Origin of the sequence: Flavobacterium sp. (genome assembly GCF_036405015.1) — a bacterium.
In the GTDB taxonomy this organism is placed as follows: Bacteria; Bacteroidota; Bacteroidia; order Flavobacteriales; family Flavobacteriaceae; genus Flavobacterium.
In genome coordinates this window covers 1-45324 of the sequence record NZ_DASWYK010000149.1, presented here as the reverse complement: position 1 = coordinate 45324, position 45324 = coordinate 1, and the positions used below count along the sequence as shown (strand labels likewise).

Here is a 45324-nt window from a genome sequence, read left to right as displayed (position 1 = left end):
TTTTAATAGTATTCCTGGACTCCCTATTCTTCACTCGAAAGATCTTGTAAATTGGGAATTGGTTGGATATGCATTACAAAATCAGTTTCCTGTAGAACATTATCGTACGGTTCGTCACGGCGATGGTGTTTGGGCTCCATCCATTCGTTATCATAACGGAGAATACTTTATCTATTGGGGAGATCCTGATTTCGGTATTTATATGGTAAAAACTAAAAATCCAGCTGGCGTTTGGGAAGAACCCGTTTTGGTAAAAGAAGCCAAAGGAATTATAGATACTTGCCCGTTTTGGGATGAAGATGGAAAAGCGTATTTATCTTATGCTTTTGCTGGAAGTCGAGCCAATGTAAAAACAGTTTTAATGTTATCTGAAATGGCACCAGACGGTACTAAACTAATCGGAAATCCTTCTTTAGTTTTTGATGGTCATAAAGGACATACTACAGTAGAAGGTTCAAAAATGTACAAACGCGAAGGTTATTACTGGCTTATGGCTCCTGCGGGAGGTGTAAAACCAGGATGGCAATTAGCAATGCGTTCTAAAAATGTTTGGGGACCTTATGAATTTAAAGTGGTTTTAAACCAAGGTGATTCACCAGTTAATGGACCACATCAAGGCGGTTATGTCGAAACGCCAAACGGTGAAGGATGGTTTTTACACTTTCAGGATCGTTGGGCTTATGGGCGTGTGGTTCATTTGCAACCTGTAACTTGGAAAGACGGCTGGCCAATTATGGGAAAAGATGCTAATAAAGACGGAATTGGAGAACCTGTTATGGAATGGACTAAACCAAACGTAGGCAAAAATTATCCAGCAACTCCATTAATTTCTTCTGATGAGTTTAATAGTCATCAATTTGGATTACAATGGCAGTGGCAAGCGAATCAAGATCCGGCGGAACATTGGGGCTGGTCATCTGCAAATCTTGGATTTTTACGTCTGAATTGTATTCCGAGAAAAGAAGGAATTAAAACCATGTGGATGATGCCGAATCTGTTATTGCAAAAATTTCCTGGAGCCAATTTTACCACAACAACAAAATTGACTTTCGAAAATAATCCAGATGCAGGAGTATGTAGCTCAGGTTTGATTGTATTTGGTGAAGATTATGGTTATATCGCTATTGAACAGGATAAAATGGGCAATTTGAATTTGGTACAGCGTTCTTTAAAAAGTGCTAGAACTTCTAAAGAATTAGAGAAAGAAGTAGCATCAATTCCTGTAAATAAAAAAGAAGTGATTTTACGTACCAAAGTAGAAATGGTTCAGAACAAAGAACCTTTTGATGCGAGAGTTACTTTTTATTACAGTTTGGATGGAAAGAATTTTAAAAAGCTTGGAGAATCATTTAAACCTAGCGCAGGAAGATGGGTTGGTGCTAAAATCGGACTTTTTGCAATGGGATCTAAAATTATTAACGATAGCAGTTACGCCGATTACGATTGGTTTAGAGTCGAAGAAAATTAAGAAATTATGACATATAAAATCAAATATTGTTTTTGTGCTTTGTTCGTTGGTTTGATTTCGTTCGGACAATCAAAATCAGCAGATAAAAAAGAATTAGCTCCAATTGAATGGGCAATAAAAATGGCGGATTCAGATCAGAAACGTGTTCCTAATCCAGTGTTTTTGGATGGTGTAAAATATCCTAAATGGAATTATACAAATGGTTTGGTGGCGCTTGCCAATCAGAAATTGTATGAGTACACTAAAAATCAGAAATATTGGGATTACGGACTTTCGTATGCTGAACAGTTAATTGATAAAGATGGAAATATACAAGGTGGATACGAAATAGACAAATACAGTCTTGACCTTGTAAATTCTGGAAAAATACTTTTTGATATTTATAAAAAGACCAACGATTCTCGATATAAAATCGCAATGGATGTATTGCACAAACAATTAGAAGGACATCCAAGAAATTCTGATGGTGGTTATTGGCACAAGAAAAGTTATCCGTGGCAAATGTGGCTGGATGGCGTTTATATGGCCGATCCTTTTTCTGCACAATACGGACAAGTTTTCAATGATCCAAAAGCAATTGACGATGCTATTCTTCAAGTAGAATTAATTCAGAAACACACTTTTGATGCTAAAACAGGTTTGAATTTTCATGGATATGATGAAAAACGTGCACAATTCTGGGCCAATAAAACTACCGGAACTTCATCACATATCTGGGGACGCGCACAAGGCTGGTATTGTATGGCTTTGGTTGATATTTTAGACTTTGTTCCAGAAAATCATCCCAAACGAAAAGATTTAATCAAAATCGTTCAAAAAGTTTTTGGTGCTGTTTTAAAAGCACAAGATTCTAAAACAGGTGTTTGGTGGCAAGTAATGGATCAGCCAGGAAGAAAAGGAAATTATTTGGAATCAACTTGTTCTACAATGTTTGTGTATTCTTTCACCAAAGCCTATAACAAAGGTTATGTGGGTAAAAAGTTCCTTCAATCTGCACAAAAAGGTTTTAACGGAATTCAGAAAGAATTTATAAAAGAAAATGCAGACGGAACCATTTCGATTACAAAATGTTGTGCCGTTGCAGGATTAGGAGGTAAAAATCCCGAAGATAGAAACGGTTCTTTCGAATATTATATTTCTGAACCTATCAGAGACGACGATGCAAAAGCTGTTGGGCCTTATATTCTGGCTGGTATCGAATTGCAAAAGTTTCTAGACAAAAAATAATGTTTCAAAAATACAATGGATTATGATAAAAATAAAAAGCACTCTTCTGATCACAGCATTTCTTTTCACAAGTTTTTCTTGTCTGGGTCAAAAGAAAGGGAGTTCAAATGTGGTAGAAAAAAACACTGATACATCTTTGAAAATTCCTTTCAAAATGCCAGAAGTACAAATTCCGAAATTCAAAAGTGATACGTTAAATATTATTGATTTTGGAGCAGTTCCAAATACCGAACAACTTTGCACAAACGCTATTAATTCGGCTATCGAAAAATGTTCTAAATCGGGCGGAGGTGTTGTCGTAATTCCCGCAGGACTTTGGACAACTGGACCAATAAAACTAAAAAGCAATGTAAATCTTCATACACAAAATGGTGCTTTTGTATCTTTTACAAGCGATTTAAAACAGTACAAACTGATAGAATCTTATTTTGAAGGAAATAAAGTCATTCGTTGCGAATCTCCAATAATGGGAGTTGATTTAGAAAATATTGCCATTACTGGTCAGGGAATTTTTGATGGAAACGGCGCCGTATGGAGACCTGTTAAAATCGGTAAAATGACTTCTGGACAATGGAATGATTTAGTTAATTCTGGCGGTGTTTTGTCTAAAGACGGTAAAATTTGGTATCCATCAAAAGGAGCTTATGAGGGAAGCGAAGAGAAAAATAAACTTCCTAAAAAAGAAACTATAGAAAACATGGAACCTTACAAAGAAGCACTTCGCCCCGTTATGGTAAGTTTGGTGAATTGTAAAAAACTGCTTTTAGACGGCGTTACCTTTCAAAACTCTCCTGCGTGGAATGTCAATCCGTTAATGTGTGAACATCTTACTTTGCGCAACTTAACGATTCGTAATCCGTGGTATTCTCAGAATGGAGACGGTTTAGATTTAGAATCTTGTAGAATTGGAACCGTTACTAATTGCCGTTTTGATGTTGGTGACGATGCCATTTGTATCAAATCTGGAAAAGATAAAGAAGGAAGAGATCGAGCAAAACCAACAGAATTATTTGTAATTACGGATTGTGTAGTGTATCACGCACACGGAGGATTTACCATTGGAAGCGAAATGTCTGGCGGTGTTAAAAATATTTACGCTAAAAATCTAACATTTAACGGAACAGATTGCGGACTTCGATTTAAATCGGTTAGAGGTCGTGGCGGAGTGGTAGAAAACATCTGGATGGAAGACATTCGTATGAATAATATTCCAACAGACGCTATCAATTTCAACTTATACTATTTCGGAAAATCATTGTCTGAAGATAAGGAAACGGGAGAAGTAACCGTTACCAAAGAGCCAATTACAGAGGAAACACCTGCGTTTAAAAATATGTATTTCAAAAACATTTCTGTAAACGGAGCGTCTCAAGCTTTAAAAATTATGGGAATTCCAGAAATGCCAGTTACCAATATCGAATTTGAAAATATGATCATCCGTTCAGATGTCGGAGTTCAGTTAAATTATGCTAGTAAAATCACTTTTAAAAACCTTGATTTAAGATTAGACAAACCCGGAATTGCAGTGAGTTTTTCAAACAGCAAAAATGTGAGTTTGGACGGACTTAAATCTACTGGAGAAAATCAGATGTTTTGGGTTGGTGGTTTAGAAACAAAAGATATTTCATTAAAAACAAATGGAAAGAAATTAGTACTGAACAAAGATCTTAAAGTTTTAGAATCTATAAAAAATGAGGTGAAAGTGGTTAACTAACAGAAAAGACAACATGATAGTATGCAAATTTGAAAGAAACTAGTTTATAATTCATTGTCACGATGTGTATTAAAACAAGTGAAACGCCTTTAACCGTCTTGCAAAAACTATGTCTCTATGTGTTTAAATTAAATTATGTTCAATTGTAAAACATCTCAAACAAATCATAATATGAAGTTTCATTACCAAAAATTAAAAGCTGTGTTTATTTGGGTTTGCATCTTATTTCTTCAAAAGATGAACGCGCAATATTTGGAAGGGCTAACTCCCGTTAGAGATACTTCTTTCAATAATAAAAGTGCTTTCAAGAAAACAGTAAAGCATTTTCCAAACACGACTTTGGTTCCTGAAATGCATTTTGATGCTGTTGTACAAAAGAACGATATTGTGTATTGCAGTTACGGAAAACGTAAAATGAAACTCGATGTTTTCTTCAATAAAAATAAAAAAGAAAAACAAACCGCCATTATCCTTATTCATGGTGGAGGATGGCGTTCGGGAAACAGGCAACAGCACCATCAAATGGCGCAGAAATTAGCAAGTTTGGGGTATGTTTGTTTTACACCAGAATACCGACTTTCAACAGAAGCACTTTTTCCTGCCGCAATTTATGATCTTAAAGCTTCTATTCGCTGGGTAAGGGAAAATGCAGCAAAATATAATGTAAATCCGAATCAGATTGTTTCTCTCGGATTTTCTGCTGGAGGACAATTAGCTGCTTTTATAGGCGTAACAGGAAACATGCCTTTGTTTGAAGGAGAAATCACTAATTCAAATTCGAAATCTCAAATCAATGCTATAATTGATATCGACGGAACGTTATCGTTTGTGCATCCCGAAAGCAGTGAAATAAAAGACACTAAAAATTTTGGAGCAAGTGCGCAGTGGATTGGTTATTCCATGTATGACAATCCAAAACTTTGGGAAGTGGCTTCTCCTTTGACTTTTGTAAGCGCTTCAACTCCGCCAACATTATTTATCAATAGTTCCATTCCGAGAATGCATGCAGGAAGAGATGATTTCAGAAAAGTTTTGACAGAAAACCGAATCTATTCTGAAGTTCACGAATTTGAGAATTCTCCCCATACATTTTGTCTTTTCAATCCTTGGTTTGAACCGACAATTCAATACATAGATCAATTTTTAAGTAAAGTTTTTAAATAAAACATTAGAAGATATTTAGAACGTTGATTTTACTGATTTGCTTTCGCAGAGACACTGATCTACGCTGATTTTTATTTTAAATGAAATCCGTTCTTATCCGCGTTTTCGTTGCAACGAATCCGTATCATCCGCGTACAAACATTAATAATTTAAAAAATGACAAACTATCAAGAGAGTTTAAGAAACTAGAAAAAACTCTTTTGAAAACTATTACTAACTAAAACCATATTTAAACCAAATGAAAAAACACTTTATTTATCTATTCCTCATACTGTTTACAGTCATGGGATACTCTCAAACTATTGAGAGAATTGAAGCCGAAAAGTTCAATCAGGCTTCGGGAGCTAGAACCGAAACGAATGCTTCTCTTTCGGGAGGAGGAAACGTAGGTTATATTAAAAATAATACATGGATTAAATTCAATGCCATTAATTTTACCGAATTTGTAACTCGCTTCGATATCGCGGCAGCGGGAGCAACTGGAGGAACTATTGAACTCCGATTAGGATCAGAAACAGGAACTTTAATTGGAACCGCTACAGTTTCAGGAAGTACAAGTTTTACTGATTATAAGAAGTTTTCTACGGCAATTCAATCCACGACAGGAACTTATGACTTAGTTTTGGTTTTTAAGCATCCAACTAATACTGGATATTTATTTAACCTCGATTATCTCGAGAAAGTAACAGATAACCCAAATGCCGTTACACACAAACTTACTGTAGATGTAAATCCGGTATCTTCTGGAACTGTAACGCTTAATCCAGCCGGAACAACATTTGCTAAAGGAACAGAAATAAAACTAACAGCCAATAAAAATTTTGGTTTCAATTTTAAACAATGGGTAGATGATAAAGGAGCCGTGGTTTCAACAGCCAATCCTTTGACTTATACCATTAATGCAGATGCGACATTAATCGCACAATACGATGCGGTTGGAACTTATACCTTAAACGTTACTACAAATGGAGCTTTTGGTTTGGGAGATTACACGATTTCTCCAGCAGGAAAAGACGGAGCATTTTCTGTTTATGAAAGTGGTACAAACGTGATGATTACAGCGGTTGAAAATGATATTATAAAATTCAGTAATTGGTCTGATGGTTCAACTTCGCTAAGTACTTCTGTAGTGATGAATGAAAATAAAACCGTTACAGGAACTTACGCAAATCAGACTTTTATTGCGGGATGGACTTTTAAAAATGATCAATATGCGAATCCAAGAGTAGCCGAATTGTATTCTAAAGTAGAAAACAAACCACAATTATTTGCTTATAACGTAGCAGATAATGTTTTTGCGCCAAACGTAAGACTTCAAAACAGAGGTGGAAAAAATGGTTTTTGTGTTTGGAATACCGAAAGAGGAAATTTCTATTATTTTATGACAACACTTTCTACTGTGGGGTATAAAAATATCAATGTTGCATCAGGATTATTAGGCTATTATTACGGATGTGATGAATGGACGTTTCAATATTCATTAGATGGAGTAAACTTTGTAAATGTTTCTTCGTTAACAACAATCAATACCAATACGATTACTAATATCGGTGGAATTCTTCCTGCTGAAGCAGAAGGAAAAGAAAAAATATATCTAAGATGGTTTCCTAATATCAACGGACCAAAACATGGATCTGCAATTGATGTAACGGCTACGATTTTATCTAATGTAATGATTAAAGCCGATGAGGTTTTGGTTACAGATGCAGTACCACCAGTTTTAGAATCTTCATTTCCATCTGAAGCCGCAGGTTCTGTCGCTGCTAATGGAAGCATCATTCTGAATTATAACGAGCAAGTTCAATTTGGAACAGGAAATGCAGTTTTAAATAGTAAAAATCTAACGGCAGAATTTGTAAACAAAACAGTAAAATTCAGTTATTTCGGATTAGAATATAACAAGCAATATACTTTTACGCTTCCGGCAGGATTTGTAAAAGATCTTTCTGGAAACGATGGACCGGCGCTTACTTTGTCTTTTAAAACAATGGAAAAGCCAATTCCAACAAAACGTAAATTTGATTTAATTGTAGATGTCGATGCAACGGCTGATCAAATTGCTTCGGGAAAATATGTAAAAACAATAGCTGAAGCTTTTAATGCCGCTCCTAATAATTCGGCAACCAGATTTTTGGTGTTGATTACAAATGGAACTTATAATTTGGGTGGAGACGGAACAAATCCGCAGGATATTGTGTTGAAACTTCCAACAGGAAAGAATAATGTTTCTTTGATTGCACAATCCAAAGACAAAGTAATTCTACAAGGAAATCCAGGATGGGGAATTAAAAATGCCGTTCTTTCTATCGAAGCGAATGATTTGTACATGGAAAATGTAACGATCGAACATAAAGACGGAATTACAACTTCTGGACAAAGACCCGCTTTAAATCCGGCAGGAGATCGAAACGTTTATAACGGAGTTCGCCTTAGAAGTAAACAAGATACTCAAGTTACAGGAGGAAAAAGAAGTTTTTATTATAAATCGACAATAGAAGGAGATGTTGATTTTATTTGTGGAGGCGGAACGCACTGGTTTGAAGAATGTAAATTGGTTTCGGTTGCTTCAGGATATATTGTAGCACCAAATCATGATACCGCTACGCAGTACGGTTATATTTTTAATAACAATACGATTACCGCAGCAACAAGCTATTATTTAGGACGTCCTTGGCAAAATGCACCAAGAGCAGTTTATCTAAACACCAAAATGATTAATGAGCCAAACACAGCAGGTTGGGCAAGTATGGGGACAGTACCAGCACTTTTTGCAGAATACAATAGTGTAAACGGAAACGGAATTGCCGTTAATACAGATAACAGAACCAATATATTTAATGTAAATGGTGTCGCACAGACAGGAAACTACAATCCAGTTTTAACTAAAGCACAGGCCGATCAATTTACAATAGAAAATGTTCTAAGCGGCACAGATAAATGGGATCCGCGTGTTGTGGTAGAACAAGTGGCAAAACCAGCAAACCTTGTTGTTTCAGAAAAGAATACTTTAAAATGGGATGAGAATAAATACGCGATGTGTTATGTAATTAGCAAAGACGGTAAAATCTTGGCTATTACTACAGAGCCTACTTTTTTAGATGCTTCTACAACAGCAGGAACATTTAATTATACCATTCAAGCAGCAAACGAATACGGAGGATTAAGTGATATAAGCACTATTTCGATGTCAATTAATGGAGGAGCTACTAAATCATCTATTACTTATTTGAATTCTATTGATAATGCGCCTTTAGCAGGATTAACTCCAATAGAATATACCGAGGGAACTTTGCAGACTTTGCCAGTACCAACTTTAAAAGGTTATACTTTTTTTGGATGGTCTGCTTCGGCATCACAACCAAATTCAATTAAAGAAATTGTAACAACTGCAACAGGAAATCAAACTTTTTACGCTTTCTGGGGAACAGCAGGAAATAATAAACCTGACGAAGTAACTCCTCCAAGTAATTTTGATTATGATTTTACAGCAGCAGTAAATAAAAACTGGGATAACGGCGCCAATTTTAATCCGGCGGAAATGCCAGTGGCGGGTAAAACTGTTTCTTGTACCAAAGAAATAGAAACAACAGGAACCGTTTTTCCTGCTGATATGACTTTTTCTGGCGCAGGAACACTTCGTTTAAGAGGTGCTCACAAAGCTTCGGGAACATTGACTTTTAAAGAAGGTACACGAGTGTATTACAATACAAGCGGAGCAGGAATGACTTTAGAAGCGCCAATACTTATTTCAGGAAATGTAAAATTCGAAATGATGTCAGGGATTGCCAATCAAACTACTATGACATTAAGCGGACCAGTTTCTGGAAGCGGTGTTATTCAACCCATGAATATTGGTCAGGGAACTGTTGATAATACTGGAGTTTTACTTTTAAAAGGAGATAACACAGAGTTTATTGGAACTTGGGACTTGACTCAAAAAAGCACCAAATTTCCAGATCTAAGTTATCCAACGGTAATTGAAGGAGCTTCTGCAAGTGCTTTTGGTTCAGCAACTATTAATGTTGGGCAGAATAATTCTGTGATTTTTAGTCACGAAAGAGCTGCAGGATCAGAGTTGAAAATGAATTTTACAGAAAATGGGAAAGCAGTTTTAAATACGGTATTAAACGTTCAAAAGCTAACAATCAATGGAGTTGTTTTTAGCACAGGATCTTATGATAAAACATCACATCCTTCATTTTTTGATGGAAATGGTAAAATTGAAGTTACTGGAGAATATACAGGAGGAGGTACAGATGATACACCAGCTTTTCCTGGAGCAGAAGGACATGGTAAATATGTTACAGGAGGCCGTGGTGGAAAGCTAATTTATGTAACCAATCTTAATGATTCGGGTGCGGGTTCTCTTCGCGCAGCGATTAACCAAAGCGGACCTAGAATTGTTGTTTTTAAAGTTTCTGGAACAATTAAATTGGAAAGTGAATTAAGCGTTACAGACAATATAACTATTGCTGGTCAAACAGCTCCAGGCGGAGGTATTACACTTAGAGATTACAATGTTAAAGTAAGAGGAAATAATGTTATTCTGCGTTATTTACGTTTTAGAATGGGAGATACGCATAATGTGGAAAATGATGCACTTGGAGGACGTTTCCAACAAAATATTATTATTGACCACTGTTCGATGAGCTGGTCAACAGATGAATGTGCTTCATTCTACGAAAATAAAAATTTCACAATGCAATGGTGCGTGATATCTGAAAGTCTTAAAAATTCAGTTCACGATAAAGGAGCACATGGTTATGGTGGAATTTGGGGAGGTTTAAAAGCTTCTTTCCATCACAATCTTTTAGCGCATCATGACAGTAGAAATCCAAGACTTGGCGAATATGCTGGGCGTACGGTACCTTTAGAAGGATTGTTAGATATACGTAACAATGTTATTTATAACTGGGGAGGAAATAGCTGTTATGGTGGAGATGCAATGAATGTGAATCTGGTAAACAATTATTGGAAACCAGGACCTGGAACATCTAATTCTACTAAAGAACGTATTCTTTCAACAGGAAGAAATCAAGACCCAACATCTACACTTTATAATATTTGGGGTAAATTTTTCGTAGACGGAAATTATGTAAACGGTTCACCAAGAGCTACAGAAGATAACTGGACTTATGGAGTTTACAATCAGTTTCATGGAAGTCAGCTTCCAGTAAGTGAAAATGATAAAAAAGCAATGAAAATTGATCAACCGCACAATCCAGGTGAAATTACCACACATACAGCAACTAAAGCTTACGAATTGGTTTTAGATTATGCGGGAGCAAGTTTGTATAGAGATGCTGTAGATAAAAGAGCAGTTACGGATACAAGATCTGGAGCTGCAACAATTATGAATGGTGGTAACGGAAGTACAAACGGTTATATTGATACTCCTTCAGCTGCTGGTGGATGGCCAGAACTTCCTACTGCAGAAGCACCTGTAGATACAGATAATGATGGTATGCCAGATGCTTGGGAAAAGGAAAGAAAGTTAGATCCACAAAATCCTATTGATGGTAATTTAAAAACATTAGACGGAAAATATACGAACGTTGAGGTTTACATCAACAGTATTGTAAATCATATTACAGAGAACCAAAATGGGAGTTTAGATGTTTATGTAAATCCGCAGAATTTTGTTGAAAAATACAACGCAGCAGAAAACGGAACAAGATTCATTATGGCGAGCGGTACTTATACTACACCTACAGATCTTGCTGTTAAGAATCATAAATATACTTTTATTCCTGATGAAAATGCAAAACCTGTTTTTGCGGGATCATTCTCTTCAGAAAATCCAGAAATTGTTTCAGGGAGCTTTAGTTTTACTGGCGTTGATTTCGATTTAACAAATGCTGGTGCCAATGTAATTCAATTGAAAAAAGGAGCAAGTGTATCTAGTTTCGAAATTAAAAATGCTTCTATAAAAGGAATCAAACAAAGTTTATTAGTAGCAGAAGGAACTACTGAAAATCCTATTTCAAAAATTGTTTTAGAAAATTGTATTATTGATGGAAGTGCAGCAACTGGAGGAAGTTTTATTCAACCCGATTCGCATCTTGTAAACTCGATTTCGGTTAAGAATTCAACTATTTTCAACTATGAAAAAGGAAATAATTTTATAATTCTGCAAAATAAAAATGCTGCAACAGAAACGGTAAACATTACTTTTGAAAGCAATACGATTTATAACGCTGGAACACAAACTGGAAATGGCTTTGTTTATGTCGACAATCAATACAATACGGCATCTACTTTTTCTTTCAAAAATAACATTGTTCAGGACGAACGTGAGAATCCAAAACCGATTTATCTGTTCAATTCTAACAATGCGAATGGAGCAGGAAAAGTAGTTTTAGACAATAATCTTTTGGTTGGAGTTTCTTCTCAAACGGTTAAAGGAACAGTTACGGTTAGCGAAACTAATGTTAAGACTTTGATAGGTTTAGGATTAACATCACTTGTGTATCCAAATCCAGCGCAAGGAAATTTCAGCTTCTCTAAAAATTCTCCTTTGGCAAAAGCTTCATTAGAAGGCACAGCTTTGGGAGATCCAAGATGGTTAAAAGCGGATGCTAAATTTTCTAAGATCAGTTATGTAAATTCTATTGATGGAAAAGCCATCACACTTTCTCCAACGGAATATATGGAAGGATCCGTAACTAACTTAAAAACACCAAAATTAGAAGGTTACACGTTCTTTGGTTGGTCGGCTACAGCAACCACACCAGGATTATTAAAAACAATTCTGGCAACTGCTACAGGAGATCAGGTATTTTATGCTTTCTGGGGAGAAGGAGGAAACAACAAACCAGACCCGAAACCAATTGTAAAATCTGCAGTTTCATACCTAAATTCTATTGATGGTAAAGCCATTTCAGGTTTAAATCCAATAGAATATACCGAAGGGACAGCATTGACCTTACCAATTCCAACCTTAAAAGAGTATACTTTTTTTGGATGGTCAACTTCTGCAACAACTCCAAATTCAATTAAAGAAATTGCTATTACAGCAACAGGAAATCAAACTTTTTATGCTTTTTGGGGAGTTGGAGGAAATAACAAAAAAGATGAGGTAATTCCACCGACATTTTATACACTTTCTTATTTGAATTTACCTGCGGGAACTATAAATGCTAATAAAACCAGTGTTCAGACAGGAACAACTTACACTTTAGAAGAAGCTCAATGTCCAGGTTACCGATTCTTAGGCTGGTATGCAGATGCTTTGTACGGAAAAGAAGTAACCGCTTTTGGTACAACACAAAAAGAAAACTTTACGCTTTATGGACGCTGGAAAAAGCTGGGAGAATTCTATGCTTTTCCAACGGTTGCATCTGGTAAGCTGACTTTGAAATCAAGCACTGATAATGATCGTATAGCCATTTTTAGTATAAATGGTCTGCTTATAAAACAAGTTGATTTGTATGGACTAGAAACAGAAATTTCTACTTCAGATTTAGCTGCTGGAAGTTACTTTATCAAAAGTTTGAAAACAGGATTGTCAGCGAGAATTATAGTAAAATAAGTTTTTAAAATTAGGGGATGAAAGTTTCGTCTTTCATCCCTTATTTAAAACGGAATTCATCAGTATTAAAAAATAAATCATTATAGATATGAATAATAGCATCAAATTATTAGTGCTGGTTTTCATTACTTTATTGTCGTCTTGTTCAAGTGATGGTGAAAGTGATGAAAATGCTAATGTAAATCAAGGATATTTAAAAATTGGAAGTCAAACGGTAGAATTATCTCAAGGATTTCTTGAAAATTATGGTATTAGAGGGAATGCCTACAACATCGATTTTTCTCTAAAATCAAAATCAATTTCGGATAAGGAAGATGGAGCAGTAGTGTACTTCGAAATGTTTTCTTCACTTCAAAATAATTTGGCCAAAGGAGATTATACGTATGGAGGTTATTCGGAAGCGTTGGTTTACACGTATACAAAATGGGGACAATCCTTATTAGGTAAAAACATCAATGCCGCAAAAGGCGGAATGTCTGTAAGTAACGGTGTAAGCATAAGACCAACAAGTGGTACTTTTAAAGTTAGTGAAAACGGACAAACCTATAAAGTTAGTTTTACAGGAAAAGGTACAGCAAGTTATTATAAAGACGGAGTTCTCGCTTCTAGTCAGAATGATGTTAGTTTTATCATGCAGTACAAAGGAGATGTAAAACGCTCAGAAGGCAAAACTTTTACAAGTAAAAGCGTGAATTCAATATTGAGATTAGAAAAAAATCACGCTGTTATCTTTAAAGGATTATAATTTAAGTTTTAGGAAAACAAAAAGCTGTCTTAGATTTTAAGACAGCTTTTTTTATGTTTTTATTGTCTCGTCTTGAAATAACGATACACAAAAAAACTCATAAATTGAACATTTACAAAAGAATACAGGATACTACATGACAGGCTAAAAAGAGTAATTAGATATATTTGGTAATGATGCTCAACAATTGTCTAATACTAATAACTTCCATAAAAATGTATTCTAAGTGTCTATTTTCATTTTTTTGTATTTGTATCATTTCCTGCTGTGCGCTTGGGCAACAATCAAATGTAAAAGAAGCCCTCTTTGGATTTCAGAATCCTCAGGATAGTACAAGAACCAAAGTATGGTGGTTTCATGGAGAGACAGAAACAACTAAAGAAGGGATAACAGCAGATTTAGAAGCTTTTAAAAAAGCAGGAATAGGTGGAGTAGTTTATTACGATCAAAGCCATGGAAAAGCAACTAATGCCTTAGAAGGTTTTTCTTCTGAATGGTGGAAAATGCTAAAATTTGCAGCTTCAGAAGCCAAACGAGTTGGTCTAACATTTGAACTTCATATTTCTAATGGATATGTTGCCGGAGGTCCTTGGATTACCAATGAAACTGGTATGAAACGTCTGACTGCAACAGAAATTTTGGTCAAGGGAGGAAAACATTTTTCTGAAAAACTACCTGAGCCTCAAAATAAGTACAATTTTTTTAAAGATGTTGCTGTTCTAGCGTTTCCCGCACAGAAAGGAGCTGGTAAATCTTCTTTTTCTCAAAATGTAAAAATTACTTCTACAGATAAAAGTATTGATACAGGGAGACTTTTTGATCCTTATTCTAATAATGTGTCTAGAATTGAAAGAAATAATTCTGGAGTATACATTACGATGGAATTCTCTGAAGATTTTGAAGCTCGTAGCATTACTTACAAAATGCAGCCAAGAGGCAAGGCTACATCAAGTGCGACTAATGTACCTGGAGAATCTGGAGATACATTTATTGGGACAGGATATAGAGTACTCCCAGATTTTGGAAACCTTGAAGTTTCCTATGATGGTAAAAATTATGAAAGAATCTGTGACCTGAAACCAATTTATAAAGCTCATGAAAGCTGGAGACAAAAAACAGTATCATTCAAGGCAGTTAAATCAAGATACTATAGACTCCATTTACATGATTGGTGGGAAGAATCAGAAAAGAATCAGGAGCTTTTATTGAATTCGATAGTATTAAATTCTGCTGCAAAACTTGATCAGTATGAGGAAAAAGCGGGGCTTTTTAGCGAATATATTGAAAAAGACAAAACACCTCAATATAATGCTAGTGAGGTAATAGACGCTACAAAAATTATAAACCTAACGGATAAGATGGATACTCAGGGCAATCTAAACTGGGATGTTCCTAAAGGAGAATGGATGATAATGCGTTTTGCTTACGAGCCAACTGGAGCTTCTACAAAACATGGTAGAGCAAATTTAATAGGAAGAGAATGTGATAAACTTTCAGTAAAAGCGGCAGAAATTCATTGGAATAATTATGTAAAAGTTATAGCAGATTCATTGGAGATTTCGCATAGTGGTCACCTTTTAGGTATAGCGATGGACAGTCACGAAGCTGGTGCACAAAATTGGACAGATGAGTTTATAAATGAGTTTAAATCGAGAAGAGGTTATAATCCTTTAGTTTATTTGCCAGCAATGATGGGCTATGTGGTAGATGATGTTCAGAAATCGGATGGTTTTTTGTTTGATGTCAGAAGAAATATTGCCGATTTGATATCGGACAATTATTATGGAACATTTGACAAGTTGGCGAGATCTCGTGGACTAACATTTACTGCTCAGGCAATAGGAAATGCTTTATGTATTAATGGAGATCCTATTCAGGCTAAAGGCAGAGTGCAAAAACCGCAGGGAGAATTTTGGGTAATACATCCTGATGGTAATTATGATATAAAAGAAAGTTCATCGGCGGCGCATTTGTACGGGAAAAAAATTGCTTCAGGTGAAGCATTTACAGATGCTAAATACTCGACTTCCTTGTCAGATCTTAAATCACTTGCAGATTATGCCTATGCATTCGGAATTAATGAATTTGTAATCTGTGCTTCGGCGTATCAGCCTTGGATGGATAAAATTCCGGGCAGTACTGGAGGCGGACGTCAATATGCAATTAATAGAAACAATACTTGGTGGGACTACAGTCGTCCTTTTTGGGATTTTCAGGCGCGTAGCTCTTATCTCATGCGTTTAGGAAAATCAACTGCTTCTCTCTGTGTTTATCTTGGTGAAAACGCTCCTGTCAAAATTGTAACAAATCGTTTACCCGATATACCTGGTGGATTTGATTTTGATGCTTTTACAACCGATGCGCTACTAACCAGAATGGAAGGTAAAAAAGACGGTATAGTTCTATCTGATGGAGTTGCATATAAAATGATGGTACTTCCAAAAAATGGAGATATAACACTAGATGCGCTAAGAAAAATAGGAACTATAGTCGAAAATGGAGGTTTAATTTACGGACCAAAACCACTTTGTTCTAAATCAGGCAGAGATATTGGAAAAGAAAAAGAATATAAAGATCTGACAGATAAATTGTGGGGAACGAGTACTAAAAATAAAGGTATGAAGAGTCTAGGTAAAGGAGCCGTTTATTGGGGAGGAACTCTTGCTGAAGCATTACAATCTGCCAAAATAGATCCAGATATTTCTCTAAAGGAATCTGACTGCAAAAAAAGAAATATTTATTTCATACATCGCAAACTCAATGATGCTGATTTGTATTTTATCGACAATCACAAAGATAGTCTTGAAAACAATGTTTTTTCATTTTCCACAAAAGGGAAATATGCTCAACTCTGGGATTTGATAACAGGTAAACGTTATGCATTATCAACAGAAAAAGTAGCTAATGGTAAACTTGCAATTCAGTTGTCTTTAAAGGGTCGTGAATCTTTTTGTATTCTCATAAATGATACATTTGAAAAGCTTCCTGTTTTTAATACAAATAATACAGCTGAAACTCGTTTAATTGACGGATCTTGGGAAGTTTATTTTGATGAAAAGAAAGGTGGTGCGGGTACTGTCACTTTTCCACATCTTCAGGATTGGACAGAATTTGTAGACCCTAAAATAAAATATTATTCAGGCACCGCGGTTTACAAAAAAAATATAATGATTGAACCAAAAGGTAAAAAGGTAAATATTGAAATTGATAATCCTGGATTTGTGGCTCAGGTACTCGTAAATGGGAATGATTGCGGAGTAATATGGTGTTCGCCATGGCAGCTGGACATTACAAAATTTCTAAAAGCAGGAAAGAATAAATTAGAAATACGTACTGCAAATGCACTGACAAACAGAATGATTTATGATTCACAACTTCCCGAAAATGAACGAGTGACTTTTTCCTATCCTCCAATAGTAAATTCTACAGATCAATTGGAACCTTCGGGCCTAAAAGAAGTGAAACTGCTAATTGAAAAAATTTAAATATTTGTTTTAATTAGAAAGTATAACTGATTTTAGTTAATACTAAAAAAACAAAAGCTGTCTTAAAATTTAAGACAGCTTTTGTTTTTTTATAAAGGTTTTCAATTTTTAATAATCACAAGCTTTTTAAAACGTCCGTGATGACTGATTGAAATATCCTGAAGTGTATGAGCCGTTTTTAGAAACGGAATACCATTTTCGTTTTTTACAATTTCTTTGTTTTGAACTTCAATTACTCGATTTATATTTTCAAGAACGTTTACAGCAATGGTATGAATGCTTTCAGAAGAAATAATGCTTTTCGTGTAATATACATTTTCGTTACAGATCACTTTCCCCGTTGCTTGATTTGATTGTAGAAAATCTAAAGTACAAGAAAGTTTTTTAGGTATAAATTCTCGTATTTTGGTTTGACGGTTATAAATCTTATAAGCAGCTTCTTTCATACTCCAGAAGAGCCATACCATAATTTCTGGTTCATGAGAATCGGATATTGACTGTTGTTCTTCCATCGTAAAAAGTTTTTCTATAAAACCTTTTCGTTGCCATCGACTGTCAATGCGGGACTGCTCAAGATCTATAATGTCGTTGCCAATCATTTTTGGGCTAGTTTGGTCTCTATAATTTCTACAGCCGTTTTTACATCAAGCATACGTTCCATATCGGTATTGTCGATTACGATGTCAAAATTTTCTTCAATATCCAATACAATGTCAACTAGATTTGCCGAATTTATATTAAGATCTTTAATAAAATCAGTTTCTTCGGTAAGATTGTCAAATGCTTCTTCGTTTGTTGTAAAAGGCTTTATAATGACTTTCAATTTTTCAATAAGTTCTTTTTTGTCCATTTTAGTTTTCAAATTTTTTAAATAGTATACATGCATTGACATCACCAAAACCAAAACTGGCTTTAGCAATTATTTTAGGATTGGTTTTTATAGTTTCTAAAAGCACTTTTGAAGGATCAATTAAGGCTTCAATTTCAGGATGAAGATCGGAGCAGTTTTTATTTCCAAACAAAAATCCTTCGTGAAGTTGCAATACAGAAGCAACACTTTCGATACTTCCCGAAGCACTTAAGCAGTGTCCAGTTAAGCTTTTTAATGAATTGATATAGGGAAAATCAGAACCGCTTCTTTCTAGAGCTTTTGTCCAGTTTTCGATTTCGAGACTATCTTTTGTTGTAGCGGTCAAATGCCCGTTTATAGCGTCAATTTCATTCGGATGGATTCCAGCATTTTCTATTGCCGTTTTAATGCATCTTTGAACTGCTGTACTGTTTGGAGCCGTCATAGTACCTCCGTCGCGCTGTCCGCCTGAATTGATATTTCCACCAAGAATTTCAGCATAAATAACAGCGTTGCGTTCTAGAGCTGTTTCCAAATCTTCAATCACAAAAGCACCAGCACCGCTTCCAGGAACAAATCCTGCAGCAGAAGCGCTCATGGATCTTGAACCTTCTTCGGGTTTATCATTAAATTTTGAAGAACAAACACGAAGCGCATCAAATCCAGCCCAAATATACGGCCCGCTGTCGGAAGTACTTCCAGCAAGAATTCGTTTTGCTTGTCCAGATTGTATTCTGTCATAAGCCATTAAAATAGCTTCGGCGCCTGTTGTACAGGCAGAAGAATTTGTCGTAACCTGATTTCCTAATCCGATTTTACCGCCGAGATAGGCACTGATACCGCTGTTCATCGTTTGAGCCACAACTGTACTACCTAATCTTCTAACTTGCAATTCATCAATTTTATAAATGCTTTCGCGAAATTTATCAATTCCAGAAGTTCCAGCTCCGAAGATGGCTCCACTGTCCCAATCTGGATTTTCGTTTAAAGGTAATCCAGCGTTGTTCCAAGCTTCCAAACCTGCAATAACGCCATATAAAATTCCTGTGCTGTTAAAGCCACGAAGTTCGAGTTCTGTAAAATACTGCGCTTTCAACTCTTCCGTTATTTGTGGCTGACCTGCAATCTGACAGGAGAATTGCAATTCTTCTAACTGAGCATCATGTCGAATACCCGAAATGCTGTTTTGCAACGCATGAGTAAACGTAGGAATACCAACACCATTTGGTGCGGCAACTCCGAGACCTGTTATAACAACTCGTTTTTTCATAACCTTTTTGTTATCATTCCAGCCAAAACACCTCGGCAAACTTCTTGTCCTGCTTCATTTTTCATTACTGCATTACATTTTAATTTTCCGAAACGGAAAAACAGTTTTTCCGAAGTCACGGTTACTTTTTCATTAGGATAAACAGGTTTCAAAAATTCCATATCCGCTGATGTAAACGCGATTACAGTATTTTCTCCTAGTTCATTTCCTAAAAGAAATATTCCTAAACAAACCATTCCAATCTGAGCCATTGTTTCAGTTAAAATAACGCCTGGAGTAACGGGATTGCCTTTAAAATGACCTTTATAAAAATCAAGGTTTTCTTTAAAAGTATACGTTCCTGTTACACCGTTTTCATCTGCGTGAAGCAATTCATCTACAAATAAAAAAGGTTCGCTGTATGGAAGTGGTTTTAAGATATCAGTTAGTTTCATAAGCTTTCAAATTACCATTGTAATAAAACTCTTTGTGCCGAAAATCCCGGACCAAAACTTAGCATCAAACCTTTTTCTCCTTTTTTGGGATTTCGGTTCATAATGTTTTCTAAAACATACAAAACGGTCGCGCTCGACATATTGCCATATTGTTTTAGGATTTCTTTTGTATCGTCAATATTTTTATCCAATCCAGCAAAAAGCGATTCAACCGTTGTCACGATTTTTTTTCCTCCAGGATGAAAAATCATGTGGTCAATATCTTTTATTTCTAAATTATTCTGTTTTAAAAACGGATGAATAATATCGCCAAAATGAGATGCAATGGTATCTGGAACTTCAATATCCAAAACCATCTGCAATCCACCATTGGTGAGTTTAAAACCCATCATGTGTTCAGCATCATAAAAATGATACATTTGTTCGTCGAGAATTTCAGGGCCAGCATCTTCTTCTTTTGAAGATAATAAGCAACAAGCAGCGCCATCTCCAAAAATCGCAGCGCTTACAATATTCGGCATTGAAAAATCATTTAACTGAAAAGTAGCAGTTGGTGATTCTACAGCTATAACTGCAGCACGTTTTCCAGGATTTGATTTTAGGAAATTTTTCGCATAAATAATTCCAGATATTCCAGCAGCGCACCCCATTTCGGTTACGGGAAGACGGACAATATCTTGTCTTAATTTCATTTTATTAATCAGATAAGCGTCAAGCGAAGGAATCATAATTCCGGTGCAGCTTACGGTGATAATATAATCCAAACTCTGCGGATCCCAACCTGTTTTTTCGAGAGCTTTTTCAAGAACCTGATGTCCGAGAACAATCATTTCACGGCTGTAAATATCATTTTTTTCTTCAAATGAAGTAGCTGTAAAAACCTCCGAAGGTTCCATAATAGAATAACGTTTATCTACAGAAGCGCCTTCAAATATTTTTTTTACTTTTTTGATAAAACGTTCTTCCTGACCTTCAAGCCATACGTCTACCAGCGGAAGTATTTCTTCGGTCGTTCGGGAATATTGCGGTAACTGTTTAACAGCTGTGATGATCTTAACACTCATATTTTAGTAATTATCCACTGGTAGCGAAAAGCCCATTTCCAGTTTATGGTATAGTTTTTTAGATTTAGTTTTTTGGAGAAATACTCCAGTTCTTTCTTTTTGAATCCTTTTAAAATAGAAATCAAACCATCGTTGCGCGACATTGTATTGAGATTAAAAACAACACTGATCAATTCAAATAATCGGTAAGCCAATTTGCTTCTGTGAAGATCGTTTACGACAATTCCTATTGATGCATTTTTGTTTAAAACATTCATTATTCCTGCAATCTGATCGGTTGTAAAATGATGCAGTGTAAGTGTACATAAAACAATATCGTATTGCAGTTGCTTGAAATCTTCGCTAAAAATATCCATACAGCGGTATTCTATATTCGGGAAATCTTTAGACAATCTTTCTGCATAATTAATCGTAAAAGCATTGGCATCAACACCAATCAATTTAAAGGAAAGATTACGTTTTTTTCCATATTTGGCAAGCATTCGCAACATATCGCCATTGCCACATCCGATATCGACAATCGTAATGGTTTTGGAAGTATCTGTTTTTTTTAAAAGTTCTTTTATGCCGTGAAGCGTCAATTTATTTCCACCAAGTAATTGATTGATAGAAGCAATTTGATCTAACGCGCCAATCAGTTCTTCGCTTTGAAGCGAAAAATCATCCATTATTTCAATTTCTTCTGTTCTATATCTGGTATTTACACTCATTTATTCAATAGTTATTGGTCGGCCGTGCGTTTGTTTTATAATGAATGAAAGCAAGGCAGGAATTGATGCTGCAACGGTTGTCATGATATAAGTCAAATTTTTATGCGTTAATGCTTTGGCTAACAGTCGTCCAAAAAATAATCTTTTGCTAAAATGTTTTTTCCATTCTTGAATATACTTGCTTTCAAATTCGTTTCGGGTTTCAATCTTTCCATAATAAAAATCCAAGGTCAATTCTGATGCAATTTTGGCACTATGAATCGCCATTGCCATTCCGTTGCCGCACATGGGGTGAATTAATCCCGCGGTATCTCCAATCATTAAAACGTGATTTTCTACCGGTTCTTTTTTATCAAACGAAATCTGACTTATGGTTAATGGTTTTTCGAATAGGGAAGTGCTGTTTTCAAAAATGGCTTTCAGTTTTTTGTTTTTATAAAGTACTGCTTTTTGATACTCTTCTATATTTTTATATTTTTTAAAAGTCTCAAAATCGGCTAAATAACAAATGTTTATAACATCATTTTCTACTTTAGAAACCCCGCAATAACCACCTTGAAAATTATACAAAGCGACAAGACTTTCTTCAAAATTTCCTTTATAATGTGCTTTTACAGCCAACCACGGAGATTTTTTAGAAATAAAATCTCTGGACAAAACCTGATCGATATTGGATCTTTTGCCGTAAGCGCCTAAAACTATTTTTGCAGAAAGAGTTTCTTGAGCAGTAGTTATAGTAAAAATGTCATTTTCAAACGAAACATCGGTTACGGTTTCCGTTAGAATACTACAGCCATTTTCAACTGCTTTTTCATATAAGAAATGATCCAATTCATAACGACTGATTCCGAAACCGCCTAGAGGAAGCCTCGTTTTTGCCGTTTTGCCATTTTGTGCTGTAAATTCAAAATTTGAAATACTGGTAGGATGAAGTTCCCTAACATCGATATCCAGCCAAAATAAATAGGGAAGGATTTCATTTGAGATATATTCACCGCAGACTTTATGTTTTGGATAGGTATTTTTTTCGATAAGAATTACCTTCAATCCTTTTTTGGATAGGTGTAGAGCACTTGCCAGACCAGCTAAGCCTCCTCCAATAATAAGTACATCAGGATTTGTTATCATACAACCAATTTAGTTATAAAATCTCAATTGCCTTTACTAAATTCGATAAGAAATTAACAAAATTTCAACTTTTATCTTAAAAGATTAAAAGACATTTTATTAGAAAAATTAGCATGGATTTCATTTAAAAGATAATTTTTACTTTTGCCGAAAAATAGCAGTATTCAAATAATGACAGTACAAGATTTAGTAGGCACTTATTCTATTTCGGGAAGTAATCAAGACGAAAGTAATGAGATCACTTATAAAGGTGTTTTGACGCTGACTTTAGATCAAAATAACAGGATAAAAGCAGATTGGAATATCAATAATTCCAAACAAAAAGGGACAGGTTTTTTTAAAGACAATATTTTAGTCATTAATTTTAGTTACAAAGGTGACGACAATAAAACCTATAAAGGTGTTGCGGTCTATAGATGCGTTACCAAAGATGTCTTGGACGGATTTTGGTCAGAAAAACATGGAAATCCACTTTATTTGGGAAGTGAGCATTGTTTAAGAATGGAAACTACAGAACGATTGAATTAAAAACAAAAACTGCACGAACCATAACGAATTCGTGCAGTTTTTTTATATAAAATATTTAAAACTTCTAGTTTAAGCTGGATTTACTTGAGGTTTGAATTTTCTATTATAAAGAATAATAAAGCCAACCCAAATTACCAATAAAACGATAATCAAAGTAAGTTCTGTATCATGAAGACCGTTACGGAAGAAATTGTTTAAAGAGTGAACTCCCGCTACCGCTAATAAAGAACCTGTAGAAGTAAAAACTTTTCCGATTCCCCATGAACCAAAAAAGATAATTCCGAAGAAAATCATGTTGCTTGATGTCATATCAAAGTTTAAATGCCAAGCAAACCAAAGCACTGCAATGATTAAAATGGAAGTAAATTTAGGAAGCGATTTTAATTGTTCTTGTAAAAAGCCACGCCATCCAATTTCTTCCAAAAGTCCGTAAACTAAAACAGTAAACATTAATAAAATTGGGAATTTACCAATTATAAAGTAATAAACCCCAGCAATTAAAAAAGCTGGAAGCAGCCAATAAACTGCAAACGGAACTAAAGCGTTTTTATAAATTCCTTTTAAAGACATTGGATTATCAAGCGAGAATATTTTGATTGCTGCAAGAGCGCCTAAAGCAGGCCCAACGCCGCGAAGCAGAATAACTAAATAGGGATTTTCTACACTCGCCAATAAATTGGTTTTAACAGCAACATATCTACAGATTACTGCAATTACATAATACACTACAATTGCTCCAAAGTTGATTTTATTTTTCATCGTTTATATTTTGTTTGGTTTAGTGAAGCAAACTTAGCGCGGGAAAATGAAAATAAAATTGACTTTGGGTAAGAAATCATTTTTCGGTAACTCTTTTTCGAATACGACTCAAACTTTCTGCCGTTAATCCAAGATAAGAAGCAATGATTTTTAGTGGTGTTCTTTGAAAAATTTCAGGTCTAGATTCGATAAGTTTTACATATCGTTCCTGAGGAGAAAGAGTTAATAGATTTATCTGTTCTTGTTGTTTTCTGATGTAAAGCATTTCAGAAATCGCTTTTCCGATTCGTAGACCTGTTTCAGATCTTTGGTACAATTCATTTAAATCGGCATGAGAAATAGACCATAAAATAAGATCTTCCAAAGCTTCTGTCTTAATAACCGAAGGCTGTTGTTTTAAAAAAGACATGTAATCGCTGATGAAACTCCTTTCATAAAGCAGATTAATGCAAATATTCCTTTTGCCATCCCAAACAAATAATCCCGCCGAACCTTTGATGACAATGTTGAGATATCTTTCGATCCCATTATAATCTTTTATGATTTCTGATTTTTCAAATTTTCGTACTTTAATTTTTTCTGAGAATCCTGTCCAGATGTTCATATCGGCTGTAAAATAGGTTTCGAAGATTTTTTTTACTTCTTCGGGGGAAGGATTTTGTGGCATTTTCTTAGTATTAGTTTGGAATGCCAATATAGGTTTAATCTTTCAAAATAAAAACAGTTGTATTAACCAAAATTGAGGTTGAACTTTGTCAAAGTTTTAAACTTTGACAAAGTTGATTTTTTAGTCATAATCTATTTTAAACAAGGCAATTGCAAGACATTAGCATTCAAAGGCTGTTCTACTTTTCTTTCTAATTTTTCTGAATTTACTGTTATATAAATTTCCATAGAACCCGTTCCAACTTTCAATCCTAAAATATGACCGCCATAAGCATCAAATTTATTATCGGTTGCAACGCCATGCATGTGGATAGACGGTTTGTCGCCACTCCAAGCGATAGAACCAGTAATGCTTCCCATTTCCACTTTATTGAAGGTTTTGGGATGAAATTTCTTTTCACCAAAATCATAAAAACCAAAAGTAGCATCTTGTGCAAAACCAATTCCAGTAAAATTGGCTGACGGAATATTTTGTTCTTTCGCCAATTTTTCAATCAATTCTAAAACATTATCACCTTCGCGAAGCACCATCAGATAACCATAATTGGTTTTAGTATAACGACATTTTGCTGCGTCATTCTGCTGTGCATGAGATAAATTAAAAGTCAGTAAAAAAAAGAATGCAACAAATATTTTATAGAATCGAGTATTCATAAGGATTTAATTAAAGTTGAATTTGAATTTGAATTTATCATTAAAAATGTCATTGATATTGAAAAAAGATCAAACCACAGAATTCGGCTGTAATTCATTATTGTATTTTTCAGGATCTGAAGCAGCATATTCGTTTTCAGGTTCTGGAATAACATGAATTTTAGAATCGCTAATCGAAATAACGGCCGAACAAACATAAATTCCGACTTTTCCTTCGTTGTATTTAAAATCAAGCAAAGTCAGTTTTACGATTTCATTGATTGAAAGCTCGTAATAATTTCCGTAACGGATAATCTTAAAAGAAATTTGTTTCTCGTCACTAATTTCAAACTGATTGGTTTGAATGTTTTCAAAGATAAAATTATTCTTGACATCCTTTTCATTAAAACCCCAAGCTCTGAACTGTACAAAGCCATTCATAAAATCAATCGAAATATAATAACCTGTTCCTTCTTTGTCGCATTCAATTACAAAGCCTGTTTTTCCCATTCCTTCAACAGAAAAAGTTCCTTCCCAGACAAAATCACTTGAAGGTTTTTCAAAGCCGTAAATTTCATAACCGCTTCGACAGCCAAAACGCCATTTATTTTCATTTTCCAAAACAAATTCGGCTGTTGGATTTCCTAAAATCGGCATAGGCTGTGGTAAATCTTTTTGAAGAATTGTTTTCTGATACAATTTTTCCCAGTAATAATAAGTCTTCAAACGAAGTCGGCCACTTTTATCGGTATCGAGTTCTTTTGGTGGCGGCATTACGCGGTGTGTGTTGACATTTCCATCTGCAAAGTAGAAGTTGTACAACAAAAAATGTTTCCCGTCTTTTACCACTCTTGCAGCATAATTTCCCTGCGGCAGCAATACATTATTATGGAAAGCCGAATATTCTCCTCTAAATTCAGATGAAGACCAGTAACGGACTTTAATATCTTCACGAATGGATCCTAATAAATAATGGCTTCCTTTAATTTCAAAAACGCAAGGACATTCTACATCATCATACACGTACGGAATATGAAGCGGTTTTTGCAAAACATAACCTTCTTTTTCTCTCTTTGCAACGCCAATACAGCCTCTTCGATATGTTGGTCCCGAAGCGCTTCGGGCACAAATCAATAAATAATCTTCGTTTTTATATTGGTATTTAAACGGATCTCGAAAACTAATCCATTCTCTGGGATTGTTATTTTTTCCTTCGTAATGCGGTGCTTCACTTTTAAAAGGAAGTCCGTATAAATTTTCTTTTTTCCAAGTTAATAAATCGGATGAAATGGCTCGTCCCACTTTTTGCTCAATTCCTTTATCTTGACGTTTAAGTCCTGTGTAGTACATTTCATAGCCTTCGCCTTCTGATCTTTTGCTGACATGCATGGTCCACAACATATCGTCGTCCCATTCTCCTGGATCGCCCACAAATAAAGCGTTTTTGACTCTTTTCCACGAAAGACCATCTTTTGATACTGCATGAGCAATATAATCGTGATTGGGAATAATTAAATGAAATAAATGATGAATTCCTTTTTCATCTATAAATACATCAACATCTCCAATTTCCCAATTACTAAATCCTGAACCTGAATACATTTTATTATTTATTTTAATGTGTTAATATGAATTTTAAACACATAGAAACATAGTTTTAAAAACCTAAAAAAAGGCGTTTCACTCACATCAATTCACATAGCGCCATAAGTTTTAAACTTTGTCAAAGTTCAAAACTTTGACAAAGTTATCTGAACGGTAAACGTAAAACTATGTGTTAGAAACAAGTTTCTTTTTTGTATTCTTTTTAAAGTGAAAATCTATGTTTCTATGTGTTAGATTTTTTAAATTATTTAATGATTTTATAGTGCTTTAAACCTTCTAAAATCCCTGCTGAAGCCGCTGTTTTGGCTACATAAATACTTTTGGTTGTTTCATAAGCCAAAAGTTCCGAACTTCTGTTGCCTACGATAATTCCTTTTACAGGACCTCTAAACATGTCGACATCATTTCCAGAATCTCCCGCCGCAATCACATTTGAAAGCGGTATAGACCATTTTCGGCATAAAAATTTGATAGCATTTCCTTTAGAAGCTCTTTTTGGAATAAAGTCTAAAAACTGTCCGTGACTTGGAATGATATTTACTTTATACCAGCTATTACCTAAAACCCGAATTAATTCTTCGTGGTCGTAATGTTCTTTTTCGTAGTAATAAGAGATTTTATAAGGATTCTGTGCTTCATCTTCCTGAAGTTTTATCCATTTTACTGCTTTTAAACGATTGACAATATCGTCTCTTTTCCATCTTCCAGACAAGAATTTTGCCCAGCCTTTGTCTAGGATATAATCTTTTCCGTTGGTATAATAAATCTCCGTTCCAACAGAACAAATAATGAAATCGGGGAGAGGAAATTCTTCTTCTTCAATCACTTTTTTGACCAACTCTAAATTTCGGCCAGAAGCCAAAGCAAAAGCCATTTTATCGGTACGATTGATAAGATGTGTTTTTAATTCTTTTAAACCTGGATTGGACAATTTCGGTTCAATTAAAGTTCCGTCAATATCGGAAACTAATAAGTGATCGATATTTCTTTTTAATCGGCTGATATTGATATTTGGATAATGCTGTTTTTTGATTCCAGCACCAGAAGAAAGAGATAAATTTTCATTAACCAATTCTACATAGTGATTAACGTGACTTACCCAGCTGTAGTATTTCTGAATATTAATGGCGCCATTATTAGAGTAATATTTCCATTGGTTTTCATCTGTCAAAATATTTCGAAGTGCTTTCTTTATTTGATTTTCCTGTTGAGGATCAACCAATTCTCCATTTTGACAAACGGGAATAATTTCTGATGGTCCGCCATTTTTTGTCACGACAACCGGAAGTCCCGAACTAGCCGATTCGATCACGGTCAAGCCGAAGTTTTCGTGCAAAGCTAAATTCACAAAAACACCTCTTTTTTCGGCCGCATAACGGTAAATAATCGAAACTTCATTTTCAACATCATGCTTTTTCGGAAGTGCCATTTTACCATACAAATCGTATTTATCCATTAACAGCAGCAAATCAGTCAGAACATTTTTTTCTGATTCTGGCATTTTGGCAATGTCTTTTCTAATACCAGCAAAAATGACCAAATTAGCAATGCTTTGCAGTTCTTTGTCTTTTCCGTAAACTTCAATTAAAGTATTCAAGTTTTTATGACGATCAGGTCTCGAAAGGGCCAGAATAATAGGTTTATGCGGATTGGTAAGAAATTTCGAAATGGTTTCTGAAACCCAGTATTTTCGTTGTATTTCTTCCATGTTTTTTTCAGAATCGGTTTCTTGAAAATAGTAAGGAACAAATTTTCTGGTATCAATTCCAGGAGAAATGGCGTGGTATTTTGCTAATTCGAAATTTTTATACGCTTTGTAGGTTTCAATTTCCTGTTCGGTAGAAGTAACAATGAATTCTGCGAGTTCTAGTGTTTTTTCTTCGGCAGCAATTCTGGTTTTAAATTTGAACTTTTTTTCGAGTTCTTCTTCGTTTTCACCACTTTCGATTAATTTCTTCTTTTTGTAGAAACCTAAGGAATGTCCCGTATGAGCGAAAGGTACATTTAAGATGGAAGACAATTCGGCGGCGGCGTAACCAGCATCTCCATAATGTGAGTGAATCCAATCGGGAAAAATATTGTGTTGTTTAATGTGTTGTACCACACCGTTTACAAAAGTATCCAAACCTTCCCAAAGCTGTTCTTTAGCTTTGTATTTTTTCCCTAGAAACGGAATACGCCTTATGTCTAATTTCTCATTTATAATCTCAACAGGAACTGCATATTCGGGCGAAAGCGAAGGATCATCAATTAATCGGGTAAAAAGATGAACGTGTTCTACATCTTCATGCTGTGATAAAAATTCGGCTAATTCGTAAATGTATTTGGTCTGGCCTCCGTTATCAGCATCTCGTCCGATTTCTAGACCAGAACCTTTTAAAAGTCCGTGTATATTGATAAGTGAAATTCGTAGTTTTTTCATCATTCTTCCTTATTTTATTTGGATTTGCAATTTACAGCGCTCCTAGGGATTAGGAAGAAATAATTCCATTTTAAATTTACATATTTCCCATGTTTGCAGGAAAAACTTCATGTAATAACTATAAAAAAGCCTGATATTTCGTTACATCAGGCTTTTTAAAATTTTGAAATTATAATTAGTTCTTATTAATGAGATCATTTATTCTAGACAAAAGAATTTCAGGATTTGCTCCAGAAGAACCAGCGACCAAAGCGCCCGTTGCACAAGCAAAATTTAAAGCTTGCTGCGGTTCTTTGCCCGTTAAAAGTGAAGTAACCAAAGCGCCTAAAAAGGAATCTCCAGCACCAACAGTATCTTCGACTTTTACTACATAACCTGTATTTTCATAAAGTTTATTATTCCAAAGTAATAAAGCACCGTCTTTTCCTCTTGTAACACAAATAGCTTCAGCATTGGTTAGAGAAGCGATAAAATGCATATTGTCTTCCAAAGTTTTATGAGGTGAATTTAACGCTTGACCAATTTCTAATATTTCTTCATCATTAAACTTGATAAAATTGGCAGACTGCATCAACTGTTTTAGAATTTCATAAGTATAGTGAGGCTTTCTTAAATTAACATCAAAAACTTTGTAAGCTTTGGTATCTAGTAATTTTTCTAATGCTTTTCTAGAAACTTCATCACGACAGACTAAACTTCCGTAAATTACAACATCGGCATTTTCAACAGATTGTATGGCGGCTTCATTTAAAATAATTTTATCCCAAGCAGATGGATACATAATTTCATAAGTAGCCGATTTATTTTCGTCTAAAGTTACATTTACTAATCCTGTTGGAAAATTATCCGATTTAAGGATAGTTTCTGTATCTAAGCCTAATTTTTGTACTTCATTTATTATCGCTTCACCATCTTGATCGTTACCAACACAGCTTATCATATTAACATCGGCTCCTAAAGCTTTCATGCGAAGTGCTACGTTTAAAGGTGCTCCACCAATTTTTTTGATATTACCAAAAATATCCCAAAGTACTTCTCCGAAAGCGACAGCTTTAAGTTTTTTGTCGTTGTTCATTCTAATTCTTTCTTTTATAAAACATTAAACAGTATGGCTCGAATACCACACGATTTTATAAAAATAGTAAAGATTGTCGGCATTCACAACGTATTTTAGTTCGAAATAACGATTAATTATTGCTATGCTTATGTTAAATTTGATTTTGAAAAAGAAGTCATGAAATGACTTTACGTTTTTATTGAATAGATTTTAAGGATAAAATTTTAAAAGTAAGAAATGAAAAATTTTGAATTATTTTGGAAAGAAATCCACATCGGATCATTGACCGAAACGAATTGGGATATGAGAAGTTCAGGTGATATTTTGTTTAATGCTGATTTTTTAAACGGATCGTCAGAAGAGAATATTCATCTTGCTAATTTTATTAAGCATTCCATTCGATATAGTATTTATTTAGAAAATGGCGAGACAGGTGATGATGAAGATGCAATACTTGAAGAAGCAAACCAATTTATAGATTTGATCGATAGTGCTGATTGGTATTTACTAAATGAAAAAGAAGAAAAAGTAAAAATTCTTTGTCCGTTTTTCAATGAAGACGATGGCATAACCTGGCAGTTAGTTATCAATTAATAAAGCTTGAAAGTGCTTTTTTGAATTTCACTACAAATTTCCCTCAACTCATTACAAGATGTAAATTTTAAGCTTGATTTTATAAAAAGAATAAATTTTAGTGTACTAAATTTGGTCATAATGCAAAAATTAACGACCATGGAAATCAATTTAATTTCAGAATCATTTTGGGGAAGCAAAAAGAAAGTTTCCTTTTGGGAAAGATTATTTCGAAGAGAAAAACCAGTTAATAAAGCACTGACAACACCAGAAATGATTGGTGAAAATTGTCAAGGTTTGTTGTTGAAAAACGAAAATTTAAAATCATTTCTTTTTTCTACAGATATGGCACTTATAGAAAATAACGATGCCGACGCAATTTTGGCAGTGTATCCGTTTCCGCCATCGCCAAAAATTATCAAAACACTTATTGATTTTGCAGGAAAACCAATTGTATGTGGTGTTGGAGGCGGAACAACAAAAGGAAAAAAATCGCTAGAAATGGCGATTTATGCTGAGCAAATGGGCGCACATGGAATCATTGTAAATATTCCATTCGAAAATAAAGACGTCAAAAAAATAAGAGAAAAAGTCTCTATTCCAATTATAGCAACAGTAACGACTTCTGATTATAATTTCTTAAAAGGGAAAATTGAAGCTGGAGTAAATGTTTTTCATGTTTCTGGAGGCGCTCATACTAATAAAATAGTAAAAGAAATTAAAGACAAATTCCCCGATTTTCCTATAATGGCGACTGGAGGTAAAAACTTAGAAAGCATTCAAGAATCCATTGATTCTGGTTCTAGAGCTATTGTGCTTTCACCGCCCTCTAATAAAGATTTATTTAAAACAGTAATGGAAAAATACAGAAAGACTTTTGGAGCATTGTAAGGTTCTTTTGTAAGGTTCTGAGATGCTAAGGTTCTAAGGTTAACTAAGTACTTTTATAAATCTTCTAAATAAAACATAGCCCAAGGTTTCAACCTTGGGTACGCAAAGGGAATCTTTTCTGTTTGCATCTCCAAGATTGAAACCTTGGGCTATGTCAATTTATTTCCATAATTATTTTATACATTAATTTGCTCGATTTCTTTCCTCTTCATTTCCAAAATTTCGCTCTTTAGATTTTACATTTTGGTTTCCGAATTTGTAACTCAAAGCAATTCTGAAAGCTCTAGAATCATTGTAATTTCTCATGGTGTTTTTAATTCCGTTTGAGTAGTAAGAAATTAGTGGTTTTTGCGCATTTAATAAATCTTCGGCAGTTAAAGTAATCGAAAGACTCTTTTTTAAAGCCAAGAATTTCACTGAAACATCTAAAATATTCAAAGTCGAAATATTAAAAACCTGATAACGTCCTGGCAATTGCAAACCATAATTTAAACCCAAAAAAATGCTTTTTGACTGATTTACTGTAAAATCGTTATTGCTATAAATATAACCGTTGTAACCATCTACAGAAGCGATTAGGTTGGTTCTTGATTTTACATTTTGATAGTTTGCATTAAATCCCATAAAACTGTTCCACCAAGAATATTTATTGAAATTATAGTAGGTTGAAAATCCGATTTGATAGGTGTCTGCGTAGTTGATTGGCGTACTTTTCGTGATATTCGTTTCAGGATCGATAATCGCTAATTCTTGTCCGAAATCAGAAACTTGCGAGAAATAAACCTTATTTACCCATTTTTGATTTTTGATATAGGAAAACTCAAAATTATCAATAATAGAAGGTTTCAAAAACGGATTTCCTTCAGAATAATAAAACGGACTAGTTCTAATCACAAACGGATTCAAATAATCAAAATCAGGTCTGCGGATTCTTCTGCTGTAATTTAAAGAATACGAATTGTTATCGTTCGCGTTGTACGTCACATAAGCTGTTGGAAATAACTTGATGTAATTGTTTTTATTGGTTTGATTTAGATTTTCAGAATAACCTTCTGTTTGCGTTGCTTCGGCTCTTAAACCCAGTTGCGTTTCCCATTTTTGGTTTAATTTTTTATTCGCAGAAAAATATAATGCTTCGTTGTATTCTTTGTAAGTGAATACATTAGAGTAATCTATGTTTAGAGTTGGAGTTCCAGTTTCATTGTCAAAAACAGCTAAATTGTTTTTGGTATTGGTATAAAATCCCTTTCCGCCAAAGCTAATATTCGCCCACGAATAAGGAAGTGAGACATCTATTTTTGCCGAATAATTTTTTAATCTATTTATATTGGAATTAATTGCGGCGAAATAAGTTCCCGGAATATTTTCTTTTTGATCATCCATTTCATTTCCTGAAAACACTCGAGAATCATCTTTTTGATAATTGAAATAATCTAAATCTGCCGTAATGTTTTGACCTTCTTTGCTTAATTCAAAAACGTTATTCCAGTTTAGAGAATTCATTTGCGGTTTATTCTGCGAATTCACATCAGACAAAATATAAGAATTGATTTCGCCAGAAGTACTATAACGAGTTGTCAAGGGATTATTTGTTGCATTTCTGTCATTAAAACTTCCTAAATATTTTACTCCAGAAGTCCATTTTTCAGTCAATTTATAATCGGCACCAAAACCTATGCTCAATAAATCTGTTTTTGATTTGGTTGTAATATTCTGTTTCCATAATTCATTTGGATAATAAATTCGGTTCTCAGAAGTCGTTCGAAATTGATCTTTTCCTGTATTAATGAAGGCTTGAAGCGACAATTTATTATAATTGTAAAGAAACAATCCGTTTAGGTTTCTGCTTGCATGACTTCTTTGCACATAAGAAGCACCAAAATTTGCATTCCATGAATTGGCTTTAGCCGTTTTCAATTTTATATTAATTAAACCGCTGTTTCCTTCCGCTTCATATTTAGCTGGTGGCGTGGTGATTACTTCAATACTTTTAATGTTATCTGCGGGAATCGATTTTAGGAAAGCAGCCAAATCTTCCTGCGTCATTTTGTTTAAACGATCGTCAATCATCACCAAAACTTCACCTTTTCCAACAATTGAAATCGTCTCATTCTGAACTCGAACAGTTGGTGTAGATTTTAAAGCATCCAAAGCCGTTCCGCCAGTTGTAGTAACAGAATTTTCTACATTAAAAACCAATCGATCAACTTTCTGTTCTACCAATTTTTTTCTCGATTTGATCGTAACACCATCAAGCTGAATTTGTTCTTTTACTTCCAAATATCCTAAATCAATATTTTGATCTATTAAGATTGTTTTATTACTGAATTCAGTTCCAAATTGCTCTATGATTAATTGATAATTTCCTTCTTTTGCATTCAATATAAAATTCCCCAAATTGTCTGTAGAAGCTTGTTGATATAAAGTTTTATCTGCTTTTAATAAAGTTGCTGTTGCAAATTCCAGTGGCGTTTTATTCTGATTGATAATTTTGCCTTTTACAGAAAATTGTTGGGCAAATACGTTAATTTGAAATAGAAATAAGACGGATACGAAAATGATTTTGTTCATGGTTTAAAAATTAATTACAGGACAAAACTGTTAGAATTAAAACCTAAAAACCACTTTTATCGACAAACCCCTTCGATTAATCTGCAAACCCGTTAAAATGCTTTTTCCCGAATGTATATCTTTGTTTTAAAATCAAACCGAATGTACAAAGGCACTATTACCAAAAGGCTCGAAGCCGCAATTCATCTTATTTATTGGCTTTTAATTTCTTATTTCACTTTCGTGAAAAATCCGATAGGAGCGAAGTCTTTTTCTATTCCCGATTTATTCATTTGCACTTATTTTATTGTTTTTATAATGACATTTTATTTTCATTATTTGATTGTAATGAAACAGGTTTTCAAATCCTTTAGTTGGAAAAAACTTTTGGCAGGAGCTTTTGTTTCTTATTTGGTTTTTACTTTTTTAAGATGGATAATTGAGCAGGTTATAACCAAAATTTTATTTGATCGTGTCAATTATACTACAACTGATTTTGCCAATTATATGCTCGATAATCTTCATTACAGTAGTATGAGTATTATTTTGAGTTCGTTTCTTTGGTTTGTAATTTATTCAATTCGTCTTTTAGAATACAACAAGCTTATTTTAGAAGAAAATAAGAATACCGAAATCAAATTTTTGAAGGCTCAGATTAATCCGCACTTTGTATTTAATACTTTAAATAACATCTATTCAATGGTTTATTTTCAGTCTGATAAGTCATTGACGGCAATTGATAAATTAAGCAAAATTATGCGTTTTACAACTTATGAATCGCAGAAAGAAAAGATCAGATTAGCAGATGAAGTCGATTATATAAAAGCGTATATTGAACTCGAAGAATTGAGACATCAGGAGAATTTTTCTGTTGATTTTAAGGTCGAAATTAAAAATGAGTTTGAAGAAATTCCGCCATACATTTTATCGCCTTTGGTTGAAAATGCTTTAAAACATGGAGAAGTTTCAAATGCTGAACCGATAAATATCGAATTGAAAGTTTCGGAAAATCAGTTGAATTTTAAAGTGAAGAATAAAATTGGAACACAGAAAAAAGACAAATTGGGCGGCATCGGATTGGATAATTTACAGAAACGTCTTGAAATTCATTATCCTAAAAAGCATCAATTAAAAATCACAAACGACGAAAACCACTTTACAGCCGAACTTGAAATAGATTTAAAATGAATAAAAAAATAAACTGCATCATTCTAGACGACGAACCTTTTGCTGTAAAATTAATTGCCGATTATGCTTCTAAAGTTTCAAGATTAAATGTTTTATATGCTGATAGCGATGTTTTTAAAGCAATTGAAGTTCTAAATACAGAATCGGTTGATTTGATTTTTATTGATATTCAAATGCCACAATTAACAGGAATTGAATTGATGCAGATGTTCAATCAGAAATATAATTTTATAATTACCTCAGCTTATCCGCAATATGCTTTAGAAGCATTTCAGTTTCATGTAATTGATTATTTGTTGAAACCGATTACGTTTAATCGATTTTATCAAAGTGTGGAGAAATTCATTCGTTGGCAAGAAACTTTTCAAGTCAATGAAAAATCAGGAGATGATTTTCTATTTGTAAAAGCAGACCGAAAGCATTATAAAATTGCTTTAGACAACATTTTATATATTGAAGGTTTACGAGATTATATCCGCATTCATACGAACGAGGAGAAAATCATGGCTTTAGAAAACATGAAAGATATTTTGGAGAAATTGCCATCGAATCAGTTTATTAGAATTCATCGTTCGTATATTATTCCAAAAAATAAAATAAAAGTTATTGATGGAAATCAGATTGTAATGACTAGCGGCGTGGCTTTGCCAATTGGAGAAACGTATCGAAAATTGGTTAGTGAGTGGTTGGTTTGAGTAAAAGAGATGTTGGTTTACTAAAAATAATGCAGAATGAAGAAGATTTCAATTTTAATATATATTATTATTTTAGGTTGTGTTACTAAAGCAGATAAAAAGGATCGTCTATATTTGAAAGAGATAAAAGTAGATGATAAAAATATTGAGTGGTTCTATTATTCAAATGTTGTTTCTACAAGTGCAGATTATGTGTTGTTATATAATACTAAAAATGATAAAGAGGATACAATTGTTAGCTCTACTAATATAAAAAATGTCACTTTTGTAAATGATACGATTAATTTATTTTTTTACGGGAAACCTAAAATTTATGACAATCCAGTATTTATAAAAAATAATTTTGGAAAATTTAAAATAATAATTGATACAACATCTATATCTGAAGGACCTCAGGCTCCTAGGAAATCGTATTTAAAAAACGAATGAAGGCTAATTAACAAAAAAACGCAATCCCAAAAACTTTCAGAACTGCGCTTACATTAAAAATCAGTTAGTTGAGTTAATCTAAATGCCGCCATAACGCAATGTCGATCCTAAAATTAGCATTGCAACTCCAATTGAAGTAACCGTTAAAATAATTATGGCAATTCTGTAAATATTGTTCTTATTAAGATTAGGAATGACAACAAATTGAGCATAGAGCGCACAGATAAAAGTGCAGAAAAGTAAAATCAGTTTTAATGAGATTACTGCTTCAAATCCGCTATTAAAATTAAACCAAGTTTTCAAAGTAACGCCAAAATCATACGCCATCCAAGTTCCAGACATGATCAGCAAAACAAGAGAAGACATTCCTAGCGCTTCGAATTTCTTTTCAAAATTTAAAATAATCTTAGGATCTCTTTTCTTAAATGCAGTTGGCAGATAACAAATAGCTAAAAGTAAATGTCCGCCAACCCAAATTGTTGCCGCTAATAGGTGAATTATTAGTACAAAATGATGTAAGGTCATAACATATTCATTTTAAATTTCACTCTCTAAAAATAACTTTTATTTTTGAGGTTGAAAAATCCTTCATCTGTATTTTTTTATTCGAATCGTCTAGTTTTGAAAGTGTTGGAACGTTATTCATAAAATGCTGTACATAATAATTTCCCTCAAAATTTTTATTCTCCAGATATTCGATCATCTTCACAAAATCATTTTCCGAAATTAACGAAGAATGAAAAGTCGTTCGGACTTCAAAAGGAAAATCGGACTGAATTAAAAGCGAAAGACTTTCTTCAAATTCTAAAAATAAGCCTGATTGCGTTAGGTGTTTAAAGGTATGAGGAAGACTTTTGAAATCTAACGCAACATAATCAATTAATTGATCATGAATCAGGCTGTTCAATATTTTTGGGTTAGAACCATTGGTATCTATTTTTACCGCAAATCCCATTGCTTTGATTTCTTTTATAAAATCAATTATATTTTTGTGTAAAGTACATTCGCCACCGCTTAAAACCACTCCGTCTAATAATCCTTTTCTGGTTTTTAGAAAAGAGAGCACTTCTTTAAAATCAATGTTTCCTTTCCCTAAAACAATGTCCGGATTGTAGCAGTATAAACACCGCATGTTACAGCCCGCAAACCACACTATGCAGGCCGTTTTATGCGGATAATCTAATAAAGTAAAAGGCGTGAGGCTAAATATTCCTTTAATAGATGATGGTTTCTTCGAAATGTGTACGTTGCTGGTGTTCCCCTTTTTTTCCAATGTTAAAACTTTCTACAGGTCTGTGATAACCCATTACGCGTGTGTAAACCAAACATTTACTTCTTTGTGCTTTATTCTCTGCTAGAATTTTATGCGTTTTTGTTTTCATAAGCCAAGTGTTTCTGATTGTTTTTATTGAGTAAAATTTCGTCGCATTTCGGACAATATTCATGTTCTCCGTTAAGATAGCCGTGAATAGGGCAGATGCTAAAAATTGGTGTAACCGTTATGTAAGGCAGTTTAAAGTTGGTTAAAACTTTTTTGACAAAGTTTTTACAAGCTTCTGGACTGCTTATTTTTTCTCTCATGTAAAGGTGCAAAACTGTACCACCAGTATATTTGCATTGTAGTTCATCCTGAAGCAATAAAGCTTCAAAAGGATCGTCGGTATGATCTACCGGAATTTGTGAACTATTGGTATAGTATATATTTTCATTATTCCCAGCTTGTAAAATTTCTGGAAAACGCTTTTTGTCTTCTTTGGCAAAACGATACGTAGTTCCTTCTGCTGGAGTTGCTTCCAGATTGTATAGATTTCCCGTTTCTTCCTGAAACTCTTTCATTCGCAATCGAATGTAATCGAGAATTTCTGTTGCAAAATGAATTCCCGAATTACATGTAATATTCTGCTTTCCTTCAGTGAAATTAATCACCATTTCATTCATTCCGTTTACACCGATTGTAGAAAAGTGATTTCTAAAATGTTTCAAATAACGTTGGGTGTAAGGATAAAGTCCGCGCTCGTACATTTGCTGAATAAAAATTCTTTTCTTCTCTAAAGTCGATTTGGCGATGTTTAATAATTCATCTAAATGCGAAAACAAATTGATGATATTTCCTCTATGCAAATAACCTAAACGCGCCATATTAATCGTTACAACGCCAATACTACCTGTCATTTCTGCACTTCCAAAAAGACCATTTCCACGTTTTAATAATTCTCTTAAATCAAGTTGTAATCTGCAGCACATACTTCGAACAGCGTTGGGTTTGTATGCTTCCGGATTTTCAATTCGATTTCCTTTTTCATCCAAAATGTATTGACTTCCAATGAAATTCTGAAAATAAGAAGAACCAATTTTGGCTGTGTTTTCAAATAACAAATTCACGTTTTCGCCTTCCCAATCAAAATCTTCTGTAATATTTACGGTCGGAATCGGAAAGGTAAATGGTTGTCCATTGGCATCTCCTTCGGTCATAATGGTATAATACGCCTTATTGATCAAGTTCATTTCCTTTTGAAAATCGGCATATTTTAAATCTATTAATTTTTGAGCGCCTCTGTTTTGGGCTTCCAGAATCAGATTTTGATCGTCTATATCCAAAAATAAATGCTGATCGTTTTGAGTCGGAATCTGTTGTTTTAAATCTTCGGGAACATTCCAGTCCAAAGTAATATTGGTGAAAGGCGATTGTCCCCAGCGTGCAGGTACATTCAGATTGTAAACAAAACTTCTGATTCCTTTTAAAACTTCTTCATAAGAAAGCTGATCTTTAAAAACATAAGGCGCCAAATAAGTATCAAAAGAACTGAAAGCCTGAGCGCCTGCCCATTCGCTTTGCAAAATTCCTAGAAAATTAGCCATTTGACCTAATGCTTCTCTAAAATGAGAAGGAGGTCTGCTCTCGACACGGCCTCGCACGCCATTAAAACCTTCATTTAATAGCACACGAAGGCTCCAACCAGCGCAGTATCCGGTAAGACAATCCAAATCATGAATGTGTATGTCGCCATTCCTATGAGCAGAACCTTCTTCTTTATTGTATATTTTATCAAGCCAGTAATTGGCTATCACTTTTCCTGCGGTATTACTAACAAGTCCGGCGTTTGAGTACGAAATATTTGCGTTCGCATTGATTCGCCAGTCCGATTGGTTGATGTATTCTTCAACCGTTTGTGTACTATCTATGTAAGTAGTATCATCGTTTAAACCATTAATATGTTCTCGCTGTAATTTTCGAGTATGACGATAAATAATAAACGAACGCATGGTTTGGAAATAACCATTTTCAAAAAGCACTCTTTCAATCATATCCTGAATTTCTTCTACAGGCCAGGAATATTTGACTTCTAAACCAGAAAGTACAATTTTGAAGATCTTTTTATCTACATTTTTATTGACACTCTGAAAAGCTTTTTGAATGGCATCCTGAATTTTATAAGCCTCAAAAGGTTTATAATCTCCATTACGTTTGATCACATATTTCTCCATAGTTATTTTATTTACAGCACTTTTTCAAAAGTTTTTTCCAATTCAATTGCTTTTGGGAATAAAATATTATTCTCTATATGAATGTGTTTTTTTAAATCTTTGTCAAATTCTTCCAGCATGGCAAATGCTGCTTTATAAGTATTACAGGATTCGTTTGGTGGTGTGTAATTATTGGTTAAAGCAGCAATTCTCCTAAAACGTTCTCCCTCTGCTATGTGATCTTCTTTTAGTTTTGCAATCGGATTTTCAATACTAAAAAAAGAAGGAGTTTCAAGTGACGTTCCTTTGCTTTGTGCTATTTTCATTTTTTTTATAAAAGGAAAAAGTACCAGTTCTTCTCTTTTCATATGCGCTGTTAAATCTAAAACCGACTTCGTAAAAATGGTATGTATTTCATGCAGTTCCGGATGTATCGGCCCGTGTACACCGCATAATTTTGTTAAGTACTGAATGATTATTGGCGCTTTTTCTTCTACATATTTATGATGCGTTTTAGTAATATAATCTGTAATCATATCTGCAGACCAGGTTTTATAATCAAAAGACTGGTTGGCCGAACTGTTTTTTGCTTTTTCAATATGCTCAATTAGAACATTTTCGTCTATATCTCTTTTTTTGCAGACTTCTTCAATAGTTCGATAACCTTTACAGCAAAAATCAATATGATATTTTGTGAAAATTGCCGCTGTTCTGAAATCATCTGCTACGATTTCACCAATTGTAGTTTTGTTTGTTAGTTTCATAGTGGATAGGGGTATATCAATTAATTTATTGGTTTCAGCACATTTCTTTGTTTGTAGCTTTACATTGTTTGATAATGATTAAAGAAACTGCAAGCATATTTGAAAATTCTATAAACGGAATGGTAATTTCATGAGTTTCTATAAGGGCGATTGCACTATTGTTAAGCATTTTTATTTTTTCGAAAGCCAAATCAGCATCTCGTTCTTCACTGGTATAAAACGCTGTTACCAGTTTTTGCAATTCTTTTTTTAGAATATCGAAAGCATAATAATCGTTGGCTTGTTCGGTTTTTGGAAACTTCGGAATCAAGATTCTATTCGAAAAAGTAAATCCAGCAATTGTTCGCTCCACATGTTCTGAAGCCTGATGTGCAAATACCAAAGCCTCTAAAAGAGAGTTAGATGCAAGACGGTTTTTTCCATGAAGTCCAGTTCGGGAACATTCGCCAATAGCATACAGATTCGGAATTGCTGTTGCACTGTTTTGGTCTACTTTAATTCCGCCACATTGATAATGAGCAGCAGGAACAACTGGAATTAAGTCTTTTTCAGGCTGTATTCCTAAGTTATTGCAATGCGCTGCAATTATTGGGAAATTAGAATAAAAATCAGCTTGGTTTAAATGTCTGCAATCCAAGTAAACATGATCTTTTCCACTCAATTGTAGTTCTCTGCTGATAGCATCTGAAACCATATCTCGTGTAGCCAATTCACCTCTGATATCGTATTTAAACAAGAATCTTTTGCCTTCGTCATTTACAATATGAGCACCAAAACCTCTTACTGCCTCAGAAATCAAAAACAACGGATTCTCTTTACCGCAAAACAAAGCAGTTGGGTGAAACTGTATATACTGCATATCTACAATTTCTGCTCCTGCACGTGCTGCCATCGCTAGTCCGTCGCCTGTTGCAATTTTAGGATTGGTGGTGTTTTCAAAAAGTTGACCACATCCTCCGGTACTTAATACTGTGGCTCTAGTTCTGATGTATTTTATTTTGTTGTGTTTTTTTTCATAAAAGAAAGCTCCGGTACAAGTCGTTTTATTCTTCTTGGTTTCGGTGTTCAAGTCAATAACCATATGATTTTCCCAAAGTTCAATGTTTGGCATCTTCTTGATTATTTTAAGCAGTTTTCGCTCAATTTCCAATCCGGAGCTGTCTTTATGATGTAATATTCTGTGTTGTGAGTGCCCGCCTTCTAATCCTAAATTCCATTTTCCTTTTTCATCTTTGTCAAAAGAAGTTCCGATTTCAATTAGTTCTTGAAGTCTGTCAGGAGCTTGTTTGATGACCATGTTCACAATTTCTTTATCGCACAAACCACCTCCCGAACGAAGCGTATCGTGAATGTGTTTATTAAAACTGTCTTTTATAAGGTCGGTCACCACTGCAATTCCGCCTTGAGCTAGTTGCGTATTGGTGTTTTTGGCAGTTTCTTTAGTCATTATAACAATAGATAAATCAGGACGTTTTTGTGCCGTTTTCATAGCAAAAAATAAACCCGAAATACCAGAACCGATGATTAATATATCTGTTGTAAGCATGTTATTTTGATTTAGAGTTATGGCGTTTTTCATGATAATTCAAGCATTCTTTCGATAGGTTTTAAGGCCTCAATTCTCAGTTTTTCTGTAATTTGCATTTCTGGACTTTCATTTTTTAGACACAAATACAGTTTTTCCAAAGTATTCATTTTCATAAAAGCACATTCGCTGCAAGCACAACTGTTGTCTTCTGTGGAAGGAGCCGGAATCAGCGTTTTGTTTGGTACCGCTTTGGAGAGCTCGTGCAAGATACCGGCTTCTGTAGCCACAATGAAAACGGCAGCAGGATCCGTTTTAATGAAATTAATAATACCCGAAGTTGAGCCTATATAATGTGCTGCTTTTAAAATATGAGTTTCCGACTCGGGATGAGCTGCAATTTTTGCGTTCGGATTTTTATTGTAGATTTCTATTAGTTTGTCTAATGAAAAGGCTTCATGTACCACGCAAGAGCCTTTCCATAAGACGAGTTCACGTTTGGTTTCCTTTTGAATATAATTACCTAAATTTTCATCTGGAGCAAATATGATTTTGTTTTCAGCTGGTATTGACCCGATTATTTTTTTTGCATTCGCCGAAGTGCAAACCAAATCACTCATCGCTTTTATTTCGGCAGAACAATTGATGTAAGTGACAACGGTGTGATCGGGATGTTGTTCTTTAAATGCTTTAAAATCTTCTGGATTACAACCGTCAGCTAGTGAGCAGCCGGCTTCCCAATCGGGTAATAAAACTTTTTTGTTTGGATTTAATATTTTAGCAGTTTCCGCCATGAAATGAACTCCAGCAAAAACGATAATATCTGCATTGGTGTTTTGAGCTTTTTTAGATAATTCAAGACTGTCTCCGATAAAATCTGCTATATCCTGAATGTCTTCATCTTGATAATAATGAGCCAGAATTACAGCATTTTTTTCCTGTTTCAATCGGGTTATTTCTTGTATTAGAAAGTTCTTATCCATCTTTATAATCCTAATAAAATGTTTGTTTGGAAATGCTTTTAAGCATATAATTTTAATAGGGTAAATGTATTATCATCATTTCTTTCAAAACATGATTCAAATCATACTGTTAAAAATTTATTTTGTTATATTACGCGTTGAAGAAACTATAAGAATAAAAAAAACTATAGAACTTGATTTCTTTAGAATGAAAAATAGATCAAAAAGAAAAAGCCTGAAAAAAGAGAATCGAATCTCTTCTTTCAGGCTTTAATTATTTTAAAGATTTTACTTCCTTTTAGCTTGAAAAAGTCAAACCTTTATTTTTGAAACTTACATACAGTTCTTGTCGAGCCAAACTAATTGTTTCTTCTGTTCTGTAAATACTGCACCAGAACTTTATTAAAAGTTTATATTTTCCATCAGAAATTGAACTGTAATATATTTGCGATGGTTTAGAATTGTTTACCAACGGAAGATTTGCAAGTGTTTCGTTTACGATTGTATTAATTTCTTCTGGTATCGTTTCTCCATTGATTTCAAAGTTAATTTCAACCAACTTAAAGTTATCTGTGTAGGTCCAATTCGTAATATTTTGAGATAATAAATTACCATTCGGAATAATTATTTCCGCACCATTTGGAGCATTAATTTTAGTTGTTCTTAGTCCCATCGATTTTACACGACCAGATTCGGAACTAATTTCTACGACATCACCAATCTGGATAGGTTTGTCAAAAATCAAGATGATTCCCGAAACAAAATTGCTTACAATATTCTGAAGTCCAAGTCCGACACCAACACCCAAAGCTCCTAACAAAATACTTAACTTATCCAAAGGCATTCCAGATGCTGCAACAGCCAAAAGATAACCACTTATTAAAACTACTAATCTTGTAATAAGTAATTTAGAATGTTGTCTTTTATTGATGTTTTCTTCGTTTTCATCGTCAATTTCACCAAAGAAATAAGCTACATATTTTTGTAATAAATGTGCTGCCCAGATTATAATAAAGAATAAAACGATATTTCCAAGTGTAAACGTAATGCTTCCGATTGTATTTGGATGACTTAACAACTTGGTTAAAGAAGCGCGAAGAGATTCCCAAATATTCAAATTAGAGGCAATTACAATAAGCCACATGTAGCTAATTACAATGATAAAAGGTTTTTTAAGATTGTCTGATAAGCTTTCATAATCAAACATTTTTTCAATTCCTCTTTTAACTCTAGTAGTATAAATTTGAAGTAGAATAATTTCTAAAATAATCTTTAAAAGAACACTTAAAGCTACAATTTGAGTAAGTGAAATAAAAGCGGTAAGGCTTAACATGTTAGAAAGAGAAACTCTTCCAAATAAATTATATAAAATTGACAATCCATTTAAGCCAATAAAAATGATACTTGCCCATTTAAAAAAGCCTTTTATATAAAGTTCTTCTTTAAGTGTTTTAATTTGAACCAAACCGTAACGGATTCCTAAAATATTAATCGCAACAAAGGCAAAACGTTGTAACAATCCGATTGTAATAAACAAATCCAAAAAGCACAAAGCAAAGAATAATGCCAATAAAAGTAGCCAGTTTCGCATTGAAACTCCAGACCATTGATTTTTGAAAAGCACCGTTAGAACGCCAAGTAAAAGCAATTGCATTATTTCTAAAAATAGGGCAGGAGCGTATAAGTTCGTAACGACCGCAATATTTAAAGCAATTACCAATACAGGCAATAAAACACCGCGATTTAAATATTTAAAATTTAGAAGAGAGAGATTTTCTGAGTAACCATTTGCTTTTAAGTATTTTATGTTTCGTGAAACATA

At 34.1% G+C, this 45324-nt stretch carries 35 protein-coding genes; 13 read left to right on the top strand and 22 right to left on the bottom strand.

What is annotated here, in order from left to right:
• The 7 genes from VGE71_RS11690 to VGE71_RS11660 form a co-directional block, all read left to right on the top strand.
• A partial coding sequence (locus tag VGE71_RS11690; RefSeq protein ID WP_331138492.1) for a glycoside hydrolase 43 family protein occupies positions 1-1468 on the top strand: 1468 nt, incomplete at its 5' end.
• A gap of 6 nt (positions 1469-1474) precedes the next feature.
• Entirely contained in the window at positions 1475-2695 is a 1221-nt protein-coding gene (locus VGE71_RS11685; RefSeq protein WP_331138491.1) for a glycoside hydrolase family 88 protein, read from the top strand.
• 22 nt (positions 2696-2717) lie between these two features.
• Positions 2718-4409, top strand: a complete 1692-nt coding sequence (locus tag VGE71_RS11680) for a glycoside hydrolase family 28 protein (RefSeq protein ID WP_331138490.1) — start codon at positions 2718-2720, stop codon at positions 4407-4409.
• Between the two features lie 237 nt (positions 4410-4646).
• Complete coding sequence (locus tag VGE71_RS11675; RefSeq protein ID WP_331138489.1) at positions 4647-5573, top strand: alpha/beta hydrolase; 927 nt, start codon at positions 4647-4649, stop codon at positions 5571-5573.
• A 238-nt stretch (positions 5574-5811) separates the two neighbouring features.
• The gene (locus tag VGE71_RS11670; protein ID WP_331138488.1) at positions 5812-13104 is read left to right on the top strand and encodes a pectinesterase family protein; all 7293 of its coding nucleotides are present in this window, start codon (positions 5812-5814) and stop codon (positions 13102-13104) included.
• Positions 13105-13192: 88 nt separating this feature from the next.
• Complete coding sequence (locus tag VGE71_RS11665) at positions 13193-13849, top strand: hypothetical protein (protein WP_331138487.1); 657 nt, start codon at positions 13193-13195, stop codon at positions 13847-13849.
• A 215-nt stretch (positions 13850-14064) separates the two neighbouring features.
• Positions 14065-17334 carry a glycosyl hydrolase gene (locus tag VGE71_RS11660; protein ID WP_331138486.1) on the top strand — a complete coding sequence of 1090 codons (3270 nt, stop codon included), beginning with the start codon at positions 14065-14067 and terminating at the stop codon, positions 17332-17334.
• Between the two features lie 101 nt (positions 17335-17435).
• Here VGE71_RS11660 and VGE71_RS11655 read toward each other — a convergent pair whose 3' ends face one another.
• The 7 genes from VGE71_RS11655 to VGE71_RS11625 are packed head-to-tail and all read right to left on the bottom strand — an operon-like array spanning position 17436 to position 22790.
• Positions 17436-17933: a 4'-phosphopantetheinyl transferase superfamily protein gene (locus tag VGE71_RS11655; RefSeq protein WP_331138485.1), complete on the bottom strand. Its 498-nt coding sequence runs from the start codon at positions 17931-17933 to the stop codon at positions 17436-17438.
• Entirely contained in the window at positions 17930-18184 is a 255-nt protein-coding gene (locus tag VGE71_RS11650; protein WP_144212303.1) for an acyl carrier protein, read from the bottom strand. Before VGE71_RS11650 ends, VGE71_RS11655 begins: the two co-directional genes overlap by 4 nt.
• Position 18185: 1 nt before the next feature.
• Positions 18186-19454 (bottom strand): beta-ketoacyl-[acyl-carrier-protein] synthase family protein, encoded by a 1269-nt coding sequence (locus VGE71_RS11645; RefSeq protein WP_331138484.1) that lies wholly within the window; start codon positions 19452-19454, stop codon positions 18186-18188.
• Positions 19451-19888: a 3-hydroxyacyl-ACP dehydratase FabZ family protein gene (locus tag VGE71_RS11640; protein ID WP_331138483.1), complete on the bottom strand. Its 438-nt coding sequence runs from the start codon at positions 19886-19888 to the stop codon at positions 19451-19453. Before VGE71_RS11640 ends, VGE71_RS11645 begins: the two co-directional genes overlap by 4 nt.
• Before the next feature lie 11 nt (positions 19889-19899).
• On the bottom strand, positions 19900-20952 hold the full coding sequence (locus VGE71_RS11635; RefSeq protein ID WP_331138482.1) for a type III polyketide synthase: 1053 nt from the start codon (positions 20950-20952) through the stop codon (positions 19900-19902).
• A complete protein-coding gene (locus tag VGE71_RS11630) occupies positions 20949-21662 on the bottom strand; it encodes a methyltransferase domain-containing protein (protein WP_331138481.1) in 714 nt (237 codons plus the stop codon). Before VGE71_RS11630 ends, VGE71_RS11635 begins: the two co-directional genes overlap by 4 nt.
• Positions 21663-22790 (bottom strand): NAD(P)/FAD-dependent oxidoreductase, encoded by a 1128-nt coding sequence (locus tag VGE71_RS11625; RefSeq protein WP_331138480.1) that lies wholly within the window; start codon positions 22788-22790, stop codon positions 21663-21665. It lies immediately after the preceding gene.
• 171 nt (positions 22791-22961) lie between these two features.
• On the opposite strand from VGE71_RS11625, the gene VGE71_RS11620 reads away from it, so the two are divergent.
• Positions 22962-23318 (top strand): hypothetical protein, encoded by a 357-nt coding sequence (locus VGE71_RS11620; RefSeq protein WP_331138479.1) that lies wholly within the window; start codon positions 22962-22964, stop codon positions 23316-23318.
• Positions 23319-23387: 69 nt separating this feature from the next.
• Here the strand turns inward: VGE71_RS11620 and VGE71_RS11615 are convergent, their stop codons facing one another.
• The 6 genes from VGE71_RS11615 to VGE71_RS11590 form a co-directional block, all read right to left on the bottom strand.
• The gene (locus VGE71_RS11615; RefSeq protein ID WP_331138478.1) at positions 23388-24077 is read right to left on the bottom strand and encodes a CPBP family intramembrane glutamic endopeptidase; all 690 of its coding nucleotides are present in this window, start codon (positions 24075-24077) and stop codon (positions 23388-23390) included.
• 76 nt (positions 24078-24153) lie between these two features.
• On the bottom strand, positions 24154-24744 hold the full coding sequence (locus tag VGE71_RS11610) for a Crp/Fnr family transcriptional regulator (RefSeq protein WP_331138477.1): 591 nt from the start codon (positions 24742-24744) through the stop codon (positions 24154-24156).
• A 131-nt stretch (positions 24745-24875) separates the two neighbouring features.
• Positions 24876-25397 carry a PPC domain-containing DNA-binding protein gene (locus tag VGE71_RS11605; RefSeq protein ID WP_331138476.1) on the bottom strand — a complete coding sequence of 174 codons (522 nt, stop codon included), beginning with the start codon at positions 25395-25397 and terminating at the stop codon, positions 24876-24878.
• Between the two features lie 69 nt (positions 25398-25466).
• Positions 25467-26978: a glycosyl hydrolase family 32 gene (locus VGE71_RS11600; RefSeq protein ID WP_331138475.1), complete on the bottom strand. Its 1512-nt coding sequence runs from the start codon at positions 26976-26978 to the stop codon at positions 25467-25469.
• 247 nt (positions 26979-27225) lie between these two features.
• A complete protein-coding gene (locus VGE71_RS11595; RefSeq protein ID WP_331138474.1) occupies positions 27226-29406 on the bottom strand; it encodes an HAD-IIB family hydrolase in 2181 nt (726 codons plus the stop codon).
• Between the two features lie 172 nt (positions 29407-29578).
• A complete protein-coding gene (locus VGE71_RS11590) occupies positions 29579-30478 on the bottom strand; it encodes a carbohydrate kinase (RefSeq protein WP_331138473.1) in 900 nt (299 codons plus the stop codon).
• Positions 30479-30697: 219 nt separating this feature from the next.
• Between VGE71_RS11590 and VGE71_RS11585 the strand changes: the two genes are divergently transcribed.
• Together VGE71_RS11585 and VGE71_RS11580 are read left to right on the top strand one after the other, a co-directional pair.
• Positions 30698-31054 carry a hypothetical protein gene (locus VGE71_RS11585; protein WP_331138472.1) on the top strand — a complete coding sequence of 119 codons (357 nt, stop codon included), beginning with the start codon at positions 30698-30700 and terminating at the stop codon, positions 31052-31054.
• Between the two features lie 138 nt (positions 31055-31192).
• Positions 31193-31924 (top strand): hypothetical protein, encoded by a 732-nt coding sequence (locus VGE71_RS11580; RefSeq protein ID WP_331138471.1) that lies wholly within the window; start codon positions 31193-31195, stop codon positions 31922-31924.
• A 183-nt stretch (positions 31925-32107) separates the two neighbouring features.
• On the opposite strand, the gene VGE71_RS11575 is transcribed toward VGE71_RS11580, so the two are convergent.
• Positions 32108-34495 carry a TonB-dependent receptor gene (locus VGE71_RS11575; protein WP_331138470.1) on the bottom strand — a complete coding sequence of 796 codons (2388 nt, stop codon included), beginning with the start codon at positions 34493-34495 and terminating at the stop codon, positions 32108-32110.
• A gap of 141 nt (positions 34496-34636) precedes the next feature.
• Here VGE71_RS11575 and VGE71_RS11570 point away from each other — a divergent pair, with 141 nt between their 5' ends.
• The 3 genes from VGE71_RS11570 to VGE71_RS11560 are packed head-to-tail and all read left to right on the top strand — an operon-like array spanning position 34637 to position 36786.
• On the top strand, positions 34637-35662 hold the full coding sequence (locus VGE71_RS11570; protein WP_331138469.1) for a sensor histidine kinase: 1026 nt from the start codon (positions 34637-34639) through the stop codon (positions 35660-35662).
• Entirely contained in the window at positions 35659-36357 is a 699-nt protein-coding gene (locus VGE71_RS11565; RefSeq protein ID WP_331138468.1) for a LytTR family DNA-binding domain-containing protein, read from the top strand. Before VGE71_RS11570 ends, VGE71_RS11565 begins: the two co-directional genes overlap by 4 nt.
• A 36-nt stretch (positions 36358-36393) precedes the next feature.
• On the top strand, positions 36394-36786 hold the full coding sequence (locus VGE71_RS11560) for a hypothetical protein (RefSeq protein ID WP_331138467.1): 393 nt from the start codon (positions 36394-36396) through the stop codon (positions 36784-36786).
• A gap of 78 nt (positions 36787-36864) precedes the next feature.
• Here the strand turns inward: VGE71_RS11560 and VGE71_RS11555 are convergent, their stop codons facing one another.
• The 8 genes from VGE71_RS11555 to VGE71_RS11520 all read right to left on the bottom strand — a co-directional run.
• The gene (locus tag VGE71_RS11555; RefSeq protein ID WP_331138466.1) at positions 36865-37311 is read right to left on the bottom strand and encodes a copper resistance protein CopD; all 447 of its coding nucleotides are present in this window, start codon (positions 37309-37311) and stop codon (positions 36865-36867) included.
• A 19-nt stretch (positions 37312-37330) separates the two neighbouring features.
• On the bottom strand, positions 37331-37996 hold the full coding sequence (locus tag VGE71_RS11550) for an anaerobic ribonucleoside-triphosphate reductase activating protein (protein ID WP_331138493.1): 666 nt from the start codon (positions 37994-37996) through the stop codon (positions 37331-37333).
• Between the two features lie 4 nt (positions 37997-38000).
• A complete protein-coding gene (gene nrdD, locus VGE71_RS11545) occupies positions 38001-38168 on the bottom strand; it encodes an anaerobic ribonucleoside-triphosphate reductase (protein ID WP_186296537.1) in 168 nt (55 codons plus the stop codon).
• Complete coding sequence (locus VGE71_RS11540) at positions 38149-40272, bottom strand: ribonucleoside triphosphate reductase (protein ID WP_331138465.1); 2124 nt, start codon at positions 40270-40272, stop codon at positions 38149-38151. The genes nrdD and VGE71_RS11540 overlap by 20 nt, the downstream gene beginning before the upstream one ends.
• Positions 40273-40283: 11 nt before the next feature.
• The gene (ric, locus tag VGE71_RS11535; protein WP_331138464.1) at positions 40284-41015 is read right to left on the bottom strand and encodes an iron-sulfur cluster repair di-iron protein; all 732 of its coding nucleotides are present in this window, start codon (positions 41013-41015) and stop codon (positions 40284-40286) included.
• 34 nt (positions 41016-41049) lie between these two features.
• Entirely contained in the window at positions 41050-42561 is a 1512-nt protein-coding gene (gene nadB / locus VGE71_RS11530; RefSeq protein ID WP_331138463.1) for an L-aspartate oxidase, read from the bottom strand.
• A 29-nt stretch (positions 42562-42590) separates the two neighbouring features.
• Positions 42591-43523: a quinolinate synthase NadA gene (nadA, locus tag VGE71_RS11525; protein ID WP_331138462.1), complete on the bottom strand. Its 933-nt coding sequence runs from the start codon at positions 43521-43523 to the stop codon at positions 42591-42593.
• 277 nt (positions 43524-43800) lie between these two features.
• Positions 43801-45324 (bottom strand): mechanosensitive ion channel family protein (locus VGE71_RS11520; RefSeq protein WP_331138461.1); only part of this gene is annotated, 1524 nt, incomplete at its 5' end.

What these genes read in the sequence shown, in the direction of transcription:
- VGE71_RS11620 (WP_331138479.1), top strand. Translation starts at nt 22,962, where the DNA reads ATGACAGTACAAGATTTAGTAGGCACTTATTCTATTTCGGGAAGTAAT.
- VGE71_RS11610 (WP_331138477.1), bottom strand. Translation starts at nt 24,744, where the DNA reads ATGCCACAAAATCCTTCCCCCGAAGAAGTAAAAAAAATCTTCGAAACC.
- VGE71_RS11570 (WP_331138469.1), top strand. Translation starts at nt 34,637, where the DNA reads ATGTACAAAGGCACTATTACCAAAAGGCTCGAAGCCGCAATTCATCTT.
- VGE71_RS11630 (WP_331138481.1), bottom strand. Translation starts at nt 21,662, where the DNA reads ATGAGTGTAAATACCAGATATAGAACAGAAGAAATTGAAATAATGGAT.
- VGE71_RS11555 (WP_331138466.1), bottom strand. Translation starts at nt 37,311, where the DNA reads ATGACCTTACATCATTTTGTACTAATAATTCACCTATTAGCGGCAACA.
- VGE71_RS11540 (WP_331138465.1), bottom strand. Translation starts at nt 40,272, where the DNA reads ATGGAGAAATATGTGATCAAACGTAATGGAGATTATAAACCTTTTGAG.
- VGE71_RS11600 (WP_331138475.1), bottom strand. Translation starts at nt 26,978, where the DNA reads ATGTATTCAGGTTCAGGATTTAGTAATTGGGAAATTGGAGATGTTGAT.
- VGE71_RS11675 (WP_331138489.1), top strand. Translation starts at nt 4,647, where the DNA reads ATGAACGCGCAATATTTGGAAGGGCTAACTCCCGTTAGAGATACTTCT.
- VGE71_RS11595 (WP_331138474.1), bottom strand. Translation starts at nt 29,406, where the DNA reads ATGATGAAAAAACTACGAATTTCACTTATCAATATACACGGACTTTTA.
- nadA (WP_331138462.1), bottom strand. Translation starts at nt 43,523, where the DNA reads ATGGATAAGAACTTTCTAATACAAGAAATAACCCGATTGAAACAGGAA.
- VGE71_RS11680 (WP_331138490.1), top strand. Translation starts at nt 2,718, where the DNA reads ATGATAAAAATAAAAAGCACTCTTCTGATCACAGCATTTCTTTTCACA.
- VGE71_RS11665 (WP_331138487.1), top strand. Translation starts at nt 13,193, where the DNA reads ATGAATAATAGCATCAAATTATTAGTGCTGGTTTTCATTACTTTATTG.
- VGE71_RS11585 (WP_331138472.1), top strand. Translation starts at nt 30,698, where the DNA reads ATGAAAAATTTTGAATTATTTTGGAAAGAAATCCACATCGGATCATTG.
- nrdD (WP_186296537.1), bottom strand. Translation starts at nt 38,168, where the DNA reads ATGAAAACAAAAACGCATAAAATTCTAGCAGAGAATAAAGCACAAAGA.
- VGE71_RS11645 (WP_331138484.1), bottom strand. Translation starts at nt 19,454, where the DNA reads ATGAAAAAACGAGTTGTTATAACAGGTCTCGGAGTTGCCGCACCAAAT.
- VGE71_RS11575 (WP_331138470.1), bottom strand. Translation starts at nt 34,495, where the DNA reads ATGAACAAAATCATTTTCGTATCCGTCTTATTTCTATTTCAAATTAAC.
- VGE71_RS11615 (WP_331138478.1), bottom strand. Translation starts at nt 24,077, where the DNA reads ATGAAAAATAAAATCAACTTTGGAGCAATTGTAGTGTATTATGTAATT.
- VGE71_RS11660 (WP_331138486.1), top strand. Translation starts at nt 14,065, where the DNA reads ATGTATTCTAAGTGTCTATTTTCATTTTTTTGTATTTGTATCATTTCC.
- VGE71_RS11560 (WP_331138467.1), top strand. Translation starts at nt 36,394, where the DNA reads ATGAAGAAGATTTCAATTTTAATATATATTATTATTTTAGGTTGTGTT.
- VGE71_RS11580 (WP_331138471.1), top strand. Translation starts at nt 31,193, where the DNA reads ATGGAAATCAATTTAATTTCAGAATCATTTTGGGGAAGCAAAAAGAAA.
- nadB (WP_331138463.1), bottom strand. Translation starts at nt 42,561, where the DNA reads ATGCTTACAACAGATATATTAATCATCGGTTCTGGTATTTCGGGTTTA.
- VGE71_RS11670 (WP_331138488.1), top strand. Translation starts at nt 5,812, where the DNA reads ATGAAAAAACACTTTATTTATCTATTCCTCATACTGTTTACAGTCATG.
- ric (WP_331138464.1), bottom strand. Translation starts at nt 41,015, where the DNA reads ATGAAACTAACAAACAAAACTACAATTGGTGAAATCGTAGCAGATGAT.
- VGE71_RS11605 (WP_331138476.1), bottom strand. Translation starts at nt 25,397, where the DNA reads ATGAATACTCGATTCTATAAAATATTTGTTGCATTCTTTTTTTTACTG.
- VGE71_RS11625 (WP_331138480.1), bottom strand. Translation starts at nt 22,790, where the DNA reads ATGATAACAAATCCTGATGTACTTATTATTGGAGGAGGCTTAGCTGGT.
- VGE71_RS11635 (WP_331138482.1), bottom strand. Translation starts at nt 20,952, where the DNA reads ATGAGTGTTAAGATCATCACAGCTGTTAAACAGTTACCGCAATATTCC.
- VGE71_RS11590 (WP_331138473.1), bottom strand. Translation starts at nt 30,478, where the DNA reads ATGAACAACGACAAAAAACTTAAAGCTGTCGCTTTCGGAGAAGTACTT.
- VGE71_RS11685 (WP_331138491.1), top strand. Translation starts at nt 1,475, where the DNA reads ATGACATATAAAATCAAATATTGTTTTTGTGCTTTGTTCGTTGGTTTG.
- VGE71_RS11640 (WP_331138483.1), bottom strand. Translation starts at nt 19,888, where the DNA reads ATGAAACTAACTGATATCTTAAAACCACTTCCATACAGCGAACCTTTT.
- VGE71_RS11655 (WP_331138485.1), bottom strand. Translation starts at nt 17,933, where the DNA reads ATGATTGGCAACGACATTATAGATCTTGAGCAGTCCCGCATTGACAGT.
- VGE71_RS11650 (WP_144212303.1), bottom strand. Translation starts at nt 18,184, where the DNA reads ATGGACAAAAAAGAACTTATTGAAAAATTGAAAGTCATTATAAAGCCT.
- VGE71_RS11565 (WP_331138468.1), top strand. Translation starts at nt 35,659, where the DNA reads ATGAATAAAAAAATAAACTGCATCATTCTAGACGACGAACCTTTTGCT.